At 68.5% G+C, this 57,671-nt stretch carries 44 protein-coding genes and 1 riboswitch (2 of these 45 cut by a window edge); of the genes, 17 read left to right on the top strand and 27 right to left on the bottom strand.

Translation table 11 applies throughout. The annotated features are described in order from the left end of the window. Positions 1–1,223, top strand: the 3' portion of a protein-coding gene (locus tag BT264_RS01050; protein WP_072435948.1) for an NYN domain-containing protein. It extends 244 nt beyond the left edge of the window; only the last 1,223 of its 1,467 coding nucleotides appear in the window; the start codon falls outside the window, past its left edge; its stop codon occupies positions 1,221–1,223. 90 nt (positions 1,224–1,313) lie between these two features. Here BT264_RS01050 and BT264_RS01045 read toward each other — a convergent pair whose 3' ends face one another. The 8 genes from BT264_RS01045 to BT264_RS01010 all read right to left on the bottom strand — a co-directional run bounded on the left by BT264_RS01045 (position 1,314) and on the right by BT264_RS01010 (position 15,200). After that, on the bottom strand, positions 1,314–1,697 hold the full coding sequence (locus tag BT264_RS01045) for a VOC family protein (RefSeq protein ID WP_072435947.1): 384 nt from the start codon (positions 1,695–1,697) through the stop codon (positions 1,314–1,316). A 106-nt stretch (positions 1,698–1,803) separates the two neighbouring features. Beyond that, positions 1,804–5,109: an efflux RND transporter permease subunit gene (locus BT264_RS01040; RefSeq protein ID WP_072435946.1), complete on the bottom strand. Its 3,306-nt coding sequence runs from the start codon at positions 5,107–5,109 to the stop codon at positions 1,804–1,806. A 3-nt stretch (positions 5,110–5,112) separates the two neighbouring features. Beyond that, entirely contained in the window at positions 5,113–8,226 is a 3,114-nt protein-coding gene (locus BT264_RS01035) for an MdtB/MuxB family multidrug efflux RND transporter permease subunit (protein WP_072435945.1), read from the bottom strand. A 15-nt stretch (positions 8,227–8,241) separates the two neighbouring features. Next, a complete protein-coding gene (locus BT264_RS01030; protein WP_072435944.1) occupies positions 8,242–9,600 on the bottom strand; it encodes an MdtA/MuxA family multidrug efflux RND transporter periplasmic adaptor subunit in 1,359 nt (452 codons plus the stop codon). A gap of 264 nt (positions 9,601–9,864) precedes the next feature. After that, positions 9,865–10,689 (bottom strand): IclR family transcriptional regulator, encoded by an 825-nt coding sequence (locus tag BT264_RS01025; protein ID WP_072435943.1) that lies wholly within the window; start codon positions 10,687–10,689, stop codon positions 9,865–9,867. A gap of 605 nt (positions 10,690–11,294) precedes the next feature. Then, positions 11,295–13,253: a PhoX family protein gene (locus BT264_RS01020; protein WP_072435942.1), complete on the bottom strand. Its 1,959-nt coding sequence runs from the start codon at positions 13,251–13,253 to the stop codon at positions 11,295–11,297. A gap of 165 nt (positions 13,254–13,418) precedes the next feature. After that, positions 13,419–14,612: an ammonium transporter gene (locus BT264_RS01015; RefSeq protein ID WP_072435941.1), complete on the bottom strand. Its 1,194-nt coding sequence runs from the start codon at positions 14,610–14,612 to the stop codon at positions 13,419–13,421. 252 nt (positions 14,613–14,864) lie between these two features. Next, entirely contained in the window at positions 14,865–15,200 is a 336-nt protein-coding gene (locus BT264_RS01010) for a hypothetical protein (RefSeq protein ID WP_072435940.1), read from the bottom strand. A 194-nt stretch (positions 15,201–15,394) separates the two neighbouring features. On the opposite strand from BT264_RS01010, the gene BT264_RS01005 reads away from it, so the two are divergent. The 4 genes from BT264_RS01005 (at position 15,395) to BT264_RS00990 (ending at position 17,884) form a co-directional block, all read left to right on the top strand. Then, positions 15,395–15,823 carry a BCAL1086 family glycoprotein gene (locus BT264_RS01005; protein ID WP_072435939.1) on the top strand — a complete coding sequence of 143 codons (429 nt, stop codon included), beginning with the start codon at positions 15,395–15,397 and terminating at the stop codon, positions 15,821–15,823. Between the two features lie 91 nt (positions 15,824–15,914). Then, entirely contained in the window at positions 15,915–16,370 is a 456-nt protein-coding gene (locus BT264_RS01000) for an Rrf2 family transcriptional regulator (RefSeq protein ID WP_072435938.1), read from the top strand. A 132-nt stretch (positions 16,371–16,502) separates the two neighbouring features. Further along, positions 16,503–17,144, top strand: coding sequence for an NAD(P)-dependent oxidoreductase (locus BT264_RS00995; protein ID WP_072435937.1), 642 nt, complete (start codon positions 16,503–16,505; stop codon positions 17,142–17,144). Positions 17,145–17,413: 269 nt separating this feature from the next. Next, positions 17,414–17,884 carry an Lrp/AsnC family transcriptional regulator gene (locus BT264_RS00990; RefSeq protein ID WP_072435936.1) on the top strand — a complete coding sequence of 157 codons (471 nt, stop codon included), beginning with the start codon at positions 17,414–17,416 and terminating at the stop codon, positions 17,882–17,884. A gap of 47 nt (positions 17,885–17,931) precedes the next feature. On the opposite strand, the gene BT264_RS00985 is transcribed toward BT264_RS00990, so the two are convergent. The 3 genes from BT264_RS00985 to BT264_RS00975 are packed head-to-tail and all read right to left on the bottom strand — an operon-like array spanning position 17,932 to position 21,431. Beyond that, complete coding sequence (locus BT264_RS00985) at positions 17,932–18,705, bottom strand: ABC transporter ATP-binding protein (RefSeq protein ID WP_072435935.1); 774 nt, start codon at positions 18,703–18,705, stop codon at positions 17,932–17,934. Positions 18,706–18,709: 4 nt separating this feature from the next. Further along, complete coding sequence (locus tag BT264_RS00980; RefSeq protein ID WP_072435934.1) at positions 18,710–20,398, bottom strand: ABC transporter permease; 1,689 nt, start codon at positions 20,396–20,398, stop codon at positions 18,710–18,712. After that, complete coding sequence (locus BT264_RS00975; protein ID WP_072435933.1) at positions 20,388–21,431, bottom strand: Fe(3+) ABC transporter substrate-binding protein; 1,044 nt, start codon at positions 21,429–21,431, stop codon at positions 20,388–20,390. Before BT264_RS00975 ends, BT264_RS00980 begins: the two co-directional genes overlap by 11 nt. 243 nt (positions 21,432–21,674) lie before the next feature. Between BT264_RS00975 and BT264_RS37760 the strand changes: the two genes are divergently transcribed. Further along, positions 21,675–21,836, top strand: a complete 162-nt coding sequence (locus tag BT264_RS37760) for a hypothetical protein (protein WP_110281306.1) — start codon at positions 21,675–21,677, stop codon at positions 21,834–21,836. Between the two features lie 116 nt (positions 21,837–21,952). On the opposite strand, the gene BT264_RS00970 is transcribed toward BT264_RS37760, so the two are convergent. Beyond that, the gene (locus BT264_RS00970; RefSeq protein WP_072435932.1) at positions 21,953–23,320 is read right to left on the bottom strand and encodes an amino acid permease; all 1,368 of its coding nucleotides are present in this window, start codon (positions 23,318–23,320) and stop codon (positions 21,953–21,955) included. 294 nt (positions 23,321–23,614) lie between these two features. After that, positions 23,615–25,906, bottom strand: a complete 2,292-nt coding sequence (locus tag BT264_RS00965; RefSeq protein WP_072435931.1) for an FUSC family protein — start codon at positions 25,904–25,906, stop codon at positions 23,615–23,617. Positions 25,907–26,088: 182 nt separating this feature from the next. Here BT264_RS00965 and recC point away from each other — a divergent pair, with 182 nt between their 5' ends. From recC to arfB, 4 genes are read left to right on the top strand one after another with little or no spacing between them, the layout of a single operon-like run. Next, positions 26,089–29,427, top strand: a complete 3,339-nt coding sequence (gene recC, locus BT264_RS00960) for an exodeoxyribonuclease V subunit gamma (RefSeq protein ID WP_072435930.1) — start codon at positions 26,089–26,091, stop codon at positions 29,425–29,427. Further along, complete coding sequence (gene recB, locus BT264_RS00955) at positions 29,424–33,134, top strand: exodeoxyribonuclease V subunit beta (RefSeq protein WP_072435929.1); 3,711 nt, start codon at positions 29,424–29,426, stop codon at positions 33,132–33,134. Before recC ends, recB begins: the two co-directional genes overlap by 4 nt. Further along, positions 33,131–35,422, top strand: a complete 2,292-nt coding sequence (locus tag BT264_RS00950; protein WP_072435928.1) for an AAA family ATPase — start codon at positions 33,131–33,133, stop codon at positions 35,420–35,422. The genes recB and BT264_RS00950 overlap by 4 nt, the downstream gene beginning before the upstream one ends. Then, positions 35,419–35,823 (top strand): alternative ribosome rescue aminoacyl-tRNA hydrolase ArfB, encoded by a 405-nt coding sequence (gene arfB, locus BT264_RS00945; RefSeq protein ID WP_072435927.1) that lies wholly within the window; start codon positions 35,419–35,421, stop codon positions 35,821–35,823. The genes BT264_RS00950 and arfB overlap by 4 nt, the downstream gene beginning before the upstream one ends. Positions 35,824–35,894: 71 nt before the next feature. On the opposite strand, the gene BT264_RS00940 is transcribed toward arfB, so the two are convergent. The 5 genes from BT264_RS00940 to thiC form a co-directional block, all read right to left on the bottom strand. After that, positions 35,895–37,175 (bottom strand): sensor domain-containing phosphodiesterase, encoded by a 1,281-nt coding sequence (locus BT264_RS00940; protein WP_072435926.1) that lies wholly within the window; start codon positions 37,173–37,175, stop codon positions 35,895–35,897. A 478-nt stretch (positions 37,176–37,653) separates the two neighbouring features. Then, positions 37,654–38,580 carry a DMT family transporter gene (locus tag BT264_RS00930; RefSeq protein WP_034183177.1) on the bottom strand — a complete coding sequence of 309 codons (927 nt, stop codon included), beginning with the start codon at positions 38,578–38,580 and terminating at the stop codon, positions 37,654–37,656. A 149-nt stretch (positions 38,581–38,729) separates the two neighbouring features. Then, positions 38,730–38,993: a hypothetical protein gene (locus BT264_RS00925; protein ID WP_072435925.1), complete on the bottom strand. Its 264-nt coding sequence runs from the start codon at positions 38,991–38,993 to the stop codon at positions 38,730–38,732. A gap of 206 nt (positions 38,994–39,199) precedes the next feature. Further along, positions 39,200–39,412, bottom strand: coding sequence for a glycine zipper 2TM domain-containing protein (locus tag BT264_RS00920; protein WP_034183179.1), 213 nt, complete (start codon positions 39,410–39,412; stop codon positions 39,200–39,202). A 258-nt stretch (positions 39,413–39,670) separates the two neighbouring features. Further along, the gene (gene thiC, locus BT264_RS00915) at positions 39,671–41,602 is read right to left on the bottom strand and encodes a phosphomethylpyrimidine synthase ThiC (RefSeq protein WP_072435924.1); all 1,932 of its coding nucleotides are present in this window, start codon (positions 41,600–41,602) and stop codon (positions 39,671–39,673) included. Positions 41,603–41,726: 124 nt separating this feature from the next. Beyond that, positions 41,727–41,843: riboswitch (TPP riboswitch) on the bottom strand. A 269-nt stretch (positions 41,844–42,112) separates the two neighbouring features. On the opposite strand from thiC, the gene BT264_RS00910 reads away from it, so the two are divergent. From BT264_RS00910 to BT264_RS00900, 3 genes are all read left to right on the top strand, one after another. Next, positions 42,113–42,382 (top strand): pentapeptide MXKDX repeat protein, encoded by a 270-nt coding sequence (locus BT264_RS00910; protein WP_072435923.1) that lies wholly within the window; start codon positions 42,113–42,115, stop codon positions 42,380–42,382. A 156-nt stretch (positions 42,383–42,538) separates the two neighbouring features. Next, entirely contained in the window at positions 42,539–43,171 is a 633-nt protein-coding gene (locus BT264_RS00905) for a cytochrome b/b6 domain-containing protein (RefSeq protein ID WP_072435922.1), read from the top strand. A 29-nt stretch (positions 43,172–43,200) separates the two neighbouring features. Continuing rightward, complete coding sequence (locus BT264_RS00900; RefSeq protein WP_072435921.1) at positions 43,201–43,989, top strand: molybdopterin-dependent oxidoreductase; 789 nt, start codon at positions 43,201–43,203, stop codon at positions 43,987–43,989. A gap of 72 nt (positions 43,990–44,061) precedes the next feature. On the opposite strand, the gene BT264_RS00895 is transcribed toward BT264_RS00900, so the two are convergent. Then, positions 44,062–44,343, bottom strand: a complete 282-nt coding sequence (locus tag BT264_RS00895) for a helix-turn-helix domain-containing protein (protein ID WP_048251311.1) — start codon at positions 44,341–44,343, stop codon at positions 44,062–44,064. Beyond that, a complete protein-coding gene (locus BT264_RS00890) occupies positions 44,340–44,693 on the bottom strand; it encodes a type II toxin-antitoxin system RelE/ParE family toxin (RefSeq protein ID WP_072435920.1) in 354 nt (117 codons plus the stop codon). Before BT264_RS00890 ends, BT264_RS00895 begins: the two co-directional genes overlap by 4 nt. 482 nt (positions 44,694–45,175) lie before the next feature. Here BT264_RS00890 and BT264_RS00880 point away from each other — a divergent pair, with 482 nt between their 5' ends. Beyond that, the gene (locus tag BT264_RS00880) at positions 45,176–46,348 is read left to right on the top strand and encodes an EamA family transporter (RefSeq protein WP_072436413.1); all 1,173 of its coding nucleotides are present in this window, start codon (positions 45,176–45,178) and stop codon (positions 46,346–46,348) included. 21 nt (positions 46,349–46,369) lie between these two features. Here BT264_RS00880 and BT264_RS00875 read toward each other — a convergent pair whose 3' ends face one another. From BT264_RS00875 to BT264_RS00845, 7 genes are all read right to left on the bottom strand, one after another. Then, positions 46,370–47,569 carry an MFS transporter gene (locus BT264_RS00875; RefSeq protein ID WP_072435919.1) on the bottom strand — a complete coding sequence of 400 codons (1,200 nt, stop codon included), beginning with the start codon at positions 47,567–47,569 and terminating at the stop codon, positions 46,370–46,372. A 184-nt stretch (positions 47,570–47,753) separates the two neighbouring features. Next, entirely contained in the window at positions 47,754–48,578 is an 825-nt protein-coding gene (locus BT264_RS00870) for a phosphodiesterase (protein ID WP_072435918.1), read from the bottom strand. A gap of 86 nt (positions 48,579–48,664) precedes the next feature. Beyond that, positions 48,665–49,696: an ABC transporter ATP-binding protein gene (locus BT264_RS00865; RefSeq protein WP_072435917.1), complete on the bottom strand. Its 1,032-nt coding sequence runs from the start codon at positions 49,694–49,696 to the stop codon at positions 48,665–48,667. Positions 49,697–49,725: 29 nt separating this feature from the next. Further along, positions 49,726–50,628: an ABC transporter permease gene (locus BT264_RS00860; RefSeq protein WP_072435916.1), complete on the bottom strand. Its 903-nt coding sequence runs from the start codon at positions 50,626–50,628 to the stop codon at positions 49,726–49,728. Positions 50,629–50,638: 10 nt separating this feature from the next. After that, a complete protein-coding gene (locus BT264_RS00855; RefSeq protein ID WP_072435915.1) occupies positions 50,639–51,463 on the bottom strand; it encodes an ABC transporter permease in 825 nt (274 codons plus the stop codon). A 17-nt stretch (positions 51,464–51,480) separates the two neighbouring features. Further along, entirely contained in the window at positions 51,481–52,509 is a 1,029-nt protein-coding gene (locus tag BT264_RS00850) for an ABC transporter substrate-binding protein (RefSeq protein ID WP_072435914.1), read from the bottom strand. A 73-nt stretch (positions 52,510–52,582) separates the two neighbouring features. Further along, positions 52,583–53,608 (bottom strand): LacI family DNA-binding transcriptional regulator, encoded by a 1,026-nt coding sequence (locus BT264_RS00845; RefSeq protein WP_072435913.1) that lies wholly within the window; start codon positions 53,606–53,608, stop codon positions 52,583–52,585. 1,013 nt (positions 53,609–54,621) lie between these two features. Between BT264_RS00845 and BT264_RS00835 the strand changes: the two genes are divergently transcribed. The 3 genes in view from BT264_RS00835 to BT264_RS00825 are tightly spaced (at most 1 nt apart) and all read left to right on the top strand, a layout consistent with a single transcriptional unit that may run on beyond the window. Continuing rightward, positions 54,622–55,854: a 3-methyl-2-oxobutanoate dehydrogenase (2-methylpropanoyl-transferring) subunit alpha gene (locus BT264_RS00835; RefSeq protein WP_072435912.1), complete on the top strand. Its 1,233-nt coding sequence runs from the start codon at positions 54,622–54,624 to the stop codon at positions 55,852–55,854. Next, complete coding sequence (locus BT264_RS00830; protein ID WP_371286988.1) at positions 55,851–56,897, top strand: alpha-ketoacid dehydrogenase subunit beta; 1,047 nt, start codon at positions 55,851–55,853, stop codon at positions 56,895–56,897. Before BT264_RS00835 ends, BT264_RS00830 begins: the two co-directional genes overlap by 4 nt. A 1-nt stretch (position 56,898) precedes the next feature. Beyond that, a protein-coding gene (locus BT264_RS00825) for a dihydrolipoamide acetyltransferase family protein (RefSeq protein ID WP_072435910.1) crosses the window boundary here: on the top strand, positions 56,899–57,671 show its 5' portion. The gene runs 577 nt beyond the window's last position; the window shows 773 of its 1,350 coding nt (coding positions 1–773); its start codon is at positions 56,899–56,901; its stop codon lies beyond the right edge, outside the window.

Raw genomic sequence — 57,671 nt, 5'->3', positions numbered from 1 at the left:
GCAAGAATTCGGCCGACATCCGGCTCGTCGTGGACGCGCTCGATCTCTGCTACACGAAGTCGCACGTCGATACGTTCGTGATCATCAGCGGCGACTCGGACTTTTCGCCGCTCGTGTCGAAGCTGCGCGAGAACGCGAAGAAGGTGATCGGCGTCGGCGTGAAGAAATCGACGTCGGACCTGCTGGTCGCGAACTGCGACGAATTCATCTTCTACGACGATCTGGTGCGCGAGCAGCAGCGCACGCTCGCGAAGCGCGAACAACAGCAGCGCGCCGGTAACGGCGGCGCGAAGCGGCCCGACGAGCCGTCGCGCAAGCACGACATGGACGCGCGCAAGGCCGAGGCGATCGCGCTGGCGGTCGAGACGTTCGACGCGCTCGCGTCGGAGCGCGACGACGTCGGCAAGATCTGGGCGTCGGTGCTCAAGAGCGCGATCAAGCGCCGCAAGCCGGATTTCAACGAGTCGTACTACGGGTTCCGCGCGTTCGGCAACCTGCTCGACGAGGCGCAGGCGCGCGGCCTGCTCGAAGTGGGGCGCGACGACAAGTCGGGCGCGTTCGTGTCGCGGGCACGCCAGCCGGCGGCCGCGGAGCACGTCGCGGCGGGCGGTGAAGGCGCCGCCGCGCACCACGGCCCGCGCGCGACGGAGCCGGCGCGGGCCGGGCGCGAATCGCGACGTCGCGGGCAGCGGGCGGAAGCGGTCGTGCACGAGAGCGTGCAGGTCGAAGCGCAGGAGGCGGTCGTTGCCGAAGTCGCCGACGCAGCGGCGGTCGCGCCTGCCGTCACGGCCGATGCGGCCGATGCGGCCGATACGCACGGCGACGCGAAGGACGGCCGCAAGCGCGCACGCAAGAGTGCGGCGAAGAAGACCGGCGCGAAGAAAACCGCCGCCGCGAAGAGCGCCGGCCGTCACGAGGCCGGGAAGCCGGACGATGCCGCGCATGGCGCGGCGCAGCACGGTGGCGACAAGCACGCGCACGGCAGGCATGCCGACGACGCACATCGCGATGCGGGGCAGGGCGACGACCGGCACGCCGCGGTGACGCACGCCGAGCCGGCGGCCGGCGATTTCGGCGGCGAGGTTGCCGCGGCGCAGCCGTCGCATGACGCCGCGCCGGTCGAATCGGCTGCCGAAGCACCGGCCGCTGCCAAGCCGAAGAAGCCGGCCCGCAAGGCGGCGCCGCGCGCGCGTCGTCCGCGCAAGACGGCGGCTACCGAGTAAATAAACCGCAGCCGGGCCGGGATCGTCCGAAACAGGACGGCACCCGGCCCGCGCAATACCGGCCGGCGCAACGCCGGCCGGCCTGCCGAGCTAACCGTTCAGCACATACGGCCGCGTCATCACTTCGAGGAAATGGCCGTCCGGATCGTCGAAATACACGCCGCGGCCGCCGTTGTGGCGGTAGATGTCGCCGGGCTGCCGCTTTGCCGGATCGGCCCAGTGCGGCAGCCCGCGCTCGCGAATGCGCGCGAACACGCGGTCGAAGCCGGCTTCGTCGGTCAGGAACGCGTAATGCTGCGCCGCGATCTCCCCCGTCTTTTCGTAAAAATCGAGCGACACGCCGTTGTCGAGCGCGACGACCAGCATCGCGCCGAACGGCGTCGGCGGCGGCAGTTCCAGAATCTCGGTGAGGAAGCGGCTCGACGCGTGTTTGTCGCGGCACCAGACGATCGTGTGGTTCAACTGGACGTTCATGGCGTGTTCCGGGAAAGGGTGCCGGCGGTGGGCATGGAAACACGATAGCCGATCGCCGCCGGTGTTCAAGCGCGGAAAGCGGCCGCCTGACGGGCGGCCGCTGCCGTCATTCCCCGGCGACCGCCGGCCCGCCCGGATTCCGGCGGTTGCGCCGCTTCTCGGCCCACACGCGCAGCCGGTCCATGTACAGATAGACGACCGGCGTCGTATAGAGCGTCAGCACCTGCGACACGACCAGGCCGCCGGCGATCGCGATCCCGAGCGGCGCGCGCAGCTCGGCGCCGTCGCCGCTGCCGAACGCGAGCGGCAGCGCGCCGAGCAGTGCCGCCATCGTCGTCATCATGATCGGGCGGAAGCGCAGCAGGCACGCCTCGTGGATCGCGTCGAACGACGACTTCCGGTTGTTGCGCGTCTGGTCGATCGCGAAATCGACCATCATGATCGCGTTCTTCTTCACGATGCCGATCAGCAGGATCACGCCGATCAGCGCGATGATGCTGAACTCGGTCTTGAACAGCAGCAGCGCGAGCAGCGCGCCGACGCCGGCCGACGGCAGCGTCGACAGGATCGTGATCGGGTGGATGTAGCTCTCGTACAGAATCCCGAGCACGATATAGACGGCCAGCAGCGCGGCGAGGATCAGGATCGGCTGGTCGTTCAACGACTGCTGGAACGCCTGCGCGGTGCCCTGGAAGCTGCCGACGATCGTCGGCGGGACGCCGACCTGCGCCATCGTCTGGTAGATCACCTGCGTCGCCTGCGACAGCGACACGCCCGGCGGCAGGTTGAACGAGATCGTCGTCGCGACGAACAGCCCCTGGTGGTTGACCGACAGCGGCGTCGTGCTCGGCCCGAACGTCGCGATCGCCGACAGCGGGATCATCGTCGACTTCGACGTCGATACCGATGCGCCCGACGACGTGCTCGACTTGCCGCTGGCCGCGATCGAGTTGAGCGCCTGGTTGCGCGCGGAATCGGATGCGATCGCCGCGGCGCTCTGCGCGGCCGTGCCGGCGCTCGACGTGCCGGCCGACGTCGCGACGTAGGTGCCGGCCGCCGCGTTGGTGGTCTGCGAGCCGTTCGCGCTGCCGCCCGACGTGCTGATCCATACCTGGTTCAGCATCTCGGGGCTCTGCCAGTATTTCGGCGCGACTTCCATCACGACGTGGTACTGGTTCAGCGGGTTGTAGATCGTCGAGACCTGGCGCTGGCCGAACGCGTCGTACAGCGTGTTGTCGATCTGCGCGGGCTTGATGCCGAACCGCGCGGCCGTCGCGCGATCGATCGTCACCATCGCCTCGAGGCCGCCTTGCTGCTGGTCGGAGTTCACGTCGGTCAGCTCGGGGCGCTTTTGCAGCGCCTCGGTCAGGATCGGCCCCCACTTGTACAGGTCGGCGCTCGAATCGCCGAGCAGCGTGAACTGGTACTGCGCGTTGCTCTGCCGGCCGCCGACGCGGATGTCCTGCGCGGCCTGCAGGAACGTGCGCGCGCCCGCGACGTCCGCCAGCGGCGGGCGCAGTTGCTGGATCACCTGGTCGGCCGACAGCTTGCGCTCGGTGCGGTCCTTCAGCGTGACGAACATGAAGCCCGAGTTGGTCTGCGTGCCGCCGGTGAAGCCCGCGACGCTCTTCACGTTCGGATTGCCCTGCACGATCCGCATCATTTCGGAGAACTTCAGCTTCATCGCCTGGAACGACGTCGACTGGTCGGCCTGGATGCCGCCGATCATCAGCCCGGTGTCCTGCTGCGGGAAGAAGCCCTTCGGCACGACGATGTACAGGTAGACGTTCAGCCCGATCGTTGCAAACAGGGTCATCAGGATCAGCAGCGGCCGGCGCAGCGCCCACGACAGCGAGCGCTCGTAGCCGCGCTGCATGCGCGTGAAGCCGCGCTCGAGGAAGCGCCCGAAGCGGCCTTCGCTTCGCGGGTCGTGCGACTCGGGCAAGAGGCGCGCGCACATCATCGGCGTGACGGTCAGCGACACCGCGAGCGACACGGCGATCGCGAGCGACAGCGTCAGCGCGAACTCGCGGAACAGGCGCCCGACGATGCCGCCCATCAGCAGGATCGGCAGGAACACGGCGACGAGCGAGATGCTCATCGACAGCACCGTGAAACCGACCTCGCGCGCGCCGTCGAACGCGGCCTGCATCCGCGATTTGCCGTTCTCGATGTGCCGCGAGATGTTCTCGAGCACGACGATCGCATCGTCGACGACGAAGCCGGTCGCGACGATCAGCGCCATCAGCGACAGGTTGTCGATCGAGAAGCCGAGCAGGTACATCGCGCCGAACGTGCCGATGATCGAGATCGGCACCGCGACGCTCGGGATCAGCGTCGCGCGCCAGTTGCGCAGGAACAGGAACACGACCATCACGACGAGGCTGACCGCGATCAGCAGCGTGTGCTCGGTGTCCTTCAGCGACGCGCGGATCGTCGTCGACCGGTCGAGCACGGGCGTGACCGTGATGTCGGCCGGCAGCGACGCGGTGAGCCGCGGCAGCGCCGCGTGCACGCGGTCGATCGTCTCGATGATGTTCGCGCCGGGCGAACGGTACAGGATCACGAGCACCGCTCGCTTGCCGTTCGCGAGGCCCAGGTTGCGCAGGTCCTCGACCGAATCGACGACGTCGGACAGGTCGGACAGCCGCACGGCCGAGCCGTTGCGGTACGCGACGACGAGGTCGCGGTATTGCGACGCGTCGGAGGCCTGGTCGTTGGTATAGAGCTGGTAGCGCTGCGGGCCGAATTCGATCGCGCCCTTCGGTGCGTTCGCGTTCGCGGACGCGAGCGCCGCGCGCACGTCCTCGAGGCCGATCCCGTAGTGGAACAGCGCCTGCGGTTCGAGCTCGACGCGCACGGCCGGGTTGGCGGAACCGCTCACCGACACCTGGCCGATCCCGTCGATCTGCGACAGCGACTGCTGCAGCACCGTCGACGCCGCGTCGTACAGCTTGGCCGGCGATGAGGTTTCGGACGTGAGCGACACGACCATGATCGGCGAATCGGCCGGGTTGACCTTGCGGTAGGTCGGGTTGCTCTTCAGCGCGGCGGGCAGGTCGGCGCGCGCCGCGTTGATCGCGGCCTGCACGTCGCGCGCGGCGCCGTCGATGTCGCGGTTCAGGCCGAACTGCAGGATGATCCGCGCGTTGCCGACCGTGCTCGTCGACGTCATTTCGGACACGTCGGCGATCGAGCCGAGGTGCCGCTCGAGCGGGCTCGTCACGCTGGTCGCGACGGTCTCGGGGCTCGCGCCGGGCAGCGACGCCTGCACCGAGATGGTCGGGAAGTCGACCTGCGGCAGCGGCGACACCGGCAGCTTGATGAACGCGAACAGGCCCGCGAGCGCGACGCCGAGCGCGAGCAGCGTCGTCGCGACGGGGCGGGTGATGAAGGGGCGCGACAGGTTCATGGCTTACGCATCCGTGCGCGTGCCGGCAGCGGGGCCATGGCGTTCGAACCAGCCGCGCACGCGGCGCGCGAGCGAGTCGAAGCCGAGGTAGATCACGGGCGTCGTGAACAGCGTCAGCACCTGCGACACGATCAGGCCGCCGGCGATCGCGATCCCGAGCGGCTGGCGCAGTTCGGAGCCCGCGCCGGAGCCGACGATCAGCGGCACCGCGCCGAGCAGCGCGGCGAGCGTGGTCATCAGGATCGGCCGGAAGCGCAGCAGGCACGCCTGGAAGATCGCCTCGCGAGGCGGCTTGCCTTCGTTGCGTTCGGCGTCGAGCGCGAAGTCGATCATCATGATCGCGTTCTTCTTCACGATGCCGATCAGCAGCACGATGCCGATGATCCCGATGATGTCGAGGTCGTGCCCGGTGATCATCAGCGCGAGCAGCGCGCCGACGCCGGCCGACGGCAGCGTCGACAGGATCGTGATCGGGTGGATGTAGCTTTCGTACAGCACGCCGAGCACGATGTACATCGTGATGATCGCCGCGAGAATCAGGAAAACCTGGTTCGACAGCGATGCCTGGAACGCGAGTGCCGCGCCCTGGAAGCGCGTCTGGAACGACGCGGGCAGCGCGATGTCCTTCTCGGCGGCCTCGATCGCCTTGACGGCCTCGCCGAGCGACGCGCCGGGCGCGAGGTTGAACGAGATCGTCGTCGACGGGAACTGCGACAGATGCGCGACCAGCAGCGGCGACGGCCGCTCGTGGAACGACGCGATCGACGACAGCGGCACCTGGCCGCCGCCGGCCGACGGCAGGTAGATGTCGTTCAGCGATTTCGCGTAGTGCTGCTCCTTCGGTTCGGACTCGAGAATCACGCGGTACTGGTTCGACTGCGTGAAGATGGTCGACACGATGCGCTGGCCGAACGCGTCGTACAGCGCGTTGTCGACGGTCGCCGGCGTGATGCCGAAGCGCGCGGCGCTCGCGCGGTCGATCTCGATGTAGACGGACTGGCCGTTGCTCTGCAGGTCGGTCGCGACGTCGGCGAGCGACGGCTCCTGCTGCAGCCGCGCGACGAGCTTCGGCACCCAGGTCGCGAACTCGTCCGAATTCGGGCTCGTCAGCATGAACTGGTACTGCGTCGGGCTGACGGTCGAGTCGATCGTCAGGTCCTGCACCGACTGCATGAAGAGCGAAATGCCCGTGATGTTCGCGACGCGGTGCTGCAGGTCGCGGATGATCTGCGCCGCCGTCTCGGAGCGCTCGTCGCGCGCCTTCAGGTTGATCAGCATCCGGCCGCTGTTCAGCGTGATGTTGCTGCCGTCGACGCCGATGAACGACGTGAGGCTTTCGACGTTCGGATCCTTCAGGATCTCGGCCGCGAGCGCCTGCTGGCGTTCGGCCATCGCGCCGTACGAAATCGACTGCGGCGCCTGCGTGATCGCCTGGATCACGCCGGTGTCCTGCGCGGGGAAGAAGCCCTTCGGTATGTATACGTAAAGCAGGCCGGTCAGCACGAGCGTCAGCAGCGCGACGACGAGCGTCGAGCGCTGGCGGTTCAGCACCCATTCGAGCGCGACCGCGTAGCGCGCGATCACCCAGTCGATCGTCTGGTGCACGCGCGCCTCGAAGCGGTGGCTCTCCGGCGGCGGCGAATGGCGCAGCAGCTTCGCGCACATCATCGGCACGAGCGTGAGCGACACGATCGCCGAGATCACGATCGTCACCGCGAGCGTGATCGCGAATTCGTGGAACAGGCGCCCGACCACGTCGCCCATGAACAGCAGCGGGATCAGCACCGCGATCAGCGATACCGTCAGCGAGATGATCGTGAAACCGATCTGCCGCGAGCCCTTCAGCGCGGCCTCGAGCCCCGATTCGCCTTCCTCGACGTAGCGCGCGATGTTCTCGATCATCACGATCGCGTCGTCGACGACGAAGCCGGTCGCGATGGTGAGCGCCATCAGCGACAGGTTGTTCAGCGAGAAGCCGGCCAGGTACATCACCGCGAGCGTGCCGATCAGCGACAGCGGCACCGACAGGCTCGGGATGATCGTCGCGTAGACGTTCGCGAGGAACAGGTACATCACCAGCACGACCAGCCCGACCGCGAGCAGCAGCTCGAACTGCACGTCGCGCACGGCCGCGCGGATCATCGTCGTGCGGTCGGTGACGATCTGCACGTCGAGCGCGGCCGGCAGCGTTTCCTGCAGCTTCGGCAACTGCGCCTTGATCGCGTCCACCGTCTGGATCACGTTCGCGCCGGGCTGGCGCTGCACGTTCAGGATGATCGCGGGCTCCGAATTCACCCACGCGCCGAGCTTGGTGTTCTCCGAGCCGGCGACGACCGTCGCGACGTCGGTGAGCATCACCGGGCGGCCGTTCTTGTACGCGACGACGGCGCTGTTGTACTGGTCGGCGCTCGTGAGCTGGTCGTTCGCGTTGATCGTGTACGCGCGCGTCGGGCCGTCGAAGTTGCCCTTCGGCGTGTTCACGTTCAGGTTCGAGATCGTCGTGCGCAGGTCGTCGAGGTTCATCCCATACTGCGCGAGTGCGGTCGGGTTCGCCTGGATCCGCACGGCCGGGCGGTTGCCGCCCGACAGGCTGACGAGGCCGACGCCCGCGATCTGCGAGATCTTCATCGCGAGGCGCGTATCGGCCAGATCCTGCACCTGCGTGAGCGGCAGCGTCTTCGACTTGACGGCGAGCGTGATCACCGGCGCGTCGGCCGGGTTGACCTTCGCGTAGATCGGCGGGGCAGGGAGGTCGGACGGCAGCAGGTTGCCGGCCGCGTTGATCGCGGCCTGCACTTCCTGCTCGGCGATGTCGAGCGGCAGGTCGAGCGAGAACTGCAGCGTGATCACCGACGCGCCGGCCGAGCTTTGCGACGACATCTGGTTCAGCGACGGCATCTGCCCGAACTGCCGTTCGAGCGGCGCGGTGACCGACGAGGTCATCACCTCCGGGCTCGCGCCCGGGTAGAAGGTCTGGACCTGGATCGTCGGGTAGTCGACCTCGGGCAGCGCGGCGAGCGGCAGGAAGCGCAGCGCGACGAGGCCGGCCAGCATGATCGCCGCCATCAGGAGGGCGGTGCCGACCGGCCGGAGAATGAAGAGACGGGATGGATTCATCGAGCGGCCCGCGCGTTATCGGGCCGCTGCTTGCGACGCGCCGTGCTGGTGTCCGCCGCGATGGCCGCCGGCGTCCGATGCACCCGACGCCGCGCCGGCGCCGCGCGCGCCCGACGCGCCTTTCGGCTTGTCGGCCGGGATCGAGATTTTCGCGCCTTCGCGCAGGCGGTCGGAGCCGTCGGTCACCACGCGCTCGCCGAGCGCGATGCCGCTGACGATGCTCGTGCGCTCGCCGTCGACCGGGCCGGGCTTGACCTTGCGCACCGTCACCGTGTTGTCGGGTTTCACGACGTAGACGAACTGGCCGATCGAACCCGTCAGCACCGCGGACGTCGGCACGATCGTCGCATCGCGCATCACGTCGACGAGCAGCCGCGTGTTCACGAACTGATTCGGGAACAGCATGCCTTCCTTGTTATCGAAGTTCGCGCGCAGCTTGACCGTGCCCGTGCTCGTGTCGATCTGGTTGTCGAGCGTCGCGAGCGAGCCCGTCTCGAGCGGCACCGTGTTGTTGCGGTTGTATGCGGTGACCGACAGTTTCTGGCCCGCGTTCACCTGCTTGAGGATCTGCGGCAGGTTGTCTTCCGATGTCGTGAAGATCACGCTCATCGGCTGCAACTGCGTGATCACGACGATGCCGGTGCTGTCGCCCGGCGTCACGTAGTTGCCGGGGTCGACCTGACGCAGGCCGACGCGGCCCGACACGGGCGCCGTGATGCGCGCATACGTAAGGTTCAGCTTCGCGGAATCGATCGCGGCCTGGTCGGTCTTTACCGCCCCTTCGTATTGCTTGACGAGCGATTTCTGCGTATCGACGGTTTGCGACGCGATCGAGTCCTGCGACAGCAGCGTCTGGTAGCGCTTCAGGTCGAGGCGCGCCGTCGCGAGCAGTGCCGAGTCGCGCGCGAACGTGCCTTCGGCGTTCTCGAGCGACACCTGGTACGGGCGCGGGTCGATCTGCGCGAGCACGTCGCCTTTCTTGACGATCTGGCCTTCCTGGAACGACACCGACTGCAGATAGCCCGACAACTGCGTCTTCACCGTCACGTTCGCGAGCGGCGTCACGGTGCCGAGCGCGGACAGCACGATCGGCATCTCGCCCTGCGTCGCGGTCGCCACCTGCACGGGCTGCGGAACGTTCGCCATCGCGGCGGGACCGCCGCGGCCGCGATGGCCGCCGGCGCCGCTCGCGCCCTGGGCCGCGCTACCGGCCCCCGGCTTGGCCGCCGACGTGCGATTCCACGGGTGCCACCACAGCAGGCCGCCGATGACGACGACCGCGAGCGTCCCGATCATCAGCGTGCGGCGCGGGCGCCGTGCGGCGGGAGATGCGGGATCTTTCGAAGGGGGCGTGGGATTTTGTTCGTTATCCATCGTGTTCTGTCGGGAAGACGGCGCGGCGTGCCGGGAATCGGACTGCTCTTGGCTGCGCGTGGGCGAGCGGTGCCGGGAGGGGCAACCCGGCTCGGTCCGGTGCCCACCCGACCCGCGCGGGAAAAGAGCTGTGCGCACCGCGAATGCGGCGCGACGATGGGCATGATCCTACGTGCCGTCCCCGTTACAGTCCAGCGGTCTATCTTTCAACGGGTTACGGTCGTTACAGAACGCGACGGAACGCGCAGGACGATGACGGAACGATTACACGCCGATGCGCCGGGCCGGCGCGCCGCCGATCTCGCGGGTGATTTTCGCGATGCATTCGTGCAGTGCGGGTACGACATGTTCCTGTAGCCATTCGGGCGGACACTGGTGCGACGCACCGCCGCAATTCACCGAATAACGCTGGCCCGACGGGCCGACGAAACCGGCAGCGACCGCATTCAGGCCCTCGCGCCACTCGCCGATCGCGATCGCGTGGCCTTCGCGCATCGCTTCGTCGAGCGCGGGATTGAGCCTCGCGGACACATGCGGCCAGTCGTCGCCCGCCGTCGTGCGCAGCGAATCGAGCAGTTGGCGCCGCTCGTCGTCCTCGAGTGCCGCGAGATACGCGCGGCCGACGGCCGTGCGGGCGATGTCCATCCGCGAGCCGATTTCGAGGCGCGTGACGAGCACGGCCGAGCGCGGCCGGATCACGTCGATCGCGACCATGTCGAGCCGGTCGCGCACCGCAAGGTGCACGGACAGCGACGTGCGTTCGGCCAGCTCGATCATGAATGGCCGCGAACGCGCGCGGATGTCGAAGTTGCGCAGGAAGCCGTGGCTCAGCTCGAGCACCGACGCGGTGAGCACGAAGCGCTCGCTGTCGGGCAACTGGAACAGGAAGCCGGCGCTGACCAGCGTCGCGGTGATGCGCGACACGGTCGGCTTCGGGATGCCGGTCAGTTCGGTCAGCTCGCGGTTGCTGACGGGCGCGTCGGCAGCCGCGATGCGGCGCAGCACGGCAAGGCCGCGGGCGAGCGCGGTGATCTCGTCCGGCGACGATTCACGATCTCGGGACGCGGAAGAGGTTACAGTTGTCGACACGAGGGATTCTCTCTATTTCCGAAACTCGATTTCAATTTTGTTGGTATTGTAGGACGATTGTCAAAAGATGCATGTTCCGTGGGTGAACTGGTCATTGGATGAGATTTTGCGGGTTCACCCTTGGTTTATTAGGAAAACGCTCAAAGGAGCATTGCCGGAAAGTGCATGAGCCGGTGCAAATACCGCTTGACTTGTCGGGCGGAAACGGAAAGAATGTCTCACGTTTTCGAAACATCGTTTCAGGAGTTTAACCGGCAACGGTGTTTCGCGCAGTCTCTCAGGTTCTAGCACGGCCCTCGGAATGGCTAGAACTTTTTTAGCGCCACGGTCTCCGTGGCGCTTTTTTTTGCCCGTCCGCCCGGACGCGTCAGGCCCGTATTATCCCCCGATCGCAGAAAACGCCCGTCCGAACGTCCGGCGGAGCATGCTTGCGCGCGATGCATTCGCGGCAGGTTCGATTCGCGCGCGCAAAAAAAAGCGCGATGCCCGCGCTGGGCATCGCGCACAAACCGGCGTGGAGCGCCGACGAATGAACGGTGATGAAGAAAGGAGCGCCCGGCTAGGGGCGCCCGGCCAGGGGCGCAAGGCCCCCTCGCACGAAGCGGTCAGGCCTTCGCGAGCTTGATGCTGGTCTGCTCGGCCGTCAGGTAGCCGACGCTGGCGCCGAAGCGGTCCTTGAAGTTCGCGCGCACGAGCGGGTCGAGCGTCGGCTTGACCTTGTCGTGCAGCGGCGTTTCCCAGTCGCCCGCGTGCTGGAAGTTGCTCATGACGTACGTCCAGCCGTTGATCTCGTCGACCGCGTGCAGGCCCGTCGATTCGGCGCCGGCCGGGCACGACAGCACGCGCACGAGCGATTTCGTGTCGACGTTGTAGGCCCACAGGAAGTTGTTCACGTGCATGCCCGAATCTTCGCCGATGAAGAGCGTGCGCAGCTTCTCGGAGAACTTCAGGTTGTCCGGGTTCGCGATCTTGTCCGGGTTCGCGAGGTTGCCGAGCCCGTCGGCCGCGGCGAGATCCTCGCCGACGAGCGCGGCCGGCGCGCCCATGTCGACCGGCACCCATTCGCTGTCGATCGCGCTGCCCGTCGTGTCGCGCTGGCTGCCCTTCAGGTTCAGCGCGTAGACGGCGCCCGCGGCGATCTTCTTGTCGACCGCGACGTCGCGCGACACCGCGTTGCCCTTGACCATCGACGTCTCGATCCGCGACATCGCCGTGTAGACGATCTTGTCCTTCGCGTTCACGGTCGTGCCTTCGAGCTTCGTGAACGCCATGCTGCCGCCGAGCAGCGCCGCGTAGCGGTGCGTCTCGAGGAAGGCGGCCGCCTTTTCCATCCCCGGCTTCACGCGCATCCAGTTGAACTTGCCGCCGAAGTGGATCTTCGTGTAGCTCGCATCGTTCGGGTCGGTGGTCGTCAGGTCCATGATGTCCGACGCCTTCAGCGTGTTCGCGAGCGCTTCGATCTCGCCGCTCGTCGCGTGGCCGATCCTGATCCACGTAAGCGTCGCCGTGCCCGCGCCGGCGGAGGACGTCTGCGCCCACTTCGCGACGTACAGCGTACCGGCCGACAGGTCGGCCGCCTTGTCGGCGACGAACATGAACAGGCCGCCGTTGGTGGCGTCGTCACCCATCATCACGGTGCGCTGGTCCGGCATCACCTGGATCAACTCGTGCGAGATGCGGCCGAGGCAGTAGTGCTTCTTCACGGTGCCCGTGCCGTCCGCGTTCACGGTGATCTCGGGCAGGTGGCCGTAGTGGTAGGGGTTCGCCTTCGTCTCGTCGCCGAACGTATTCCTGCTGAACGCCTTGAACTGCGCGTCGGTCGCGGCCTTCGTCGCGTCCGGCTCGTACTCCTCGCTCGACAGGTGCGTGCCCCACGGCGACAGGCTCGCGCCGCAGGTGATCCACAGGCCGTGCGCGTTCGACGTGTCGACGTTGTGGTACTTGACGACCTTCAGCGCGCCGGTGGCCGGATCCTGGTCGAGCGTGAGCACCGCGATCGGCGACGGCAGCTGGCCGTACTGCGATGCGCTGGCCTGGTCGCGCGTCGTGTATTCGAACTGCACGACCGCGAACACCGTGTTGCCCTTCACGCCCGGCACATTCGCGTTCTTCAGCGTGAGCAGCGAGCTGCCGTCCGGGCAGTCGGAATAGAACTGGCGCTCCTTGCCGGCTACCGAACGATCGATGATCGGCTGGTTGTTGATGTCGTAGTAGCCGCCCGCGAGCGTCGTGCCGCCCTTGCCGTCCGGCACCATGTCGCCCGTCACGAAGAACGGCCGGTACGCGAGCTTGAAGTTGCGCGACGAGCCGTCCGAGAACGACACCGACAGCGTCGAGCCGACCGTCGTCGTGGCCATCGCGGCCGCGTTGTCGAGCGTGGGTGCGGCCATCGCCGAGAACGTCGCCGACGTATACGCGGCGGCGGCCGGCGTCGACGTCGGATTGTCGTCGCCGCCGCAACCCGTCAGCAGGGCCGGCAGCGCGAGGCCGGAAAGGGGAAGCATCGGCGCGCCGGCGAGGATCTTCAGGGCCTGACGACGGGCGGCATTGGGCAACGCGGGCATGTGGAGTCCAGTTTCAGTTGTTGGAAGAATGGCCTTCGCGAAGCGGAAGCAGGCGTTCGGCAAGCTCCGCGAAGGCAAAGTGAAAACTGGACGGAAGTGTAAGGACGCTTGATGAAAGTTTTTTGAATTGAAAACGTAATGCTGCGTCGGGCGTTCGTCAGGCGCTCAATCGCGTTCGGGCGTCGCCGAGATCCGGTGGATCGACAGGTCCGCGCCGTCGAATTCGGCTTCGCGGTCGAGGCGCAGCCCGACGGTCGCCTTCAGCGCGCCGTAGACGAGCGTGCCGCCGGCGGTGGCGATCGCGATGCCGCCGAGCGTGCCGACGAGCTGCGACAGGAACGACACGCCGCCGAGACCGCCGAGCGCCGGCAGGCCGAACACGCCGGCCGCGAGGCCGCCGAGCGCGCCGCACATCCCGTGCAGCGGCCACACGCCGAGCACGTCGTCGATGCGCCACTTGTTCTGCACGCAGGTGAACATCGCGACGAACAGCGCGCCGGCCGCCGCGCCCGTGACGAGCGCGCCGATCGGGTGCATCACGTCGGAGCCCGCGCACACCGCGACGAGGCCCGCGAGCGGCCCGTTGTACGTGAAGCCCGGGTCGTTGCGGCCCGCCATCCATGCGGCGAGCGTGCCGCCGACCATCGCCATCAGCGAGTTCACGGCGACGAGGCCGCTGATCTTGTCGAGCGTCTGCGCGCTCATCACGTTGAAGCCGAACCAGCCGACCGCGAGCACCCATGCGCCGAGCGCGAGGAACGGGATGTTCGACGGCGGGTGCGCGGCGATCCGGCCGTCCTTCGCATAACGACCGTGGCGCGCGCCGAGCAGCAGCACGGCCGGCAGCGCGACCCAGCCGCCGAACGCATGCACGACGACCGAGCCCGCGAAATCGTGGAACGGCGCACCGAACGCGTGCGTGAGCCAGGCCTGCACGCCGTAGCGTTCGTTCCATGCGATCCCTTCGAAGAACGGATAGATGAAGCCGACGATGATCAGCGTCGCGACGAGCTGCGGATTGAACTTCGCGCGCTCGGCGATGCCGCCGGACACGATCGCGGGAATGGCCGCAGCGAAGGTCAGCAGGAAGAAGAAGCGCACGAGCGCGTAGCCGTTGTGCTGCGACAGCGTGCCGATGTCGTCGAAGAACTCGACGCCGTACGCGATCGTGTAGCCGATGAGGAAGTACGCGAGTGTCGACACCGAGAAGTCGACCAGGATCTTCACGAGCGCGTTGACCTGGTTTTTCTTGCGGACCGTGCCGAGTTCGAGAAATGCGAAGCCCGCGTGCATCGCGAGCACCATGACGGCACCGATCAACAGGAACAGTGTGTCGACGCCGGATTTCAGACCATCCATGCCGTGGCTTCCTTGCGCAAAAAACGGGCGAGGAATGCAAGTATCGAGCCAACTTGGTGAACGATTGCGTGGAATTGGTGCTCAGGCACCACGTGGCGGGGCATTCCGGTGAATCGCGCCCGGTGTTGGCGCACTCATGGTGCGGGCTGGGGCCGCGCCGAACGCACGAATGTGGTGCGGATAGCGCGGGGCTGGTGCGAATGGGTGCGGCGTGGTGCGTCGGCGTATGCCGTTGCGCACCGATCTGGCGCGTCAGTGGCGCACGAACAGTTCGCGTGGCCGGCGCAGCCGCAGTGCGCACGCCGACCAGTATGCGGCGACGGTCGTCAGCCCGAGCGCGGCGAACGAGAGCGCCGCGAAGCCCGCGAGCGACTGGCCGTCGCCGTCGGGGCCGAGGATGCCTTGCGCGACGATCAGCGCGGCCGTCCAGAAGCCGATCACGGCCTGCGTGAGCAGGCGCGCGGACGCGATGCGGCGCGAGCGTCCGGCTTCGGCCAAGCGGCGGGCCGACGGCGGGCGCAGGCACAGGAACAGGGTGGCGGCGAGCAGCGCGGCCAGGGCGATGAACCAGTCGACGAGGAAAGCCATGAGTAAAAAGGGGACACGCATGAAGCGGATAGAAGCGTGCCCACTTTAGTGGCGTAGCGCCCGCGATTGAATCAGACGAATCCGAAATTGAAAGGCATTTTTAATCACGGGTCGTCATTGGGCCTGTTCAACAGGCGGTATCATCGACGTCGGTCCAACCACGAGGCCGTGCGACGCGCGGCCGGAGATTGCTGATGAACATGAACACATCGCGGGCGCGTCGCGCGCCCGGGTTCGCGCTGGCGGCCGTGGCTGCCGGTGCGCTGCTGTTGCTCGCGGGCTGCGAGAAGTCCGGCACGCCGGTCGCCCAACCCGATACGGCCGCGAGCGCGGCCGCCGATGCCGCGAACAACGCGGCCAAGGCGCTCGACCAGGTGGCGAGCACCGTCAACCAGCAGCTCAACGCCGCGAAGGCCGGCATCGCGTCCGCGGCATCGGCCGTGCCGCCGCTGTCCGCGAGCGGCCTCGCGTCCGCCGCGCAGGCGCAGATCGACGCGGCGGCTTCCGCGGTCGTCGCGCATGCGGCTTCCGAAGCTGGAGCGAAGATCGCGGAAGCCGGCAAGAAGCTCCAGCAGTGGAGCCAGCAGAGCGCGTCGGGCGCGAAGCCCGCAAGCGGAGAATGATGCGGGCTTGCATGATCCGCAAAATGTAATTATCATGGTTACATATTGTCGCCGGCTGCGGTCCGGGCCGGCGTCGCCGAGTGAGTGAGGAATGAATACCAGCAGCCGGTTCGCGTTTGCCGTCCACGTGCTCGCCTTGCTGTCGATGCAGGAAGGCGCGCCGCTGTCGTCCGACATCATCGCGGGTAGTGTGAACACGAATCCGGCGCTGATCCGCCGGTTACTGTCGATGCTGGCGGCCGCGGGGCTGACCACGTCGCAGCTCGGTGCGGGCGGCGGCGCGCTGCTGGCGCGCGAGCCCGGGGAGATCACGCTGCTCGACGTGTATCGCGCGGTTGACGATGCCCAATTGTTCGCGCTGCACCGCGAGGCGCCGAATCCCGCGTGTCTCGTCGGGCGGCACATCCAGGGCGTGCTGATCGACTACATCGGCGACGCGCAGCGCGCGATGGAGGCATCGCTCGCCACGCGCACGCTTGCCGACGTAACGGCCGACGTGCTGGATTCGGAGCAGCGCAAGCAACACGCGGGGCGCGCCGGCGGGTGAGCGGCGGCAGGCAGGGCAGGAGGCCGGGCGGCGCGTGGGCGCGGCGATCGGCGCAACGGGGGATTCGCCCCGTTTTTTTCGGTCTTATATGTAATTAATTTGCTTACATATTTTTCTTTGTGGAGAATCGATATGACGCAACGTTCCTTGAATATCGCGCTGTTCGGCGCCACCGGCACGATCGGCTCGCGCATCGCCGCGGAAGCCGCACGGCGCGGCCATCGCGTGACCGCGCTGTCGCGCAATCCCGGCGCGGCCGGCGACGGCATCACCGCGAAAGCGGCCGACCTGTTCGACGCGGCCAGCATCGCGGCTGCGCTGCCGGGCCACGACGTCGTCGCGAGTGCGTACGGCCCGAAGCAGGACGATGCGGCGAAGGTCGTCGCGGCCGCGAAGGCGCTGGTCGCCGGCACGCGTCAGGCGGGCCTGAAGCGGCTCGTCGTGGTGGGCGGCGCCGGTTCGCTCGAAGTCGCGCCCGGCAAGCAACTCGTCGACAGCGAAGGCTTCCCGGAAGCGTACAAGGCGGTCGCGCTCGCGCACCGCGACGCATTCGACTACCTGAAGACGGTCGGCGATCTCGACTGGACGTTCTTCGCGCCGGCCGCGCTGATCGCACCGGGCGAGCGGACGGGCACGTTCCGCACCGGCGTCGACAAGCTGATCGCGGACGCGCAGGGCAACAGCAAGATCTCGGCGGAAGACTACGCGGTCGCGTTCGTCGACGCGCTCGAACAAGGCAGCTTCGTGCGTGAGATCGCGACGGTCGCGTATTGAGCGGCGTAGCGGCCGGTGCCGCATGAGCGCCGGCCTGGCCCGGGCGCGGCACGCGAGACGCAACGGGCGGTGCATGAGGCGATTCCAGCTTGACGGGTGGAATCGCCTTTTTCGTTTGGAGGAGGGTATGTCCGCGCGATCGCGCGCGCGGCGGATTCACGCGTACCGGATTGGTATTTATACCGGTCGACGCGGAGAGGCTGTTTTCATATTGTTCCCCGTTATGCAGAATGCATAGAATAAATTTCTATCTACGAGGGACTGGAGAAATGGACGCCATCGATCGCAAGCTGCTGGAGCTGTTGCAGGCGGATGCCACGCTGCCGATCGCGGAACTGGCGCAGCGCGTGAACCTGTCGCAGACGCCGTGCTGGAAGCGCGTGCAGCGGCTGAAGGAAACCGGCGCGATTCGCGCGCAGGTTGCGCTGTGCGATCCGCGCAAGCTCGGGGTCGGCACGACCGTGTTCGTTGCGATCCGCACGAACCAGCACACCGAGGAATGGGCGCAGCGTTTCACGCAGGTCGTGCGCGACATGCCGGAAGTCGTCGAGGTTTACCGGATGAGCGGCGAGACCGATTACCTGCTGCGCGTCGTCGTTGCCGGCATCGACGATTACGACCGCGTCTACAAGCAGCTGATTCGCGCGGTGCCGCTGTTCGACGTCAGTTCGTCGTTCGCGATGGAGCAGATCAAGTATTCGACCGCGCTGCCCGTGCGCGATCATGCCGAGCCGGCTTGACGCGCTGCAGACGCGGCACCGTTGCGGATCGCGCGGCCGGCGCGGGTTCAGCGGCCGCGCGCCAGTGCGCGCGCACGTTCGTCGGCCAGCGCGTCGCGGCGCACGAAATCCGCGACGAACGGGCTGGCCGGATGGTGATGCAGCGCGTACGGCGTGTCCCATTGCGCGAGCTGGCCGTCCTTCATCACACCGATCCGGTCGGCGATCGCGAACGCTTCGGCCTGGTTGTGCGTGACGAGGATCGCGGTGTGGCCGGTGCGCTTCAGGATGTCGCGCAGTTCGAACGCGAGCCGCTCGCGCGTATCGACGTCGAGATTCGAGAACGGCTCGTCGAGCAGCAGCAGCTCCGGCGACGGCGCGAGCGCGCGCGCGAGTGCGATGCGCTGCTGCTGGCCGCCCGACAGTTCGTGCGGATAGGCGCCGCCGGATTCGGCGAGGCCGACGAGTTCGAGCATCTCCGCGACGCGCGCCCGGCGTTCGGCCTTCGGCATGCGCCGCAGGCCGAACGCGACGTTGTCGGCCGCGCTCAGGTGCGGGAACAGCGCATAGTCCTGAAACATCATGCCGATGCGCCGCCGCTCGGGCGGCACGTCGAGCGACGGCGTCGCGACGGGCGTACCGTCCAGCACGATGCGCCCCATGCGCACGGGCTCGAAGCCGGCGATCGCGCGCAGCACGGTGGTTTTTCCGCAGCCCGACGCGCCGAGCAGGCAGCCGATGTCGCCGCGCGGCAGCGCGAGGCGCAGCCCGTCGACCACCGTGCGGCGGCCTTGCGGCGTGTCGTAGGCGAGACGGAGGTCATCGAGTTCGAGCAGGTTCACGGGTTCAGGCTCCGATCTTGTGGCGGGTGCGGGCGAGCAGGATCACGGGCGCGAGCCCGGCCAGCACGATCGCGAGCGCGGCGACCGCGCCTTCCTCATAGGTGCCGCGCGCGGCTTCCGCATACAGCCAGGTCGCGAGCGTGTCGAAATTCAACGGACGCAGCAGCAGCGTCGCCGGCAGTTCCTTCATCGCGTCGACGAACACGAGCAGCGCGCTCGTCGTGAGCGCGGGCCGCAGCAGCGGCAGGTGCACGCGGCGCAGCGTGCCGCCGGCCGTCTCGCCGAGCGAGCGCGATGCCTGTTCGAGCGACGGCGGAATGCGCGCGAGGCCGGCCTCGATGCTGCCGGCCGGAATCGCGAGAAAGCGCACGGTGTACGCGATGACGAGCGCGGTCGCCGAGCCCATCAGCAGCAGTCCGTCGCGGCCGAGCACCGTGCCGAACAGCCGGTCGGCCGCGGCGAACGGGATCAGCAGGCCGATCGCGAGTACGGTGCCCGGCACCGCGTAGCCGAGGCTCGCGATCCGCGCACACACGCGGGCAGGGCCCGCGCGGGCGCTGTCGCGTTGCGCGCGCGCGGCCCATGCGACGACGAGCCCGCATGCGAGCGTCGCGGCGGTCGCGGCGGTGGCGATCGTCAGCGTGTTCGCGAGCCCCGTCATCAACTGCGCGGACACGCCGCCGACGAGATGCAGCCGCTTGCCGGTCTCGACCGCGAGATACGCGGCCGGCGCGCCGAAGCCGAGCAGCACGGGCAGCCAGCCGAGCGCGGCGGCGCCCCACGCGGCCGCGCCCGTCAGGCGGCGCGGCGCGATCGGCCGCATGCGCCGGCCATGCGCGTAGCGCTGGCGGCGGCGTCCGTAGCGTTCGAGCACGATCATGCCGACGACGATCGCGAGCATCGCGAGCGCGATCTGTGCGGCGCCGGCGAGATCGGAGCGCGTGATCCACGTCGTGTAGACGGACACGGTCAGCGTCTGCACGCCGAGGAATTCCGATGCGCCGATGTCGTTCAGCGTTTCGAGCAGCGCGAGGCTCACGCCGACCGCGATCGCCGGCCGCGCGAGCGGCACGACGACGCGCCAGAACGTCGCGACGCGCCCCGCGCCGAGCGTGCGTGCGGCTTCGAGCAGGCTCGCGGACTGCGTGACGAACATCGCGCGCGTGCTCAGGTACACATACGGATACAGCACGAAGCCGAGCACGAAGATCGCACCGGGCAGCGAGCGCAGGTCGGGCAGGCGGAACTGGCGCGGGCTGTCGAAGCCGAGCAGCCAGCGGATCGAGCCCTGGACGGGGCCGATCGGGTGCAGCAGGTCGAGATACGCGAACGCGACGATATAGGTGGGGACCGCAAGCGGCAGCAGCAGCGCCCACGTCAGCATCCGGCGGCCGGGAAAGTCGTATGCGGTGACGAGCCATGCGCAGCCCGTGCCGACGATCGACACGATCGCGCCGACGCCCGCGAGCAGCAGCAGCGTATTGACGAGCGCCTGCGGCAGCACGAATTCGGCGAGATGCCGCCAGTGCGCGAGATCGGCGTCGAACGCGGCGGCCACGAGCACCGCGAGCGGCGCCGCGACCGCCGCGGCGATCGCCAGCGCCGCGAGCAGCCACAAGCTGCCCGCGCGCAGCCGCAGGCGCGGCCGGTACGGCTGGCGGCGCGCGCCGGCGGGCGATGCGTCAGTTGTCAAAGCCGACCTTGTCGACAAGCTGGCTCGCCTGCTTGCGATGCTTCGCGATGTCCGCCAGCGGCAGCGGATCGACCTTCAGCGTGCCGAAGCTCGCGATCACCGGATCGAGCTTCACGTTCGCGCGCACCGGGTATTCGTAGTTCGCCTGCGCATACAGCGCCTGCGCTTCCGGCGACACGAGGTATTCGAGCAGCTTCACCGCGTTGGCCTTGTGCGGCGCGTGCTTCGCGACCGTCGCGCCGCTGATGTTCACGTGCGTGCCGCCGCTCTTCGCGTTCGCGAACGTCGGTCGCACGACCTTGATCGCGTCGCCCCACTTGCGCGCATCGGTGCCCGGCTCGGCGTTCTTCATGTGACCGACGTAGTACGCGTTGGCAAGACCGACGTCGCAGATGCCGCCGAGGATGTCGCGCGCGACGTCGCGGTCGCCGCCCGTCGCCTTGCGCGCGAGGTTCGCCTTCACGCCGCGCAGCCACTTCTCGGTCGCGGCTTCGCCGTCGTGCGCGATCATCGCGGCGACGAGCGCCGTGTTGTACGGATGCTGGCCCGAGCGGATGCAGACCTTGCCCTTCCATTTCGAATCGGCGAGATCTTCGTAGCGGAACGCATCGACTTTCAGGTCCTTTTCGACGTACAGCACGCGGTCGCGCAGCGACAGTGCATACCAGTCGCCGTTCGCGCCGCGCAGGTTCGCGGGAATCGCGTCGTCGAGCGCCTTCGAGCGCACCGGCTGCGTGAGCCCGCCGTCGACGAGATCGAGCAGGTTGCCGACGTCGACCGTCATCAGCACGTCGGCCGGCGACTGCGCGCCTTCGGCCTTCACGCGCTCGAGCAGGCCGTCCTTCACGAACACCGTGTTGACCTTGACGCCGCTCTGCTTCGTAAACGCGTCGATGAGCGGCTGGATCAGCTTCGGCTCGCGGGTGGTGTACAGGCTCACTTCCTCGGCCGCATGGGCCGGCGGCGCGAATGCGGCCGCGGCAAGGGCGAGGGCGCCGGCGAGCGGCAGCAGGCGGGTGCGCGGATTCGACATGAAGACTCCGGTGGGGCAGGTGGACAAGGGGAGCGTTCCGGGGCGCGCCTGCCGCCCGAGCGATCCGGAACATTACAGAATGAAAGACTCTGGATTCTAGATCGAAATGGGAACGATTATCAAATGAAAGCTTGCAGCAAGCGGTAGGGAAGGCAGGGTCGGGGATCGGAAACGGGACGTCGCGGTGGTGGCGCAAGCGCGTAGAATGCCCGCTTCGACGAATTTGACGGAATCGCCCCGACCATGAACGATCAGCGCAAGAAGAACCCTGTCCGCAACGTGAGCATCCTGATCGTCGTGGCCGTGCTGCTCGTGATCGGGACGATCCTGTACAACGCGATTTCGCAGAAGCACGCGTACGACGAGGCCCATCCGGCCGAGGCCACGAACGCGGCATCGCATTGACGTGCCGATGCTGAGAAGGGGGAGGCCCGCAGCTTCCGGCGCGGCAGTCGCCGCGCGGAGCCGGGAAAGAAGCGGGCGCCGAAACCGGCGCGCCGGGCAGGCAGGTCAGCCGTGCGTCAATGTGACGCAGGCGCGAACTTCGGGCGGATCCGTGCGTAGAACAGGGCCGCGAGCAGCGCGAGCCACGCTGCGCCGACATACAGCGCGACGCGCGTATCCTCGAACCAGCCGAGCATCACGATCACGAAACCCATGAACGCGATCGTCAGTGCCGGCGCGACCGGCCACAGCGGCACCTTGAACTTCAGCGCCGCGACTTCGGCGCTCGACAGGCGGCGGCGCATCGCAACCTGCGACAGCAGGATCATCAGCCACACCCACACCGTTGCGAACGTCGCGATCGCCGCGACCATCAGGAACACGTCCTTCGGCATCAGGTAGTTGAGCAGCACGCCGACGAGCAGCGCGCCCGCCATCACAAGCACCGTGACCCACGGCACGCCGTGTCGCGACGTCGTCGTCAGCACGCGCGGCGCCTGGCCCTGCCGCGCCATCCCGAACATCATCCGGCCCGCGCCGAAGATGTCGCTGTTGATCGCCGAGATCGCCGCGCTGATCACGACCAGGTTGAGAATCGTCGCGGCCGACTTCACGCCGAGCGCCGAGAAGATCTGCACGAACGGGCTGCCGTCGCCGCCGACGCCCGTCCACGGGCTGATCGACATCAGCACGACCATCGTCAGCACGTAGAACAGCAGGATGCGCGCGGGCACCGCGTTGATCGCGCGCGGAATCACGCGCTCCGGGTCCTTCGCCTCGCCGGCGCTCATCCCGATCACCTCGATTCCGCCGTACGCGAAGATCACGACCGACAGCGACGCGATCAGCCCGCCGATACCGTTCGGCAAGAAGCCGCCATGGTTCCACAGGTTCGCGAACGTCGGCACGTCGGCCGAATGGCCGAAGTGCATGCCGGTGAGCAGGATCGCGACGCCGCCGCCGATCATCGCGACGATCGCGCCGACCTTGATGATCGACAGCCAGAACTCGAGCTCGCCGAACACCTTCACGTGGCACAGGTTCAGCCCGCAGATGATCGCGACGACCGCGAGCACCCAGATCCATTGCGGGACATCCGGAAACCAGAAGCCCATGTAGATGCCGAACGCGGTGATGTCGGCGATCGCGACGATCACCATTTCGAGCGTGTAGGTCCAGCCCGTGACGAATCCCGCGAACGGGCCGAGGTTCTCGGTCGCGTAATGGCCGAACGAGCCGGCGACGGGTTCGCGCACGGCCATCTCGCCGAGCGCGCGCATCACCATGTAGACGGCCGCGCCGCCGAGGATGTACGCCAGGATCACGGCCGGGCCCGCGAGCTGGATCGCGGACGCCGAGCCGTAGAACAGGCCCGTGCCGATCGCCGAGCCCAGCGCGAGAAAGCGGATGTGCCGCGCGCTCAGGTGGCGCTGCAAGTTTTTCATCGAGTCTCCGATATCGTTATGCGACGGACCGGGCGAGCGGGACCGGTCCGACTGCGTCAAGTTGTATATACAACTTGAATGTGAACGAATGATAACAAGCCGGGCCCGGTAACCGGAATCGGGTATTCCCTGACTGGCGCGACGCGCGGAATAGGGCGTGGGGCGGTCGCGCGGCGGATGCGCGGGCCGAGTGGAACGGGCGGGTCATGCTTCGGGGTTCGTTGAATCGGGGAACGCCGGCGGCCGGGCCGCGGCGTGCGCGGGCCGGCCATCGGCGGGAACGGTCGGGCAGGGTCAGGCGGGCAGGCGGATCACGCTCGCGTCCTTGCGGATCAGCAGCGACGACGCGAGCATCTGCTTGCACTGGTGCGCGAGCACCTTCAGGTCGTGCGTGAGTTCGGCGCCGACCGCAGCGGATTTTTCCGCGGACACGACCATCGCGTCGAGATCGCGCGTGATCTGCTTCGACGCTTCGAGCTGATCGGCGGGCGGCGGCTCGCCGGCCTCGGCCTTCTCGAGATTGTCGAGCACGGCCGCGAGGCCGCGCTGCAGCGCGTCGTCGTGGACGAGGCCGCCGTCGGCCGAGCACGCGTTGCGGATCAGCGGCGCGGCGGCCGTGATCTGCGCGCCGAGCACGTGCGTCTGCACGAGCAGGTCGTTCAGCTCGGGCACGAAACGCTGGTGCGCCTTCGGCTCGATCATCATCCGCTGGAACGCCTGCCCGAGGTTCGCGAACGCGATATGCACGTCCTTGCGCGCGAGGCGGTAGCGGTAGTCGTCGTCGAGGCTCGCGGCCGGCGTCTCGACCGCCGCGGCGATGACCGGCACCACGGCCGCGCCGTCGGCGGTGGGTACGGGCGGCGGCGACACACCGCGCCCGACGCGCCACACGGCCTCGAAATACTTGCGGGTCGCCGTGAGCATGTCGGCGACCTGCTTGCCCATCAGCCGGTATTCCCAGTACGGGAACAGCCGGCTCGCGGCGATCGCGATCATGCAACCGACCACGGTGTCGATCGCGCGCTCGCCGATGATCCGCATGCTGCCCGGCGCGAGCAGGTGGAACATCAGCAGCACGTACGACGACGTGAATACGACGCTCGCTGCGTAATTGAACAGCAGCAGGCTGTAGCTCATCACCATCGACCCGAACATGATCGCGATCAGCAGGTGCGGCTCCTTCACCGTGTAGATCAGCGCGATGCTCGCCGCGCAGCCGATCAGCGTGCCGACGATACGCTGCGCATTGCGCTGCTTGGTCAGCGAATAGCCAGGCTTCAGGATGATGATGGTCGTCATCACGATCCAGTACGCGTTCGTGAGCGGCAGCAGCCTGCCGAGCCAGAAGCCGACCGCCACCGCGATCGTCACGCGCAGCGCGTGGCGCAAGCTCGGCGAGCTCATGTTCAGGTTCGAGAAGATCAGCAGCGGCGACATCCGGCGGCGCTGCAGGAAGCGCGTGAGCGCCTTGTCGATCTTCAGTTCGGTTTGCTGCGGATCGGCGTGGCCCGACAGGTTGCGGCGCATCCGTTCGATCAGGCGCGTCGCGCTCCAGATGCGCCGGAACGTCGCGAGCACGGCCGCATACGCTTCCGCGTTGGTGGCCGCGAAGTTCTTCTTGCGCATCAGTTCGATCTCGTACTCGATCGCGCGCAGTTCGGCCTTCACGCTGATCCGCGAATGCGGCGCGCGGTTTTCGAGCACCGCGAGGCCGATCTCCTCGAGATCGGCGGCCGCCTTGCGGATCAGGTCGCGGTAGAAAATGATCAGATCGGAGCCGCCGAACGTGTTGCGCACGAGCGGGTAGTCGGTGTGCGCGCCGACGAACAGCTCGTGCAGGTCGACGCTGTTGATGAACAGGTTGTACATCGTCGTGCGGCCGGGATCGAGCTTGCCGCGCCGCAGCTTCGGCAGGTTGCGCAGCACGATGTCGCGCGCGGTTTCCTGCGTTTCGACCGCGGTGATCTGCCGCGCGACGAGATTGCGGTAGCACTCGTCGAGATCGGCATCGAGGTCGTAGAACTGCGCGCGAGCGAGCAGGTAGTCGGCGCACGCGAACAGGCTTTCGGCCAGCGCCTGCTGCTCGATCCGGCGCGCCTGCCAGCGCGACACGAGCGTGGCCCAGTACGTATACCAGAGGCCGCCCGCGAGAATCCAGCCGGCGTTGACGAACGCCTGCAGCGGCGTGAATTGCTCCTCGAGCGTCATCACCATCATGAACAGCGTCGCGAAGCTGATCTGCGGCCAGCGGTTGCCGTAGACGACGATCAGCGACAGCACGAACGTGAGCGGCACGATCGTGAGCCACAGCGCGAAGATGTTCGGTGTCGCGAGGCCGGTGGCGAGCGCGGCCAGGAAGCCGATCACGCTGCACGCGAGCATTTCGTTGTGCTTGTACTTGAGCGGGCCCGGCATGTCGACGACGCACGCGCCGAGCGCACCCGTCGAGATCGTGAAGCCGAGCTCCCGGTTGTGAAACACGATCAGGCACAGCACGGCCGGCAGCGAAACGCCGACCGCGATCCGCAGGCCGCCGAAAAAGTACTGGCTGTAGAGAAACTTTCTGATTTCGACCGAATAGCGCATCGATGGGCTGAATGGCAGACGAAGACGCCCGGGGGCGGCAAATTGACTGGCGACGAGTCTATCGTATTTCGCGGTCCGCAAAACCTGGCCATCCGGCCGATGCTCGCCGCGGCAGGCCATTTGCTATCCTTCGGGAACCTGTTCGCCCGGTCCGGCCGGCGCGAGAATCCGACGCCCGCCTCATGCTCCATCTCTTCTATTCGAATCGTCACGAAACGCTGGCCGACGCGCTGCTCGAGGATCTGGCCGCGTTTCCGGCCCGCAACGGCCCGTGGGCGCCGCAACAGGTCATCGTGCCGAGCGCGGCGCTGCGCCGCCGCCTCGAGCTCGACATCGCCGCGCGCAACGGCGTGTGCGCGAACGTCGAGTTCACGTATCTCGCACAATGGCTGTGGGCGCAGATCGGCCGCGTGCTGACGGTGCCCGCGCGTTCGCCGTTCGCGCCCGACCGTCTCGTGTGGCGCTGCTACCGGCTGTTCGCGCAGGCGGCCGACGGCGCGCCGTGGCTCGCTTCGCCGCGGCTCGCCGCGTACCTGTCCGCCTCCGACGATGCGATGCGCTACGAACTCGCGCATCGCGTGGCGGCCGTGCTCGATCATTACCTGACCTATCGCCCCGAATGGCTGGCGGCGTGGCAGGCCGGCGAGTCGGTGCTCGCGGGCGACGGCGCGCCGCGCGGGATCAGCGACGCCGCACGCGACGACGAGCGCTGGCAGGCAGCGCTGTGGCGCGCGCTGCTCGCGGAACTGAGCGACAGCGGCACGCCGCCCGCGCACCGCTTCCTCGTCGAAGCGCGCCATCTCGATGCCGACGCGGTCGCGCGTGCCGACTGGCCGGAATCGGTCAGCGTGTTCGCACTGCCGACGATGCCGCCGCTGCACGTCGCGCTGCTGCGCGAGCTGTCGCGCTGGATCGACGTGCGCGTTTACGCGCTGAACCCGTGCCGTGAATTCTGGTTCGACATCGTGACCGCCGCGCATGCCGAGGCGCTCGATGCGGCCGGCCGGCTCGACTACCAGGAAGTCGGCCATCCGCTGCTCGCCGAGTGGGGCCGGCAGACGCAGGCGCAACTGCATATGCTGCATGAGCTGACTGAAAGCGCCGCGGTGGGCGATGCGTCGCGTTTCGTCGAGAATCCCGCGCCGACGTGGCTCGCGCGCGTGCAGAACGCGATCCTCGAACTGCAGCCGGAGGCCGAGGCCGGCGATGCGCCGGCCGAACGCGGGATCGAGGTGCACGTGTGCCACAGCCTCGCGCGCCAGCTCGAGGTGCTGCACGACCGGCTGCTCGCGTGGTTCGATGCCGACGCGAGCCTGCAGCCGTCCGACGTGCTCGTCGCGGTGGCCGATCTCGCGGCGGCCGGACCGCTGATCGATGCGGTATTCGGCACGGCCGGCGCCGGCGGCGCGCGCGTGCCTTACCGGATCACCGGCCTGCCGCCGTCGCAGGCAAACCCGGTCGCGCGCGTGCTGCTCGACTGGCTCGCGCTGCCGGAGCGGCAGGTCGGCGCGCCGGAGCTGGTCGAATGGCTGCGCGTCGATGCGGTGGCTGCGCGCTACGGCATCGATGCGGCCGCGCTCGAGACGGTGCAGACCTGGCTCGCGGCCGCCGGCGCGCGGCGCGGGCTGTCGCCGCGTGCGAGCGACGACGCGGCCGTGCCTGCGCCGCGCCATACGTTCTCCGACGCACTCGCGCGGCTCTTTCTCGGCTATGCGATGCCCGAAGGCGCGGCGCCGGTCGGCGCGTGGCTGCCGATCGAGGCGGCCACGGGCAGCGAGGCCGAACTGCTCGGCCGGCTCGCGCGTTTCACCGACGATCTCGACGGCTTCGCGCGGCGGCTCGCCGAATCGCACACGCCGCGCGGCTGGAGCGAGCTGTTCGCCGACACGCTGGCGCGCTTCTTCGATTCGGGCGCCGCGCATGCGGATGCGCTCGCGGGCGTGCGCGACGCGCTCGACGCGATGCTGGCCGCGATGACGGAGGGCGCGCCCGACGAAGCGCTGCCGGCGGCCGTCGTCCGCGCGGGGCTTGCAGCGGCGCTCGACGATCCGGCGCGCGGCGGGGTGCCGTGGGGCGGCGTCACGTTCTCGTCGCTGACGAGCCTGCGCGGCCTGCCGTACCGCGTCGTCTGCCTGCTCGGGATGGACGACGGCGTGCTGCCGAGCCTCTCGCGCGCGGACGAGTTCGACCTGATGGCCGTGATGCCGAAGCTCGGCGACCGACAGCGCCGCGACGACGAGCGCAACCTGTTTCTCGACCTGCTGCTCGCCGCACGCGATCGGCTGCTGATCGCGTACACGGGCCGCAGCATTCGCGACAACGCGCCGTTGCCGCCCGCGGCACTCGTCGACGAACTGCTCGACCATCTCGCGCTCGTCACGGCCGGGCCCGACGCGGCGCCGGACGCCGTCGATGCCGCGCGGCGCGCGTTCATCGTCGAGCATCCGCTGCAACCGTTCGCGGCCGCGTATTTCCAGCCCGGCAGCGGGCTCGTTTCCTATGACGCCGAGCGCGCGACGCTTGCGTCGCTGCTGGCCGCCGACGCGTCGCGCGACGGCTCGCGCGAACTGCCGTTCTTCGCGCAGCCGCTGCCGGCGGAACCGGTCGAGCCCGTCGCGTTCAGCGAATTCGAACGCTTCTGGCGGCATCCCGCGCGGGCGCTGTTGCGCGCACGTCTCGGCATCGTGCTCGCCGATGCGCAGGCCGAATTGCTCGACACGGAGCCGTTCGCGCTCGACTTCGCCGGCAGCGATGCGCTCGCCGAGCGTGTACTGCCGCTCCTGATCGAATCGGATGATGGGGCCGCGCACGATCATGCGCTGCGCATTGCGGACGCGAGCCCCGAGTTGCCGGGCGGCGCGACGGGCGCCGTGTGGCGCGACCAGGCGCTCGGCTCGATGACTCAGCTTGCGTCGAACGTGCGCCGTGCGCTGGCCGACGGCATCGAGAGGCGGCCGTTTTCGCTCGTCATCGTGCCCGCGTGGCCCGATACGGAACAGGCGCTGTTCGGCGCCGACGACGCGATGCTGTCGGGCGACGCGGTCAGCGCACCGCTCGAACTGCACGGCACGCTGAACCGGCTGACGCCGGCCGGGCAGATCATCTACCGCTATGCACGGTCGAGCGCGCGCGACTACCTGTCCGCGTGGCTCGCGCATCTCGTCTACTGCGCGGTCGAACCGGGCGGCCCGCGCCGCACGCTGTGGTTCGGCAGCGGCGGTGCGTTCGAGCTGACGCCCGTCGCGGCGCCGCTCGAACGGCTCGCGCCGCTTGCCGCGCTGTTTCGCGCAGGGCGGCGCATGCCGCTGCGGTTTTTCCCGCGCAGTGCGTGGGCCAGGGTGTCCGACGGCGAAGCCAAGGCCGCGAGCGTCTGGATCAACGAGCGTGTCGTGAGCGAGGCCGACGATCCGGCCATCGCGATCGCGTGGCGCGGCGCGCGCGCGTCGCTCGACGAGCCGTTCGGCACGCTCGCGCGGCTCGTGTTCGAGCCGCTCGTCGAACATCTGAAGGAGGTCGCATGAGCGCCGTGTCGCAGCCGCAGCCGGCGCTCGAACTCGACGTGTTCGCGTGCCCGCTCGACGGCGTCAACCAGATCGAGGCGTCGGCCGGCACCGGCAAGACCTGGAACATCTGCGCGCTGTACGTGCGCCTGCTGCTCGAAAAGGATCTCGGCGCGGACGAAATCCTCGTCGTGACCTTCACGAAGGCGGCGACGGCCGAGCTGCACGAGCGGATTCGCGGCCGGCTCGCGCAGCTCGCGCACGCGCTAGACACGGGCGACGACGGCGGCGATCCGTTCATCGTGCGCCTGCTCGAGACCACGCTCGGCGAAGACGGCGCGCTCGATTCCGACACGGCCGCGAAGCGGATCCGGCGCGCACTGCGCGCGTTCGATCAGGCCGCGATCCACACGATCCATGCGTTCTGCCAGCGCGCGCTGCAGGAAGCGCCGTTCGCGGCCGCGATGCCGTTCGCGTTCGACATGGAGACCGACGACGCGTCGCTGCGCTTCGAACTCGCGGCGGACTTCTGGCGCACGCGCGTCGAACCGGCGGCCGCGCGCTGGCCGGGCTTCGCGACCTGGCTCGTCGAATCGGGCGCCGGCCCGGCCGCGCTCGATGCGCAGCTCGCGCGCCGGCTGAAAAAGCCGCTCGCCGCGCTGCGCTGGGACGGCGTGACCGAGCCGGACGAATCGGCCGAGGCCGCCGCGGCCGAATGCTTCGCCGAGGCGGCGCGGATGTGGGCGGCCGAACGCGACGCGATCGATGCGTTGCTGCGCACCGCGCAGCCCGCGCTCAACCAGCGCTCGCACAAGCCCGACGCGGTTGCCGATGCGCTCGACGCATGGGCCGCGCATTTCGCGCAGGGCGACGCGACGGCCGCGCTGCCGAAGGCCGCACTGAAGCTCACGCGCACCGCGCTCGTGAAAGCGACGAAAAAAGGCGGCGCGACGCCCGAACACGCGTTCTTCGACGTGGCCGACGCGCTCGAAGCGGCCGTGGCGGCAGCCGAGGCAACGCAGCGCGCGCGCTGGCTCGCGCTGATCGCCGAATGGCTCGACATGGCGCCCGGCGAGTTGGCCGAGCGCAAGCGTACGCGGCGCGTCGTGTCGTTCGACGATCTGCTCGCGAACCTGTATCACGCGCTGCATGCGCATCCGTGGCTCGCCGACACGCTGCGTGCGCGCTATCCGGCCGCGCTGATCGACGAGTTCCAGGATACCGACCCGCTGCAGTTCGCGATCTTCAACCGGATCTTCGCGCCGGGCGGGCCGCTCTTCCTCGTCGGCGATCCGAAGCAGGCGATCTACAGCTTCCGCGCGGCCGATCTGCATACCTATCTTGCGGCGCGCGCGAGCGCGAGCGCGTGCTACACGCTCGCGGTCAACCAGCGCTCGACACCCGCGATCGTCGACGCGTGCAACCGCTTCTTCATGTCGAATCCGCGCGCGTTCGTGCTCGACGGGCTCGACTATTACGCGGTGCGTGCCGGCACGCGCGTGCGTGCGCCGTTCGTCGACGAAACCGATCCGGGCCCGGCCGGCGATTTCCGGGTCTGGGCGCTGCCGGGCGGCGAAGGCACGCTGCTCAAGCGCGATGCGCAGGCGCAGGCCGCCCAGGCTTGCGCGGCCGAGATCGCGCGGCTGATGCGCGGCGCGCGCGAAGGGCACGTGCGGCTGGGCGACACGTCGCTGTCGCCGGGCAACATCGCGGTGCTCGTGCAGACGCACCGGCAGGGCAGCCTCGTGAAGCGCGTGCTCGCCACGTGGGGCATCGGCAGCGTCGAGCTGGCGCAGGCCTCGGTGTTCTCGACCGGCGACGCCGAGCAGCTCGAACGCGTGCTGGCGGCGATCGATGCGCCGGGCGACCTGCGGCGTCTGCGTTCGGCGCTCGCGGCCGACTGGTTCGGCCTCGATGCCGGCGCGCTGTGGCGGATGGAACAGGGCGACGGCGATGCGTCGCACGAAGCGTCCGCGGCCGACAGTGCCGACGCGATGAGCTGGGTCGAACGTTTCTCGCGGTATCGGCTGCTGTGGCGCGAGCGCGGTTTCGCGGTGATGTGGCGCACGTTCGCGCGCGAGCTGCGGATCGCCGAGCGGCTGATGGCCGGCGCGGACGGCGAACGCCGCGTGACCGACATCAACCACCTGGCCGAACTGACGCAGGCACGCGCATCCGCGCAGCCGGGCATCGCGCCGACGCTGCGCTGGCTCGCCGCGCAACGGCTCGACGGCGGCGGCGAGGAAGCGCAGTTGCGTCTCGAATCCGATCGCAACCTTGTACAGATCGTGACCGTGCACAAGTCGAAGGGCCTTGAATACGCGATCGTGTTCTGTCCGTTCCTGAACGACGGCGGGCTGCGCGAGCCGCCTTCGTCCGCGCTGCCCGATGCGCGCGAATATCACGACGACGCGGGCGACGCGGTGCTGCATTACGGCTGCGACGACGAGGCGGCCGCGCACGCGGCGCGGCAGGCGATGCGCGAGCAGGCCGCGGAACGCGCGCGGCTCGTCTACGTGGCGCTCACGCGCGCGGTCTATCGCTGCTATGTCGTCGCCGGGCCGTACCAGTCGTCGCGCTCGACGCGCGAAGCGCGGCGCAGCGTGCTCAACTGGCTCGTCGCCGGTGCCGGCCAGTCGTTCGACGCGTGGCTCGACGAGCCGCCCGACGAAGCGGCGCTCGATGCCGCGTGGCTTGCGCTCGCGGGCGGCCCCGTGAGCGTCGCGCCGCTGCCGGTGCCCGCGCGCCGCGAGCGTCTCGCGGCCGGGCACGACGCGTCGCAGACGCTCGCGGCGCGCCATGCGACGCGCGTGCTGCGCGATGCGTGGCGGATGGCGAGCTTCAGTTCGCTGACCGCGTCGATGGCGCGCGAGGAGGCCGGCGTCGCGGCCGTGCCCGACGACGAGCTGCGGCCCGATCACGATGCGCTTGCCGCGGTGATGCCGGACGGCGAGCTCATATTGGCCGATCCGGTTGCGCCCGAACCGCCGGACGACGACATCCTCGTGTTCCCGCGCGGCGCGGCGGCGGGCGAGTGCCTGCACCGTCTGTTCGAACTCAGCCGGTTCACGGAGCCCGAGTCGTGGCACCAGGCCGCGCTCGGCGCGCTGCACGACCGGCCGGTCGAGGCCGAGCCCGAACTCGCGACACGCCTGCCGGCGATGATGGCGCGGCTCGTCGACGATGTGGTGCGCACCGAGCTCGTGCCGGGCATGCGGCTCGCCGATCTCGATCCCGCGAAGCGGCTCGACGAAATGGGGTTCCTGTTCCCGGCACCGTCGCTCGACCTGACGGCGCTGCGCCGGCTGCTGGTCGCGCACGGTTATCCGGACGTTGCACTGGAGGCGGGCATGCTCGCCGGATTCATCAAGGGTTTCATCGACATGATCGTCGAACACGACGGCCGCTTCTGGATCGTCGACTGGAAGTCGAACCATCTCGGCACGACGCCGGACGCCTACGGCGCGCAAGCGCTCGACGTCGCGATGGCCGATCACGCGTATCACCTGCAGGCGCTGCTCTACACGGTCGCGCTGCATCGCTACCTGCGCGGGCGGCTGCCCGATTACGACTACGACACGCATATCGCGGGCTACCTGTACCTGTTCGTGCGCGGCGTGCGGCCCGACTGGCGCAGCGGCGGCCAGCCGGCCGGCGTGCATGCGCGGCGGCCCGAACGCGCGCTCGTCGACGCACTCGACCGGATGATGGAAGGGGGCCGCGCATGAATGCATCCGACGACACGCTCGAATTTACCGGCGGCCTCGTCGCGCGGCTGCCCGAGCCCGCCGACTTCGGCATCGCGCTCGCGGAAGGCTTCGCGCGCCGCATCGGCGACCTCGCGCGGCGCGCCGGCGCGCCGGCTGCGGCCGCGCGCTGGGCGGCGCGCGCCGCGTTCGCGACGAGCCGCGCGACCGCGGGCGGCCACGTATGCGTCGCGCTCGGCGCGCTCGCGCAGCGCTACGAAGAGCCGCTCGACGACATCCGCGCGGCGCTCGCCGCGAGCGGCGTGGTCGCGTTCGGCACGCTCGCGCGCGGCGACGAACGGCCGCTGATCGTCGATCGGCACGACCACCTGTACCTGTCGCGCTATTTCGATTACGAACGGCGGCTGGCCGATGCGCTGGTTGCGCAGGCCGGCGTCGCGGTGCCGGACGACGGGCTGTCGCCCGAACGGCTGCGCGACAACCTCGCGCGTTACTTCGGGCCCGCGACCGGTGACGTCGACTGGCAGCGCGTCGCGGCGATCGTCGCGCTGACGGGCCGCGTGACGATCGTCAGCGGCGGCCCCGGCACCGGCAAGACGACGACCGTCGTCGGCGTGCTGGCCTGTCTGCTCGATGCGCACCCGGGGCTGCGTATCGCGCTGGCCGCACCGACCGGCAAGGCCGCGCAGCGGATGCAGGAAGCGCTGCATGCGCGGGCCGGGGACCTGCCGCCCGAGCTCGCGGCACGCCTGCCCGACACGTCGTACACGCTGCATCGCCTGCTGGGCGGCGGCGGGGCGGCCGGCTTCCGGCACCATCGCGACAATCCGCTGCCGTACGACCTGATCGTCGTCGACGAGGCGTCGATGATCGACGTCGCGCTTGCCGCGCACCTGCTCGACGCCCTCGCGCCGGGCGCGCGGCTCGTACTGCTCGGCGACAAGGATCAACTGGCCGCGGTCGAGGCGGGCGCCGTGTTCGCGGAGCTGAGCGCGCGGCCGGCGTTTACCGCCGCGGCGCGCACGCGCATCGCGCAGGCGCTCGGTATCGACGAGGCGGCGTTCGTCGCGGCGTTGCCGGTGCCGGACGAAGCGGCGGCGACTGTGCCTGCCGCGAATCCGGTTTCCGCTGCGGCCCAGGCTTCCGCTTCGGTATCCGCCGCTGCTTCACGAAAACGCGCGTCGCGTCCGCGCGCCGATGCGCGACAGGCGTCGCTGTTCGACGACGAATCGCAGGACGACGCGGTTGCCGCGGCCGATGTCGCGCCATCTCCGTCCGCCGGTCCGGCATTGACCGATGCCGGCGATATCGGCGATGCGGGCAACGCCCCCGCATGGATCGAGGCCGACGAACTCGCGTGGCTCGACGCCGTCGAGCTGCCGCCGTTCGATGCAGGCGACGCGGCGCTTGCGTCGGTCACGTCGACATTGCCCGGCGTAACCGCTGCGTCGCCCGCCACGCCAGCACCGGCGCCGCTCGCCGACTGCGTCGTGTGGCTCGAACGCAATTACCGCTTCGGCCTCGATTCGCCGATCGGGCGGCTGTCGCTCGCGATCCGCCGCGGCGACGTGCAGGCCGCGCTCGATGCGCTGCCCGCGGACGACGCGGCTGCCGCATCGTTCCACGACGATGCGGGCGAGTCGCTCGCGTCGTCGACGGTCGAGCGGCTCGCACGGCGGTTCGGCGCCTACCTCGATGCATTGCGCGACGCGCTGGCCGCGCCGGTGCCCGATCCGCTGCCGCTGTTCGACGCGCTCAACCGGTTCCGGATCCTGTGCGCAACCCGCAGCGGCTTGCGCGGCGCGGAGCACGTCAACGCGCTCGTGGCCGCGCACGTGCGGCATGCGGCGCGCGTGCCGCTCGCGGTCGGTGCGCACTGGTTCACCGGGCGGCCGATCATGGTGACGCGCAACGACTATGCGCTCGGGCTGTTCAACGGCGACATCGGCATCGCGCTGCCCGATGCGCACGGTGTGCTGCGCGTGTGGTTCAGGCGCGCGGACGGCACCGCGCGCGCGGTGTCGCCGGCCGCGCTGCCGCCGCACGAAACCGCGTTCGCGCTGACGGTCCACAAATCGCAGGGCTCGGAATTCGACGAAGCCGCGCTCGTGCTGCCGGCATCGTTCGGCCGCGTGCTCACGCGCGAGCTCGTTTATACGGCCGTTACGCGAGCACGCACGCGCGTGCAGGTGATCGGGCCGCGGCGCGTGCTGGCGCAGGCGGTCGCGACGCGCACGCAGCGCGATTCGGGGCTCGCGGCCCGCGTCGACGAGGCACTCGCACGACACCGCATGGAGGCTTCGCGATGATGATCCGCTATACGCTCGATCCGGCCGAGGTCGAGTGGACGGCCGTGCGCGCGCAGGGCGCGGGCGGGCAGAACGTGAACAAGGTATCGAGCGCGATCCACCTGCGTTTCGACATCCGCGCATCGTCGCTGCCGCCCGTCATCAAGGAGCGGCTCCTCGCGCTGTCCGACCAGCGCATCACGCGCGACGGCATCGTCGTGATCAAGTCGCAGGAATACCGCACGCAGGAGAAGAACCGCGAAGCCGCGCTCGCGCGGCTCGATACGCTGATCGCCGGCGTCGCGTTCACGCCGCGTGCGCGGGTCGCGACGCGACCGACGCGCGCGTCGAAGGAGCGGCGGCTCGAGCACAAGTCGCGCCGCAGCGCGGTGAAGTCGGGCAGGGGAAAGGTGGTCGACTGACGAATGGATGGGCCGGAGGGCCGCACGCTCGACGGGCATCGCGGGCGAACGCCCGCCGCCGCGCCGGCTGGCTAGCGCATCACGGTTCCCGCGCTGTCGAGCACGAAGTCGACGCAGAACACGACGAGCCGGCTCTGCGCGCGGATCGCGACGGCGGCGGTATAGCAGTCGCGGCCTTCCGTCAGCGAGAAGTGCGGGCCCATCAGTGCGACGCGCCCGGGTGCGGCGATCGCGCGCTGGAAGTACGGGCGCCGCGACCAGTTGCTGTGGGTTTCCGGGAACAGCGGCGAGAGGCGGGTGGCGCTCGCGTGGCCGTCGTCGGGGGGCGCGCCGATTGACGGCAGGAACTGCTCGCCGATCTCGTCGGTGACGAACACGCGGCGCGCGGCGGGCACCGCGAACACGCGTTGCGCGGCATCCTGCAGGTTGCCGCTCGCGGAAAACGCGGCCGCGCCGGTGAGCACAAGCCGCTCGATCGCGTCGAAGCCCGGCTGCTCGGCGACGGCCGGCGTGTGCCGGCGCGCGATGAAGCGCTGCCACGCGGCGTCGAGCATCGCGGGCGCGGCCGCGCTCGCGTGCGCGATCGACGTGTCGGGCTGGCCGAACTGGAAACCCTGCACGAAATCGATGTCGGCCTCCATCAGTGCCTGCAGTGCGTCGTCGCTTTCGACGCCCTCGGCAAGCACCATCGCGCCGGCCTGGTGCAGCATCGACACGAGGTGATGCATGATGCGGCGGTCGTCGGCCGACCCGGTCGAGCGCTCGACGAGCGAGCGATCGAGCTTGACGATGTCGGGCCGTGCGCGCCACACGCGGTCGAAATTCGAGAATCCCGTGCCGAAATCGTCGATCGCGATCAGGAAGTCGCGATGCTGGATCATGTCGATCGTGCGGGCGAGCGCGGCTTCGTCGCGCGACGGCTGTTCGACGACTTCCAGCACGACGCGGTTCGGCGGCAACACGAAATGCCGGCACAGCGCCTCGACGAACTCGCGCTGCACGAGGCCCGAATCGAGCACGCGCGGCGTCACGTTCAGGAACAGCCAGCCATCGCCGATGCCCTGCGCGACGAAATTGGCCGTGTGCAGGCAGCGTGCGAGCCGGTCGAGCAGCAGCGCATCGGCATCTGTGCGCGTCTTGTCGAGGAGGGCGGTGGGCGAGACCAGCGCACCGTTCGCGTCGACGACGCGCAGCAGCGCCTCGTAGCCGACGACGCGCTTGTGCGTGATCGACAGCACGGGCTGGAATACGCTGCGCAGCGTCGTGGTGCGATAGGTGGCGAGCCAGCCGCCGGGCGTCAGCGTGAGGCGTTCGAGCAGGGAATCGAGCGATAGGTCGTGGGCGGGCTTCATGTCAACGGTGCCCAGGGGCGAGCGGCGGGGCGGCAGTGCGCTGCCACACTGAAGCAGTCGCATGCGCAGGCGGACGCGAAAGAACGTGGGGCATCGTGACCGCCTTGTGCGGATGAGTGTTCCGAGTGTAACGGGAATGCGGCGCCGCGCGTATCAGGGAAACTCCACACGCACGCGGTACGCGGCCGCGGCCATGGCGGCGCGCAGCGATGACCGGCGCCGCCCGAGTGCGCGCAGCGCATCACCGCCACGAAGCGAAGGGCGCCGCGCAAGCACATGACAATCCGGTGGCATGGGGCGACGGCATGACCGTGCGTCCTGGCCGCATGGCGTGCGTGGCGGCGCGGGAAAACCCGCGGCGGACAGCCCCGCGCGCGGGCGGGCGTCGTCGTCGGATGAATGCCGGCGCGCCGGGGGAACCGGTTGCGCTCGGCCGTCGGCGGTCACCGCACGACGGTCGGCAGCGCGTGCGCGTCGCTCAGGTCGCTTCGCCGCTACGCGGCCCCAGACCGGGAATCCGCTTGATCACGCCGGTTGCGAGCGCGGTGCCGACGAGCACGATCGCGCAGCCTTCGATCATCACGGCCGACACGTGTTCGTCGAGGAACAGCGCACCCCACAGCAGGCCGAATACCGGGATCACGAACGTCACGGTAATCGCGCGGGCGGGGCCGACATGCGCGATCAGGTAGAAGAAGATGAAATACGCGATGCCCGTGCATGCGATGCCGAGGCCGAGCACGGCGCCCCATGCGTGCGCGCCGACCGACGCGGCCGGCCAGGTGGCGATCGCGAACGGCAGCAGCAGGACGGTCGAGCCGATCATGCTGCCGGTCGCGTTGACGAGCGGGTCGACGCCGCTGAGCTTGCGCTTCGTGTAATTGGCCGCGATGCCGTACAGCAGCGTCGCGCCGAGCGCCGCGGCGGCGGCAAGCGCCGTTGTGCCGGCGCCCGTGTCGCCGTGCGCATTCGCGATCTGGTTCCACACGAGCGTGATCACGCCGGCAAAACCGATCACGAGGCCGAGCGCGCGCGGCAGCGACAGTTTGTCCTTCAGCCACAGGTAGGCCACGAGCGCGCCCCACAGCGGCGTCGTCGCGTTGATCACCGACGTCAGGCCGGCCGACAGCGTCAGTTCGGCGAACGCGAACAGGCAGAACGGTATGCCCGAGTTCAGCGCGCCGACGACGAACAACGGCCATGCATGACGGCGCAGCCGCGCGCCGAGATCGGCGGGTTTGAAGCGCGTCAGCGCAAAGCCGGTGAGAAACAGCGCACCGATGCCCACGCGCAGCGCCATCAGCGGCGCGACGCCGAAATCGATTACGCCGATCCGGATGAACAGGAACGAAGCGCCCCACAGGGCAGCGAGCACGGTCAGCAGAATGGCGTTCTTGGGCGACATCGATCGGGAGGGAGAGGGACGGGATGCGGAGGATCTTACACCGCGTTACCACGCCGTCGTTTCACGATTCGATGAAACGGCAAGAAACGGCAAGAAGCGAGAATACCGCCGGTTGCGGGCGGAGGGTCGGCTGCCGGCGGTATTGCCGATCAGTGATGGCGCCAGCCGCGGCCGCGTCCGCCGAAACCGAAATTGAGCGACAGCGCCGGACCCCAATAGCCGCCCCACGCCGGGCCGTAAGCGGGCGCGTACGCAGGCGCCGGATAGTAGTAGGTGGGGGCTGGATCGACGTACACGGGCGCCGGCTGCACCGGCGCCGCCGTGTAATAGCCGCCAGGATAATAGCCGTACGGGTAGTAGCAGCCGGCGAGCGTCGTGCAGGCGAGCGCCGCTGCGACGAGGGTCCTGTTCATGATGTCTCTCCGGCGGAGCCGGCAATCGGCAGATGCTTAAGCTTAGGCCGCGCGCCGATGACACGGTGTGCAAAACGGTAACGGATCATTTCCGGACCGCTGCTGCCCGTGTTGCGGCGCCACATGCGAAAACGGCGCTTCCGCACTGCGGAAACGCCGTCTGATTGAAATGTTGCGCCGCGTCTGGCAGACCGCGCCTAGCCGTTTTACTTGCCGATCTGGTTGCCGATGATGCCGCCAGCCGCCGCGCCGCCCAGCGTCGACAGCGCGTTGCCGCCGATCGCCGCGCCGGCGACGCCGCCGACACCCGCACCGATTGCCGTGTCGCGCTGGCGTCTCGTCATCGAATCGCAGGCCGACAGGCTTGTCACCGTTGCGACGAGGAGCGCGCATACCCCAATACGCCGAATCGATTTCATGATCGTTGTCCTGTGGTTATGAACGGAGGACGCGCGACCGGCGGGCGGCCACGCATGTTTCCAATCTACGCGCCGTCCCGCGCCGCTGCTGTAAGGACTTGTTAAGCCTCGCGCGGTTTCGTAATCATTTGTTTCCCCGTGCGCCGGCAGGCACGCGACATGCGCAGGGCACGCGACATGCGTAAAAAAGCCCGCTCGAAAGCGGGCTTCGTGCATCGCGACGCGTTTCCGTTGCGGATCGCGCGTTCGCTCGTTCGCTTATTGACGGTGATAGATCTCGGCGCCGGTCTTGACGAACTCGACCGCCTTCACTTCCATCCCCTTCTTCAGCGCTTCGGTTTCCGACACGCCCTGCTGCGCCGCGAATTCGCGCACGTCCTGCGTGATCTTCATCGAGCAGAAGTGCGGACCGCACATCGAGCAGAAGTGCGCGACCTTCGCCGAATCCTTCGGCAGCGTTTCGTCGTGGAATTCGCGTGCCTTGTCCGGATCGAGACCGATGTTGAACTGGTCTTCCCAGCGGAACTCGAAGCGCGCCTTCGACAGCGCGTTGTCGCGCACCTGCGCGCCCGGGTGACCCTTGGCGAGGTCGGCGGCGTGCGCGGCGAGCTTGTACGTGATGATCCCTTCCTTCACGTCGTCCTTGTTCGGCAGGCCGAGGTGCTCCTTCGGCGTCACGTAGCACAGCATCGCGGTGCCGAACCAGCCGATCATCGCGGCGCCGATGCCCGACGTGATGTGGTCGTAGCCCGGCGCGATGTCGGTGGTGAGCGGCCCGAGCGTGTAGAACGGCGCTTCCTTGCACCAGTCGAGCTGGAGATCCATGTTCTCCTTGATCAGCTGCATCGGCACGTGGCCGGGGCCTTCGATCATCACCTGCACGTCGTGCTTCCATGCGATCTGCGTGAGTTCGCCGAGCGTCTTCAGCTCGCCGAGCTGCGCTTCGTCGTTCGCGTCGTAGATCGAGCCGGGACGCAGGCCGTCGCCGAGCGAGAAGCTCACGTCGTACGCCTTCATGATCTCGCAGATCTCTTCGAAGTGTTCGTACAGGAAGCTTTCCTTGTGATGCGCGAGGCACCACTTCGCCATGATCGAGCCGCCGCGCGACACGATGCCGGTCATCCGGTTCGCGGTGAGCGGCACGTACTGCAGGCGCACGCCCGCGTGGATCGTGAAGTAGTCGACGCCTTGCTCGGCCTGTTCGATCAGCGTGTCGCGGAAGATTTCCCAGGTCAGGTCCTCGGCCTTGCCGTTGACCTTTTCGAGTGCCTGGTAGATCGGCACCGTACCGATCGGCACCGGGCTGTTGCGGATGATCCACTCGCGCGTTTCATGGATGTGCTTGCCGGTCGACAGGTCCATCACCGTGTCGCCGCCCCAGCGGATCGCCCACGTCATCTTGTCGACTTCCTCGCCGATCGACGACGTGACGGCCGAGTTGCCGATGTTCGCGTTGATCTTCACGAGGAAGTTGCGGCCGATGATCATCGGCTCCGATTCCGGATGGTTGATGTTCGCGGGGATGATCGCGCGGCCGCGCGCGATTTCGTCGCGCACGAATTCGGGCGTGATCTCGGCCAGCGCATTCGCGCCGAATGCGGCAGCGCCGAACGCCTGGCCCGGATGCTGGCGCCCCATCATCGCGGCGAGCTTCGCGCCGTTCGGGCCGCTCGACTTCAGGCTCTCGATGTATTCGGCGCGACGCTGGTTCTCGCGGATCGCGATGTATTCCATTTCCGGCGTGATGATGCCCTGACGCGCGTAGTGCATCTGCGTGACGTTCTTGCCGGCCTGCGCGCGGCGCGGGTTGCGGTGCAGGCCCGGGAAACGCAGGTCGGCGGTGGCCGGATCGGCCGCGCGCTCGAGGCCGTATCGGCTCGACAGGCCGGGGAGCACTTCGGTGTCGCCGCGCGCTTCGATCCAGCGCTGGCGCAGCGCGGGCAGGCCCGCGCGGATGTCGATCTTGGCTTCCGGATCGGTGTAGGGGCCCGACGTGTCGTACACGTAGATCGGCGGATTCTTTTCGCCGCCGAAGCCGGTCGGCGTGTCGGCCTGCGTGATTTCGCGCATCGGCACGCGGATGTCGGGCTGCGAGCCGGTCACATAGACTTTCCGCGAATTCGGCAGCGGCGCGACGGCAGCGGCATCGACGTGGGCGTCGGCGGACAGAAACTTCGGATTGGCGTTCATGCAATCTCCTGTGTGAGCGCCGGACAGGCGCTTCGGCGCTTGCCCGGAGCCCTTGACGAATGTGGGGCTCGAGCTAAGCAGGAGACGAGGCTTGGTGAGGCGGCGGATTTCGTCAGAAGGATGGCGGCGGAATCCGTACGCTTCCCTGCGCTGGCATTATCCAGATCAGGTTCAAAGGGTATTTCTCACCCGCAATGCCGGTTGTTTGACCGAACGCATTGCAGGACCCCCGCGTTAGCAGCGCACACGATACACTGGCTTTGCGGCGGTTTCAACCGGCGGCAGATCGGTTGCCGCGGTGCAGTTGCAGCATTGCGGGCGGCGCGCCTGCCGCGCAAGCCGCGATGCATGACACCGCCGCACGGCCCTGCAGCCCGGCTGACAACGACGGCGCGGTGCAGCATTGCGGCACTTTTGGCAGCCCCTGAAAAATATTTTCGAAACGACTGTCATTTTCCGCGACGTCCTCCGTCTATTCGGCTCCTCAAACCCATGTTTCGGAGAGATGTCATGAAAAAAGTACTGATCGCAGCCTGTGTCGCCGGTTTCGCCATGGTCGCAACGGGCGCGTATGCGCAGAACGACGCGATGTCGAAGGAAGGTTCGTCGATGTCGAAGGACGCGATGGGCCACGACGCGATGGCGAAGGACGACGCGATGGCCAAGGACGGCGCGATGAAGAAGGGCGCCATGAAGAAGCACGCGATGAAGAAGGACGCGATGTCGCACGACTCGATGGGCAAGCCGAAGTCGGACGACAAGATGGCCCCGTCGAACTGACGGAAACGGACGGAGCGCGGCCGACGCGCGTGTCGCCGCTGCGTGCCGGGGGACGGCACGCGGGGCACGCGCCACGCCGCGCGTCAGCGCATGCGTTGCGTGGCCGGTCTCCGGCCCCGTCTCGCGCTCCGTCGCCTCATTCCGGGAGTTTTCATCATGCAAACCATTCCCGCCACCGGGCGCGCGGCCGCCACGCCGCCCGCACGTCCGATCCATCCGCTGTGGGTGCGCGCGAGCCACTGGCTCAATGCGCTCGCGGCCGTGCTGATGGCGCTGTCCGGCTGGCGCATCTACGACGCGTCGCCGATCTATCCGCCGTTCACGTTTCCTCACGGCATCACGATCGGCGGCTGGCTCGGCGGTGCGCTGCAATGGCATTTCGCGGCGATGTGGCTGCTCGTCGGCAACGGGCTGTTCTACCTCGCGATGTCGCTTGCGACCGGGCGTCTGGTACGCAAGATGCTGCCGGTCACGCCGGCATCCGTGTGGCGCGACGTACGCGCCGCGCTCGGCGGGCGGTTGTCGCACGCCGACCTGAGCGTCTACAACGCGGTGCAGCGCGCGGCGTACCTGACCGCGATCGTCGATCTCGTCGTGCTGGTGCTGTCGGGGCTCGCGATCTGGAAATCCGTGCAGTTCCCGCTGTTGCGCGAGCTGTTCGGCGGTTACGACAACGCGCGCGTCGTGCATTTCTGGGCGATGTCGCTGCTCGTCGCATTTTTTGTCGTACACGTCGCGATGGCGCTGCTGGTGCCGCGCTCGCTGCTCGCGATGCTGCGCGGCCGCTGACCCGCGAGCTGCGGGCGAAGGAAATCATCATGTCGGAATCCGAAAACAGGCGCGGCCAGCCGCGCTGGACCCTCGACCGGAAGTCGCTCGAACTCGACGTGCGCCGCGAGCTCGAGATGCCGTCGCGGCGGCTTTTCAACCGGCGCGTGCTGACGCTCGGCGGGCTGACGATGCTGACCGGCTGCACGCTGCAGGACGACGCATCGGTCAACACGTTCCTCGAGAAAGTGTCGCGCATGAACGATCGCGTGCAGGCCTGGCTGTTCAGCCCCGACCGGCTCGCGCCGACCTACACCGAAGCCGACATCACGCGGCCGTTCCCGTTCAACGCGTACTACGGGATCGACGACGTGCCGCACGTCGATGCGTCGACGTATCGGCTCGTGCTGTCCGGCCGCGTGACGGGCAAGCGCGTGTGGACGCTCGACGAGCTGTATGCACTGCCGCATGCGGAGCAGATCACGCGGCATATCTGCGTGGAAGGGTGGAGCGCGATCGGCCGCTGGGGCGGCACGCCGTTCGGTGCATTCCTCGCGCGCGCGGGCGCCGATACGCGCGCGAAATACGTCGGCTTCAAGTGCGCGGACGACTACTACGAGAGCATCGACATGCCGACCGCGCTGCATCCGCAGACGCTGCTCACGTTCGACTACGACGGCCGCCGGCTGCCGCCGGAATTCGGTTTTCCGATGAAGCTGCGGATGCCGACCAAGCTCGGCTACAAGAACCCGAAGCACATCATGGAAATCTTCGTGACCGATACGTTTCCGGGCGGCTACTGGGTCGATCAGGGATACAACTGGTTCGGCGGATCGTGAGCGGCGCATGGCCCGGCATTGCGGCACATGCGCGTGCCGCGCTGTATCGCGCGTCATGCGCCATGCGTCGCGTCATGCGGATTCGCGCACCTGGAGATCGACGCGCAGGCCGACTGCCGCGGCCATGTTTACGAGCGCATCGAGCCCGAACAGGTTGATCTTGCCGCGCAGCAGGTCGGAGACGCGCGGCTGCGTGACGCCCAGCCGTTGCGCAGCCTGGGCCTGACTGAGCTCGAGCTGCGCGATGCGCTGCTTGAGCGCGATCATCAGTTCGGAGCGCAGCTTCATGTTCTCGGCCTCGGCCGGCTGACCCTCGATTGCGTCCCAGACGTTCGTGTAACGTTCATTGGTCATCGTTTCAACTCCATCATCAACGTGCGATAACGCCGGGTGGCCAGGTCGATATCGGTTTTGTTCGTGCGTGCCGATTGCTTCCGGAAACAGTGCAGCACGTAGACGGCATCGGCGAAGGTCGCGACATAGACGATCCGGAACGCGCCGCTCGCATCGCGCAGGCGAATTTCCCGCACGCCGGCGCCGACGGTGCGCATCGGCTTCCAGTCGTCGGGCGCGAGGCCGCGCTGCACCTGGTCGATCTGGTGGCCGGCATCACGCCGCGCGGGCAGCGGAAAGCCGCGAAGATCGTCGAGCGCGCTGCCGACGAACACGACCGGCTTCGGCGGAAGAATGGTTGGATTATACAAAATTTTGTATGGATGGTGCGGGTTTCGAACGGAGGCTGCGGACGGCACGAGGAGGGTATGCCGACCGTCACGATAAGCGTGAATCGAAGGCCGGCACGCATGATTGGCTGTTCGGCCGATGTCTGGTTCGACCGTTACGGATAGCGATGAATTGCGTGTGCGCGCATCGCACATCCGGGCCCGGATTTCACCCGCCCGCCGGCCTGGAAATGTCGCGCCGAAACGTCAGTCCTTATCCTTTCAGACAGGTCTGACGATGCTTTCGAATCCTTGATGCCATAATCCCGAGCGTGCGCAGCCGAAACGGTTGCGCGCGTTTTTTTCCCCTTTGCCGCCGCTTGCCGGTTCTCTTTCGTCGCCGTTCGCACTGCCATGTCGTTCCGCATGTTTGCTCTGCCTTCCCGGTCCCGCCAGGACCGTTTGCCGGCATTGCCGGCGTCTTTCAGCGGAGCACGCGGTGCGATGTGCGGGCGGGCTGCACGATGACCCCGCTCGACCGTCTCCTCGATTTCTTCTCCCGCCTTTCGTTCCGGGTCCGCCTGCCGCAAAGCCGCGGCGGCCGCGTCGCGCTGGCGCTCGTGTTCATCTATTTCGTCTGGGGTTCGACCTACAGCGGCCTGCACTTCGCGCTGCAGTCGTTCCCGCCGCTGCTGCTGTCGGGGTTGCGCAACCTGCTCGGCGGGATCGGCCTGTTCATCTTCGCGCTGCGGCGCAAGCCCGAATGGCCGACGCTGCTGGAAATCCGCAACTCGGCGATCGTCGGCACGATGCTCGTCGCGCTGTCGTCGGGCACGATCGCGCTCGGGATGCGCACGGTCAGCAGCGGCTCGGCCGCGGTGATGGTGGCCACGGTGCCGCTGTTCGCGACCGTGATCGCGGCGGTGGCCGGGCGGCCGGTGACGAAGGGCGAGTGGGCGGCCGTCGCGCTCGGGATGGTCGGCATCGTCGTGCTGAATTCGGGCGGCGCAGCGGCCGCGAACTCGGCGCTCGGTACGATCTGCGTGCTGGCCGGCGCGCTGTTCTGGGCGGGCGGCGCGCATCTCGCGACGCGGCTCAAGCTGCCGTCCGACCTGTTTTTGTCCACGTCGCTGCAGATCGGCCTCGGCGGGCTGATGTCGACGCTCGTCGCCTGGCTGCTCGGCGAACGCGTCGAGCAGCTGGCCGTCGGGCCCGTGTTCGCGTTTCTGTACCTGATGGTGTTCTGCACGATGGCCGCGTATGTCGCGTACGGCTACCTGATCCGCCACACGAGCCCGATCATCGCGAGCAGCTGCATGTACGTGAACCCGATCGTTGCGGTCGCGCTCGGTGCGCTGCTGCTTGGCGAACCGGTGACGATGGCGACCGTGGTCGCGACGGTCGCGATCCTCGGCAGCGTCGGGCTGTCGTTCGTGTTCGATCCGGCGCGCCGGCCCGCGGCACGCGCGGCGGCTGTCGGTTCGCCGGTCGTGGCGGCCGCGTCGACGGCGGACGTTGCGTCCGCACCCGATCAGATTGCGCTGCCGGAAGCGGCGCCCATCCTGGCGCCTTCCGCCGTCCCGCTGGCGGTACCGACGCCGGCAGCCGTGATGGATCCGGCGGTGGTCATGGATCCGGCGCAGGCGTTCGCACCGCCGCCCGCGGGCGAACCGGCCGCGCCGCGCGCCGACGCGTGATGCCGGCGCCGCCGGTCGCGCTCAGGCGCGCCGGCCGCCGCGATGGTGGGACCAGCCCGCGAGCGCGGTGAACAGCAGCCCGGCTGCACACATGCCGGTCCAGCCGAACGCGTGCCATGCGGCGACGCCGGCCGACGAGCCGAGCGCGCCGCCGATGAAATAGCACACCATGAACACCGTGTTGACGCGGCTGCGCGCCTCGGGCTTCAGCGCATAGATGCGCGACTGGTTCGAGATCTGCGCGGCCTGCACGCCGACATCCAGCACGATCACGCCGATCACGAGCCCGACGAGGCTCGAGCCCGACAGCGCGAAGATCACGAACGACAGCGCGAGCAGCGCGATCGCGAGCGAGATGATCGTGCGCGGGCCGCGCGTGTCCGCGAAGCGGCCCGCGTAGGGCGCCGCAAGCGCGCCTGCCGCGCCGACGATCCCGAACAGGCCGGCTGCCTGCGGGCCGAGATGGAACGGCGCGCCGGCGAGCAATAGCGTGAGCACGGGCCAGAACGCGCTGAACGCCGCGAACAGCGCGGCGCCCGTCAGCGACGCCTCGCGCAGCCCGCGCAGTTCGACCGCCAGATGCCACATCGAGCCGAGCAGCTTGCCGTACGGCAGCGTCGACGTCGGCGAGCTGCGCGGCAGCCGCAGCACGATCACGGCGGCCAGCGCGACGAGCGCCGCGACCGACACTGCGAACACCGCGCGCCAGCCGAAATATTCGGCGACGAAGCCGGCGGCCGTGCGCGCGAGCAGGATGCCCAGCAGCAGGCCGCTCATCACGGTGCCGACCGCGTGCCCGCGTTCGGCGGGCGGCGCGATCTCGGCCGCGAACGGCACGGCCTGTTGCGCGATGGTCGCGAGCACGCCGATCGCGAGGCTCGCGATGGCGAGCACGGCCAGCGACGGCGCGGCGGCCGCCACGACCAGCGCGACCGACAGGCCGGCGATCTGCATCAGGATCAGCCCGCGGCGATCGAAACGGTCGCCGAGCGGCGCGAGCAGGAACATCCCGGCCGCATAGCCGAGCTGGGTCGCGGTCGGCACCGCGCCGATCCACGACGCGCCGTCGGGAAAGGCCGAACGGAAGCTGTCGAGCAGCGGCTGGTTGTAGTAGATGTTCGCGACGGACACGCCCGCGATCGTCGCGAGCAGCAACAGCAGGCTGCGCGAGTAGTGGGGCGAGGCGGCGTCGGTCGGACGGTCGGTGGAGGCGGTGGACATGGCTGCGCGGGCGAAGTTGGGCGGCGCGGCGCGCGGCGTACGTGTCGGGTGCGCAGGCGGGCCGGGCGCTGGCCGAGGCTGCCGATCATACCGGAGCACCGTGAATCCTGCCGGGCGCGGCGAACCGGCACGACCGATACAAGTGGCATGACCGGCCGCTCGTCATCGCACGTTCTTCACGCGTTCAGTCGACCAGCTCCCCCGTCGGCTCATAGAACGGGTAAGGCCCGGCGCCTTCGTCCACATACACGTGGTGCGACGTCATCCCCGTATCCGGCGCATGACGATGCACCGTGAACGCCGGCGGTTCGAGCCGGAACGCGGACGGCGCATCGGCCCGCAGGTCGAACGCGACCTGGTGCGCGGGCGCCGGCACGGCCGACGCGAGCGTGCCGCCGAAACGCGTGAACATCGTACGGTGCACGTGGCCGCACAGCACGCGCTCGACGTTCGGATAAGCACGCAGCAGCGCGTCGAGTTTCGCGGCGGCGGCGGGCGCGAGGCGCAGCGCGTCCATGTGGCCGATCCCCGATACGAACGGCGGGTGATGCAGCGCGACGATCACCGGGCGATCGCGCGCGGCGTCGAGCTGCGCGGCGAGCCATGCGAGCCGTGCGTCGCACAGGTCGCCGTGGCTCGCGCCGGGCACCTGCGAATCGAGCGCGAGCACGCGCACCGCGCCGACGTCGAGCGCGTACTGCACGAATTCGCCGTCCTGCAGTTCGGCGCGATCGGCGAACGCGCGACGCAGCCCGGCGCGGTCGTCGTGATTGCCGATCATCAGGTAGTACGGAATCTCGAGCGGCGCGAGCAGGTCGCGCAGGTTGGCGTATTCGTCGTCGTGGCCGAAATCGGTCAGGTCGCCGGTGACGAGCACGGCGTCGGGGCGCGGCACGAGCGCGTTCAGCCTCGCGATGCAGCGCGCGAGCGCGGCCGCCGTGTCGACGCGCCGGTACGCGAGCTGGCCCGGCCGCTTGATGTGGAGATCGCTGATTTGAGCTAGCAGCATCGTCGGTTCTCGGAATCGTCTGGTTATTGTGGGTACGGCGTCATGCGCCGCGGTGGGGCGTGCATGCGTGGTGCATTCGAAGCGCATTACGCGCCGAGCGCGATCAGTCCTTCCGGTGCAATCGTAATGCCGACCGCCGTGCCGTGCGCGAGCGCGATGCGGCCCGGCACGTCGATCACGAGCGCGTCGGGCGCCGCGTGCTCGATCGTGAGCCGCGTGCGCTCGCCGAGGAACGCGCACGCGCCGACCGTGCCGCGCAACGGCGCATGCGCGGGATCGGCGAGCTGCGCATCCTCGGGGCGGAAGAACCACTCGTCGGACGCATGCGGCGTGACGATCGCGCCGCCCGTCGTCACGAGCGCGCCATCGCGCCATTGTCCGCCAAGCCGGTTCAGCGTGCCGATGAACTGCGCGACCGTGCGGTTGGCCGGCCGGTAGTAGATGTCGCGCGGCGTGCCGATCTGTTCGATGCGACCCGCGCCCATCACGACGATCCGGTCGCCGAGCTCCATCGCTTCGGCCTGGTCGTGCGTCACGTAGACCGTCGTCACGCCGAGCTCGCGCAGCAGCGCATTCATCTCGCGACGCAGCACGTCGCGCAGTTTCGCGTCGAGTGCCGTCAGCGGTTCGTCGAGCAGCAGCACGCGCGGCCGCACCGCGAGCGCGCGCGCCAGCGCGACGCGCTGGCGCTGGCCGCCCGACAGTTGATCGATCGGCTTGTCCGCATGCGCGTCGAGCCGCATCATCGCGAGCAGTTCGTCGACGCGCTCGCGCAGCGCGCGCGGTTCGGTCTTGCGAATCCTGAGCCCGTAGCCGACGTTGCCGCGTACCGTCAGGTTCGGAAACAGCGCGTAGTTCTGGAACACCATGCCGACCTGCCGGCGCTCGATCGGCAGGGCGGTCACGTCGTCGTTGCCGAACACGATCGTGCCGCCGGCGTCCGGCGTGTCGAGGCCCGCGATCAGGCGCAGCGTCGTCGTCTTGCCGCAGCCGGACGGCCCGAGCAGCACGAGCGTTTCGCCCGCGCCGATCGACAGGTCGAGCGGTTCGAGCACGCGCGTGCCGCGGAATGTCTTCGCGCAGCCGGTCAGGGTGATGGGAGTGGAATCGAGTTTCATGTCAGCGAAAAGGTCGGCGGGTCAGCGGGTCAGCGCGGGCGGCGCTTGAGTGCACGCGTGCCGGACGGATCGACGCCGAGCCATTGCATCGCGACGAGGAGCGGCAGCGTCATCAGCAGGAACAGGATCGTGTATGCGCTGCCGACTTCGAGGCGCAGCGACGCATAGGTATCGGCGAGCCCGACGGGCAGTGTCTTGGTGTCGGGCGTATGCAGCATCCACGTGAGGTTGAATTCGCCGATCGACAGCGTGAGCACCGCGAGCGCGCCCGCGACGATGCCGGGGCGCAGGTTCGGCAGCACGATCGTGACGAAGCGCGTGACGAACGATGCACCGAGGCTGGCCGCGCCTTCCTCGAGCGTGCGCAGGTCGGCGCCTGCCGCGACGGCCGCGACCGCGCGCACCATGAACGGCAGCGTGAACACGACGTGGCCGACGACGATGAACCACAGGCTCATCCGGAACGCGGTGAAGCCGCCGTACACGACCAGCAGCGCGAGCGCCGACGCGAGGCCCGGCAGCGCGACCGGCAGCACGAGCGCCTCCTCGATCGCGCGCGCGACGCGGCTCTTGCTGCGCGCGAGCGCATAGCCGGCCGGCACGCCGACCGCGAGCACGATCGCGAGCGTCGCGAACGCGACGTATAGAGACAGCGCGACCGAGCCGTGATACTGCTGCCACACCTGTTCGAGCCAGCGCAGCGTGAGGCCGCTCGACAGTCCGCGGAAGTAGTTGACGGTCAGCCCCGCGAGCACCGACATCACGACGGGCACGATCAGGAATGCGCACAGCAGCAGCGTGACGCTCCATTGCAGCGCGGCGATGGCACGCGCGCCCGTGACGCGCGGCGCGCGCCGCGCAACACCGTTCGCCTGCGCGGAAGCGGAAGCGGGCGCCGGCGACGGCGCGGAAGAGCCGGAAAGCGATTGCATGCAGGAATCCTCAGGCCGCGGCGGCGGCGGTATGGCCGGTGAAGCGGCGCGCGAGCGCGAGCACGGCCCAGGTGACGATGCCGAGCACGATCGACAGGCCGGCCGCCGTCGCGATGTTCGCGTTCAGCGTGAACTCGGTATAGATCGTCATCGGCAGCACGTTCAGGTCGGTGGCCAGCGTGAACGCGGTACCGAATGCGCCCATCGCGGTCGCGAAGCAGATCGCTCCGGCCGCGATCAGGCCCGGCGCGAGCGCGGGCAGCACGATGTCGACGAAGATGCGCCACGGCGATGCGCCGAGCGAGCGCGCGGCTTCCTCGAGCGACGCATCGAGCTTCGACGCGGCCGCGATCACGGTGACGATCACGCGCGGAATCGAGAAGTACAGGTAGCCGACGAACAGGCCCGCGACCGAATACGCGAACACCCACTTGTCGCCCGTGAGCTTCGCGGACAGCATGCCGATCAGCCCCTGGCGCCCGGCGAGCATGATCACCATGAAGCCGACGACGACGCCCGGGAACGCGAGCGGGAACGTGAGCAGCGCGAGCAGCACGCGCTTGCCGGCGAATTCGCGGCGCGCGAGCAGCAGGCCGGAGATCGTCGACAGCGCGAGCGTCGCGAGCGTGACGCCCGCGGACAGCGCGACGGTCTCGCCGAGGCTCTTCATGTAGCGTGCATTGCCGAGCAGCGCCGCGTACTGCGAGAAGAACGCGCCGTCGGCGGACACCTGCACGAGCGCCGCCATCGGCAGCAGCCAGAACGCGGCGAACATCGCGAGTGCCGGCGCGACGAGCGCGACGCGCCAGCGCAGCGGGAAAGTCAGATCGAGCATCGGTTGCGTCCTGCTGCTTACTGCATCACCTGCAGGTACTGCTGGCCGAACGCCTGCTGACCGGCCGCCATCTTCCCGAAGTCGACCGGCTTCGCACGTGCGTACTCGCTAGCCGGCAGGAACTTCGCGGCGACATCGGCGCCGAGCGCCTGCGCGCGAACCGGGCGCAGGTATGCGTTGGCCCACAGCTTCTGGCCTTCGTCCGACAGCACGAAGTCGAGCACCTTCCTGCCGTTCGCATCGTGCGGCGCGCCCTTCACGAGGCTCATCACATACGGCACCGCGATCGTGCCTTCCTTAGGAATCACGAACTCGACGTTTGCGTTGTCCTTGTATTTCGCGCGATACGCGTCGAAGTCGTAGTCGAGCAGGATCGGAATCTCGCCGGACAGCACGCGCGCATACGCGGTCTGCTTCGGCACGATCGGCGCGTTCGCCTTCAGCTTGCGGAACCAGTCGAGCGCCGGCTTGAAGTTGTCGACGCTGCCGCCGAGCGCCTGGTTGACGGCCACCGCACCCGCGTAGCCGACGAATGCGCTGGACGGATCGAGATAACCGACCATGCCCTTGTATTCGGGCTTCAGCAGATCGGCCCACGAGCGCGGCACCGGCTTGCCGTCGAGCGCGTCCTTGTTCACGAAGAAGCCGAGCGTGCCCGAGTGGATCGCGAACCAGTAGCCTTGCGGGTCCTTCAGGTTCGCGGGAATGTCGTTCCAGTGTGCGGGCTTGTACGGCGCGATCACGCCTTTGTCCTTCGCCTGGAATGCCGACGACACGCCGAGGTAGACGACGTCGGCGACCGGGCTCTTCTGCTCGGCGATCAGCTGCGCGATCGACTGGCCCGAGTTCTTGTTGTCGAACGGCACGCGAATGCCGGTCTTCTGCTTGATCGCCGCGATCTGCGCGGCCCAGTCGGCCCATTCGGGCGGGCAGTTGTAGCAGATCGCCGTTTCGTCGGCATGGGCGGCGGGTGCGCCGGCGAAAAGCGCGGCGCAGGCGAGCGGCGCGGCGAGTGCGCGCAGCAGCGAGGTCAGGCGAAAGGACACGGTGGGTCTCCGGGCGAGTGTGTGGCGCTGGGGTGATGTGGTGGTCGGCGTGCGTGGTGGCACGCCGGTGCGTTCAGGCCTTGCGCAATTGCAGGTCGGTGGCCGGCGGCGCGACCGTCGCGCCGTCGCGTACCGCGTGCGGCAGGATCAGCGACGTGCGTTCGATCGTCGCGCCGCCGATGCATTCGACGAGACGCCGCCATGCGTGGCGGCCGATGTCGCGGTTCGGCGTCGCGACGCTCGCGAGCGGCGGCGCGAGCAGTTCGCCGATCGCGATCCCGTCGAAGCCGAGCACCGACAGATCGTCCGGGATCGAGAAGCCCGCGCGGCGCAGGCCGCGCATCACGACCATCGCGAGCAGGTCGTTGCTGCAGAAGAGGGCGGTCGGACGCGTGGCGCGCGAGGTCAGATGCGCGAGCACCGCGTCGGGCAGCTCGGGCGCGTTGAAGTCGACTTCGACCGGCGGCAGCGTGGCGACGCCGCTTTCCTCGAGTGCCTGCGCATAGCCGAGATGGCGCTGGCGCGCGCGATCCGACGCAGCGAGCGAACCGGCCAGCATCAGCACGCGGCGGTGACCGCGCGCGGTCAGCAGCCGCACGCCGTCATAGGCGGCGCTGCGGTTGTCGACCGATACCGACGGGCGGCGCTGCGTGTCGTTGTGCATCAGCACGTAATGCGGGCCGTCGCGGTCGAGCATGTCGAGCAGCGGGTGCGTGTCCGCGTCGGCGACGGTGAGGATCAGCCCTTCGACGCGCTGCTCGCGCAGCGTCTCGATCGCGTGACGCTCGCGTGCCGCGTCGTACTCGGTCGTCATCAGGATCAGCTTGAAGCCGGCCGCGGTCGCGAGTTCGTCGATGCCTTGCAGGCAATCGGCGAACACGGGGTTCGACAGCGTCGGCACGACGACGCCGACGAGCCGCGTGCGTTCGCCGCGCAGTTGCCGGCCGAGCGGGCTCGGGCGGAACTGCAGCGTGTCGATCGCGGTGCGGATCGTCTGCAGCGTGGCGGGGCTGACGGTATGCGGTGCGTTGATCGCGCGCGAGACGGTGGCGATCGAGAAGCCCGCGAGGGCAGCGACGTCCTTGATGGTCGAGGTCATGAAGTAGCGCGATGTAAACGTTTTCGGCAGGGGGATTATCGAAAACGTTTGTGACTTCGCGATGACGTACGCGACGCTTGTTTCGCAACAGGCGCGATACAAACGTCAGACAGTTTGCGACCGTCGGACAAGGCGGACTCGATTGTATCGACGGATATTGCGGCGCGGGACGAAATCGCGGGCAGTGTCGTATCGGCGCCGATTACACTGGATGAATGCGTGCGATGCGATGGTGCGTCGAGCGGCGATGGCGCGCGCACGTACGACGCGTCCCAACGCATGTCGTCCGAATAAGGGAACGTATGCGCAAGCAATGGTAGAATCGCGTCCGCCCTCTTGCCGGGGTGATGAAATTGGTAAACATAGCGGACTTAAACGATTGAGTGCCCGGCCGGAAACGGTCGGTGCAGAACCCTTCAAATTCGGCGAAACCCCTGATGCGCGCATCGAGGCAACGCCGAGCCAAGCCTCGCGGCTCCCGCGAGGAAGGTGTAGAGACTAGACGGGGGGCGCCTAAGGCGCACGGGCAGCGGTCACGCCCGCGCGCGACGGCGAAGGCATAGTCCAGCGCACGAACGGCATCGCGCTCGCGACGCCGGCTTCGAAAGAAGCAGTGTGACGAAAATCCGCCGCCTTAACAGGCTTGCCGGTTCAAGTCCGGTCCCCGGCACCACGAACGCTTCCACGCGATTCCATGAAGGCCCGAAAACCCGCGAGAGATCGAACGCTCGCGGGTTTTTTGTTTTTGCGGCATCGCATCGGATGCGATGACCATGCAACCGACACAAGCGCGCGCGACCGCCAGCCGCGACAGGCATACCATCCCGCCATCCCGCGCCTATCATGGCAAATATGCTCACCGCGATCGAGCGGGTTGGTCATCGACGGCCGGCGCGGCATTGCATAGATTTCCAAGGCTGGCGTGCTTATCCGCGCGCCAGCCTGCGCGCAGGCCGGCAACCGGCCGTGCGCTCCTATCAGCGTGAGACACAATCGAGCGTGGAGACGACACGATGAGCCTGTCAGAGCCATTGCGTCTGCATGTGCCGGAGCCTACCGGGCGCCCGGGCTGCAAGACGGACTTTTCCTATCTGCATCTATCGCCGGCCGGCGCGGTCCGCCGCCCGCCGATCGACGTTGCCCCGGCGGATACCGCCAATCTCGCCCGCAGCCTCGTGCGCGTGCTCGACGACCACGGCAACGCCCTCGGCCCGTGGGCACCGGACCTCGACGATGCGCGCCTGATCGCCGGGCTGCGCGCGATGCTCAAGACCCGCATTTTCGACGCGCGCATGATGATCGCGCAGCGCCAGAAGAAAATCTCGTTCTACATGCTGAGCCTCGGCGAAGAAGCGATCGGCACCGCGCACGCGATGGCGCTGCGCGACGGCGACATGTGCTTCCCGACCTACCGGCAGCAGAGCATCCTGATCGCGCGCGACGTGCCGCTCGAGCGGATGATCTGCCAGCTCATGTCGAACGAAGGCGACCCGCTGAAAGGGCGCCAGCTCCCCGTGATGTACTCGGATCGCGACGCGGGCTTTTTCTCGATTTCCGGCAATCTCGCGACGCAGTTCATCCAGGCGGTCGGCTGGGGGATGGCGTCGGCGATCAAGGGCGACACGAAGATCGCGTCCGCGTGGATCGGCGACGGCGCGACGGCCGAGGCCGACTTCCACACCGCGCTCACGTTCGCGCACGTGTACCGCGCGCCGGTCGTGCTGAACGTCGTCAACAACCAGTGGGCGATCTCGACGTTCCAGGCGATCGCGGGCGGCGAAGGCACGACGTTCGCGGGGCGCGGCGTCGGCTGCGGGATCGCGTCGCTGCGCGTCGACGGCAACGACTTCCTCGCGATCTACGCGGCGTCGAGCTGGGCGGCCGAGCGCGCGCGCCGCAATCTCGGCCCGACGCTGATCGAGTGGGTGACCTACCGCGCGGGCGCGCATTCGACGTCGGACGATCCGACCAAGTACCGGCCGAGCGACGACTGGTCCCATTTCCCGCTCGGCGATCCGATCGCCCGCTTCAAGCGCCACCTGATCGTCAAGGGCATCTGGTCGGACAGCGCGCAGGACGCGCTGACGGCCGAGCTCGAGGCCGAGGTGATCGCCGCGCAGAAGGAAGCGGAGAAATACGGGTCGCTGGCCGACGACCGGATTCCGTCGCCGGCCTCGATGTTCGACGACGTGTACAAGGAGCTGCCCGCGCATCTGCGCCGTCAGCGCCAGGAACTGGGAGCATGACCATGGCGCAACTCGAGACAGGCACGGCGACGCAGCCGATGACGATGATCCAGGCGCTGCGCTCCGCGATGGACGTGATGCTCGGGCGCGACGGCGACGTGGTCGTGTTCGGGCAGGACGTCGGTTATTTCGGCGGCGTGTTCCGCTGTACCGAAGGACTGCAGAACAAATACGGCAAGTCGCGCGTGTTCGATGCGCCGATCTCGGAAGGCGGGATCGTCGGCGTGGCGGTGGGGATGGGCGCATACGGGCTGCGCCCGGTGTGCGAGATCCAGTTCGCCGACTATTTCTACCCGGCATCCGACCAGATCGTGTCGGAAGGCGCACGGCTGCGCTATCGCTCGGCCGGCCAGTTCACCGCGCCGATGACGATCCGGATGCCGTGCGGCGGCGGCATCTACGGCGGCCAGACGCACAGCCAGAGCCCGGAGGCGATGTTCACGCAGGTGTGCGGGCTGCGCACGGTGATGCCGTCGAATCCGTACGACGCGAAAGGGCTGCTGATCGCGTCGATCGAGAACGACGATCCGGTGATCTTCCTCGAGCCGAAACGGCTGTACAACGGGCCGTTCGACGGCCATCACGAGCGGCCCGTCACGTCGTGGCTCAAGCATCCGGCGAGCGCGGTGCCCGAGGGCTACTACACGGTGCCGCTCGATACGGCCGCCGTGGTGCGGCCCGGCAACGACGTGACGGTGCTGACGTACGGCACGACGGTGCACGTGTCGCTCGCCGCGGCCGAGGAGACGGGTATCGACGCCGAGGTGATCGACCTGCGCACGCTGTGGCCGCTCGACCTCGACACGGTCGTCGCGTCGGTGCGCAAGACCGGGCGCTGCGTCGTCGTGCACGAGGCGACGCGCACCTGCGGCTACGGCGCGGAACTGGTGTCGCTGGTGCAGGAACATTGCTTCTACCACCTCGAGGCGCCGGTCGAGCGCACGACGGGCTGGGACACGCCGTATCCGCATGCGCAGGAATGGGCGTATTTTCCGGGCCCGGCCCGGGTCGGCGAAGCGTTGCGACGCGTGATGGAGGCGTGAAATGGGGATTCATGTCATCAAGATGCCGGACATCGGCGAAGGGATCGCCGAGGTCGAGCTGGTGGCCTGGCATGTGGAAGTCGGACAGACGATCGCGGAAGACCAGCCGCTCGCCGACGTGATGACCGACAAGGCGGCGGTCGAGATTCCGTCGCCGGTGTCGGGCAAGGTGCTGGAGCTCGGCGGCCGGATCGGCGAGATGATGGCGGTCGGCAGCGAGCTGATTCGCCTCGAGGTCGAAGGCGACGGCAATCTGAAGCAGGGTGCGCCGGTGCGGGATGCGAAGGCGAAGGCGGAAGCGGCGCCGGTGCAAACGACAGCGGCGGCAAGGTCGGTGCCGGTGGCGGACGCGCCGGCTGCAGCGCCTGCGGCCGCTGCGACGCCGGATCGTGCGGCGAACCGCGCCCCCGCGGAGCCGCGTCGTGCGGAACGTGCCGAACCTGCGGCGCAGCCGCGCGCGGCGCTCGCGCCGGGCGAACGGCCGCTCGCGTCGCCGGCCGTGCGTCAGCGCGCATGGGACATGGGCATCGAGTTGCGCTATGTGCGCGGCACGGGTGAAGCCGGGCGGATCCTGCACGCGGATCTCGATGCATACGCGAAGACGAGCGGCGGTGCGGCGCGTGCGTCGCAAGCGCACGGCTACGAAGAACGCAACGACGAAACCGAAGTGCCGGTGATCGGCCTGCGGCGTGCGATCGCGCGCAAGATGCAGGAAGCGAAGCGCCGCATTCCGCACTTCAGCTACGTCGAGGAAATCGACGTCACCGAGCTCGA

It is taken from the genome of Burkholderia sp. NFPP32 (assembly GCF_900119325.1).
Classification (GTDB): domain Bacteria; phylum Pseudomonadota; class Gammaproteobacteria; order Burkholderiales; family Burkholderiaceae; genus Burkholderia; species Burkholderia pyrrocinia_C.
Note: the sequence above shows the minus strand (reverse complement) of the source record. Positions and strands in the feature narration are given on the sequence as shown.

Coding starts and splice junctions, on each gene's coding strand:
- BT264_RS01045 (WP_072435947.1), bottom strand. CDS start 1,697: ATGAACGTCCAGTTGAACCACACGATCGTCTGGTGCCGCGACAAACAC.
- BT264_RS01040 (WP_072435946.1), bottom strand. CDS start 5,109: ATGAACCTGTCGCGCCCCTTCATCACCCGCCCCGTCGCGACGACGCTG.
- BT264_RS01035 (WP_072435945.1), bottom strand. CDS start 8,226: ATGAATCCATCCCGTCTCTTCATTCTCCGGCCGGTCGGCACCGCCCTC.
- BT264_RS01030 (WP_072435944.1), bottom strand. CDS start 9,600: ATGGATAACGAACAAAATCCCACGCCCCCTTCGAAAGATCCCGCATCT.
- BT264_RS01020 (WP_072435942.1), bottom strand. CDS start 13,253: ATGCCCGCGTTGCCCAATGCCGCCCGTCGTCAGGCCCTGAAGATCCTC.
- BT264_RS01015 (WP_072435941.1), bottom strand. CDS start 14,612: ATGGATGGTCTGAAATCCGGCGTCGACACACTGTTCCTGTTGATCGGT.
- BT264_RS01010 (WP_072435940.1), bottom strand. CDS start 15,200: ATGGCTTTCCTCGTCGACTGGTTCATCGCCCTGGCCGCGCTGCTCGCC.
- BT264_RS01005 (WP_072435939.1), top strand. CDS start 15,395: ATGAACATGAACACATCGCGGGCGCGTCGCGCGCCCGGGTTCGCGCTG.
- BT264_RS01000 (WP_072435938.1), top strand. CDS start 15,915: ATGAATACCAGCAGCCGGTTCGCGTTTGCCGTCCACGTGCTCGCCTTG.
- BT264_RS00995 (WP_072435937.1), top strand. CDS start 16,503: ATGACGCAACGTTCCTTGAATATCGCGCTGTTCGGCGCCACCGGCACG.
- BT264_RS00990 (WP_072435936.1), top strand. CDS start 17,414: ATGGACGCCATCGATCGCAAGCTGCTGGAGCTGTTGCAGGCGGATGCC.
- BT264_RS00975 (WP_072435933.1), bottom strand. CDS start 21,431: ATGTCGAATCCGCGCACCCGCCTGCTGCCGCTCGCCGGCGCCCTCGCC.
- BT264_RS37760 (WP_110281306.1), top strand. CDS start 21,675: ATGAACGATCAGCGCAAGAAGAACCCTGTCCGCAACGTGAGCATCCTG.
- BT264_RS00970 (WP_072435932.1), bottom strand. CDS start 23,320: ATGAAAAACTTGCAGCGCCACCTGAGCGCGCGGCACATCCGCTTTCTC.
- BT264_RS00965 (WP_072435931.1), bottom strand. CDS start 25,906: ATGCGCTATTCGGTCGAAATCAGAAAGTTTCTCTACAGCCAGTACTTT.
- recC (WP_072435930.1), top strand. CDS start 26,089: ATGCTCCATCTCTTCTATTCGAATCGTCACGAAACGCTGGCCGACGCG.
- recB (WP_072435929.1), top strand. CDS start 29,424: ATGAGCGCCGTGTCGCAGCCGCAGCCGGCGCTCGAACTCGACGTGTTC.
- BT264_RS00950 (WP_072435928.1), top strand. CDS start 33,131: ATGAATGCATCCGACGACACGCTCGAATTTACCGGCGGCCTCGTCGCG.
- arfB (WP_072435927.1), top strand. CDS start 35,419: ATGATGATCCGCTATACGCTCGATCCGGCCGAGGTCGAGTGGACGGCC.
- BT264_RS00940 (WP_072435926.1), bottom strand. CDS start 37,175: ATGAAGCCCGCCCACGACCTATCGCTCGATTCCCTGCTCGAACGCCTC.
- BT264_RS00930 (WP_034183177.1), bottom strand. CDS start 38,580: ATGTCGCCCAAGAACGCCATTCTGCTGACCGTGCTCGCTGCCCTGTGG.
- BT264_RS00925 (WP_072435925.1), bottom strand. CDS start 38,993: ATGAACAGGACCCTCGTCGCAGCGGCGCTCGCCTGCACGACGCTCGCC.
- BT264_RS00920 (WP_034183179.1), bottom strand. CDS start 39,412: ATGAAATCGATTCGGCGTATTGGGGTATGCGCGCTCCTCGTCGCAACG.
- thiC (WP_072435924.1), bottom strand. CDS start 41,602: ATGAACGCCAATCCGAAGTTTCTGTCCGCCGACGCCCACGTCGATGCC.
- BT264_RS00910 (WP_072435923.1), top strand. CDS start 42,113: ATGAAAAAAGTACTGATCGCAGCCTGTGTCGCCGGTTTCGCCATGGTC.
- BT264_RS00905 (WP_072435922.1), top strand. CDS start 42,539: ATGCAAACCATTCCCGCCACCGGGCGCGCGGCCGCCACGCCGCCCGCA.
- BT264_RS00900 (WP_072435921.1), top strand. CDS start 43,201: ATGTCGGAATCCGAAAACAGGCGCGGCCAGCCGCGCTGGACCCTCGAC.
- BT264_RS00895 (WP_048251311.1), bottom strand. CDS start 44,343: ATGACCAATGAACGTTACACGAACGTCTGGGACGCAATCGAGGGTCAG.
- BT264_RS00880 (WP_072436413.1), top strand. CDS start 45,176: ATGACCCCGCTCGACCGTCTCCTCGATTTCTTCTCCCGCCTTTCGTTC.
- BT264_RS00875 (WP_072435919.1), bottom strand. CDS start 47,569: ATGTCCACCGCCTCCACCGACCGTCCGACCGACGCCGCCTCGCCCCAC.
- BT264_RS00870 (WP_072435918.1), bottom strand. CDS start 48,578: ATGCTGCTAGCTCAAATCAGCGATCTCCACATCAAGCGGCCGGGCCAG.
- BT264_RS00865 (WP_072435917.1), bottom strand. CDS start 49,696: ATGAAACTCGATTCCACTCCCATCACCCTGACCGGCTGCGCGAAGACA.
- BT264_RS00860 (WP_072435916.1), bottom strand. CDS start 50,628: ATGCAATCGCTTTCCGGCTCTTCCGCGCCGTCGCCGGCGCCCGCTTCC.
- BT264_RS00855 (WP_072435915.1), bottom strand. CDS start 51,463: ATGCTCGATCTGACTTTCCCGCTGCGCTGGCGCGTCGCGCTCGTCGCG.
- BT264_RS00845 (WP_072435913.1), bottom strand. CDS start 53,608: ATGACCTCGACCATCAAGGACGTCGCTGCCCTCGCGGGCTTCTCGATC.
- BT264_RS00835 (WP_072435912.1), top strand. CDS start 54,622: ATGAGCCTGTCAGAGCCATTGCGTCTGCATGTGCCGGAGCCTACCGGG.
- BT264_RS00830 (WP_371286988.1), top strand. CDS start 55,851: ATGACCATGGCGCAACTCGAGACAGGCACGGCGACGCAGCCGATGACG.